Origin of the sequence: Massilia sp. CF038 (assembly GCF_900129765.1) — a bacterium.
Taxonomy (GTDB): domain Bacteria; phylum Pseudomonadota; class Gammaproteobacteria; order Burkholderiales; family Burkholderiaceae_D; genus Telluria_A.
Genome location: NZ_FQWU01000001.1, coordinates 57,672 through 113,305 on the forward strand (window position 1 = coordinate 57,672; position 55,634 = coordinate 113,305).

The 55,634-nt window shown below is 62.1% G+C and carries 61 protein-coding genes (2 of these 61 cut by a window edge); 41 read left to right on the forward strand and 20 right to left on the reverse strand.

Features of this window, described 5'->3' with window-relative positions:
* The 4 genes from BUC24_RS00240 to BUC24_RS00255 form a co-directional block, all read right to left on the reverse strand.
* A protein-coding gene (locus BUC24_RS00240; RefSeq protein ID WP_073212099.1) for a cation:proton antiporter crosses the window boundary here: on the reverse strand, positions 1-416 show its start. 763 nt of this gene lie to the left of the window's left edge; only the first 416 of its 1,179 coding nucleotides appear in the window; its start codon is at positions 414-416; the stop codon falls past the left edge of the window.
* 229 nt (positions 417-645) lie between these two features.
* A complete protein-coding gene (locus BUC24_RS00245) occupies positions 646-1,815 on the reverse strand; it encodes a vWA domain-containing protein (RefSeq protein ID WP_073212100.1) in 1,170 nt (389 codons plus the stop codon).
* A gap of 1 nt (position 1,816) precedes the next feature.
* Positions 1,817-2,398, reverse strand: a complete 582-nt coding sequence (locus BUC24_RS00250; RefSeq protein WP_073212101.1) for a GNAT family N-acetyltransferase — start codon at positions 2,396-2,398, stop codon at positions 1,817-1,819.
* On the reverse strand, positions 2,398-3,258 hold the full coding sequence (locus BUC24_RS00255; RefSeq protein ID WP_073212102.1) for an AAA family ATPase: 861 nt from the start codon (positions 3,256-3,258) through the stop codon (positions 2,398-2,400). The genes BUC24_RS00250 and BUC24_RS00255 overlap by 1 nt, the downstream gene beginning before the upstream one ends.
* 129 nt (positions 3,259-3,387) lie before the next feature.
* Between BUC24_RS00255 and BUC24_RS00260 the strand changes: the two genes are divergently transcribed.
* The 6 genes from BUC24_RS00260 (at position 3,388) to BUC24_RS00285 (ending at position 7,067) form a co-directional block, all read left to right on the forward strand.
* Positions 3,388-3,900: a hypothetical protein gene (locus tag BUC24_RS00260; protein ID WP_143167346.1), complete on the forward strand. Its 513-nt coding sequence runs from the start codon at positions 3,388-3,390 to the stop codon at positions 3,898-3,900.
* Positions 3,901-3,914: 14 nt separating this feature from the next.
* Positions 3,915-4,571: a hypothetical protein gene (locus BUC24_RS00265; RefSeq protein WP_143167347.1), complete on the forward strand. Its 657-nt coding sequence runs from the start codon at positions 3,915-3,917 to the stop codon at positions 4,569-4,571.
* A gap of 178 nt (positions 4,572-4,749) precedes the next feature.
* Entirely contained in the window at positions 4,750-5,013 is a 264-nt protein-coding gene (locus tag BUC24_RS26480) for a hypothetical protein (protein WP_143167348.1), read from the forward strand.
* Positions 5,014-5,204: 191 nt separating this feature from the next.
* Positions 5,205-5,522, forward strand: a complete 318-nt coding sequence (locus BUC24_RS00275) for a c-type cytochrome (RefSeq protein ID WP_073212106.1) — start codon at positions 5,205-5,207, stop codon at positions 5,520-5,522.
* A 10-nt stretch (positions 5,523-5,532) separates the two neighbouring features.
* On the forward strand, positions 5,533-5,868 hold the full coding sequence (locus BUC24_RS00280) for a c-type cytochrome (protein ID WP_073212107.1): 336 nt from the start codon (positions 5,533-5,535) through the stop codon (positions 5,866-5,868).
* 113 nt (positions 5,869-5,981) lie between these two features.
* Positions 5,982-7,067, forward strand: a complete 1,086-nt coding sequence (locus BUC24_RS00285) for a helix-turn-helix transcriptional regulator (protein ID WP_229447932.1) — start codon at positions 5,982-5,984, stop codon at positions 7,065-7,067.
* Positions 7,068-7,071: 4 nt separating this feature from the next.
* On the opposite strand, the gene BUC24_RS00290 is transcribed toward BUC24_RS00285, so the two are convergent.
* Both BUC24_RS00290 and BUC24_RS00295 read right to left on the reverse strand, forming a co-directional pair.
* Positions 7,072-7,500 carry a DUF1841 family protein gene (locus tag BUC24_RS00290; RefSeq protein ID WP_073212108.1) on the reverse strand — a complete coding sequence of 143 codons (429 nt, stop codon included), beginning with the start codon at positions 7,498-7,500 and terminating at the stop codon, positions 7,072-7,074.
* A gap of 149 nt (positions 7,501-7,649) precedes the next feature.
* Complete coding sequence (locus BUC24_RS00295; protein WP_073212109.1) at positions 7,650-8,267, reverse strand: RNA pyrophosphohydrolase; 618 nt, start codon at positions 8,265-8,267, stop codon at positions 7,650-7,652.
* 204 nt (positions 8,268-8,471) lie between these two features.
* On the opposite strand from BUC24_RS00295, the gene BUC24_RS00300 reads away from it, so the two are divergent.
* Positions 8,472-10,205, forward strand: coding sequence for a proline--tRNA ligase (locus BUC24_RS00300; protein ID WP_073212110.1), 1,734 nt, complete (start codon positions 8,472-8,474; stop codon positions 10,203-10,205).
* Positions 10,202-10,819 (forward strand): lytic transglycosylase domain-containing protein, encoded by a 618-nt coding sequence (locus BUC24_RS00305; protein WP_073212111.1) that lies wholly within the window; start codon positions 10,202-10,204, stop codon positions 10,817-10,819. Before BUC24_RS00300 ends, BUC24_RS00305 begins: the two co-directional genes overlap by 4 nt.
* A gap of 326 nt (positions 10,820-11,145) precedes the next feature.
* Here BUC24_RS00305 and BUC24_RS00310 read toward each other — a convergent pair whose 3' ends face one another.
* Both BUC24_RS00310 and ffh read right to left on the reverse strand, forming a co-directional pair.
* Positions 11,146-11,538, reverse strand: a complete 393-nt coding sequence (locus BUC24_RS00310; RefSeq protein ID WP_073212112.1) for an SWIB/MDM2 domain-containing protein — start codon at positions 11,536-11,538, stop codon at positions 11,146-11,148.
* Positions 11,539-11,728: 190 nt separating this feature from the next.
* Positions 11,729-13,099 (reverse strand): signal recognition particle protein, encoded by a 1,371-nt coding sequence (gene ffh / locus BUC24_RS00315; protein ID WP_073212113.1) that lies wholly within the window; start codon positions 13,097-13,099, stop codon positions 11,729-11,731.
* Between the two features lie 174 nt (positions 13,100-13,273).
* Here ffh and BUC24_RS00320 point away from each other — a divergent pair, with 174 nt between their 5' ends.
* The 13 genes from BUC24_RS00320 (at position 13,274) to BUC24_RS26810 (ending at position 28,819) form a co-directional block, all read left to right on the forward strand.
* The gene (locus BUC24_RS00320) at positions 13,274-13,660 is read left to right on the forward strand and encodes a hypothetical protein (RefSeq protein WP_073212114.1); all 387 of its coding nucleotides are present in this window, start codon (positions 13,274-13,276) and stop codon (positions 13,658-13,660) included.
* Between the two features lie 74 nt (positions 13,661-13,734).
* On the forward strand, positions 13,735-15,774 hold the full coding sequence (locus BUC24_RS00325; RefSeq protein ID WP_073212115.1) for a phosphocholine-specific phospholipase C: 2,040 nt from the start codon (positions 13,735-13,737) through the stop codon (positions 15,772-15,774).
* A 152-nt stretch (positions 15,775-15,926) separates the two neighbouring features.
* A complete protein-coding gene (locus BUC24_RS00330; protein WP_073212116.1) occupies positions 15,927-16,901 on the forward strand; it encodes an ABC transporter substrate-binding protein in 975 nt (324 codons plus the stop codon).
* A gap of 15 nt (positions 16,902-16,916) precedes the next feature.
* Complete coding sequence (locus tag BUC24_RS00335) at positions 16,917-17,732, forward strand: ABC transporter permease (protein ID WP_073212117.1); 816 nt, start codon at positions 16,917-16,919, stop codon at positions 17,730-17,732.
* Positions 17,733-18,530, forward strand: coding sequence for an ABC transporter ATP-binding protein (locus tag BUC24_RS00340; RefSeq protein ID WP_073212118.1), 798 nt, complete (start codon positions 17,733-17,735; stop codon positions 18,528-18,530).
* A 195-nt stretch (positions 18,531-18,725) separates the two neighbouring features.
* Entirely contained in the window at positions 18,726-19,529 is an 804-nt protein-coding gene (locus BUC24_RS00345) for a cytochrome C assembly family protein (protein WP_073212119.1), read from the forward strand.
* Complete coding sequence (locus BUC24_RS00350) at positions 19,526-19,789, forward strand: PP0621 family protein (protein ID WP_083598612.1); 264 nt, start codon at positions 19,526-19,528, stop codon at positions 19,787-19,789. Before BUC24_RS00345 ends, BUC24_RS00350 begins: the two co-directional genes overlap by 4 nt.
* Before the next feature lie 3 nt (positions 19,790-19,792).
* Positions 19,793-21,514 carry a sensor histidine kinase gene (locus BUC24_RS00355; protein ID WP_073212120.1) on the forward strand — a complete coding sequence of 574 codons (1,722 nt, stop codon included), beginning with the start codon at positions 19,793-19,795 and terminating at the stop codon, positions 21,512-21,514.
* Positions 21,511-22,965, forward strand: coding sequence for a sigma-54-dependent transcriptional regulator (locus BUC24_RS00360; RefSeq protein ID WP_073212121.1), 1,455 nt, complete (start codon positions 21,511-21,513; stop codon positions 22,963-22,965). Before BUC24_RS00355 ends, BUC24_RS00360 begins: the two co-directional genes overlap by 4 nt.
* 436 nt (positions 22,966-23,401) lie before the next feature.
* Complete coding sequence (locus tag BUC24_RS00365; RefSeq protein WP_073212122.1) at positions 23,402-26,326, forward strand: ribonucleoside-diphosphate reductase subunit alpha; 2,925 nt, start codon at positions 23,402-23,404, stop codon at positions 26,324-26,326.
* A gap of 76 nt (positions 26,327-26,402) precedes the next feature.
* The gene (locus BUC24_RS00370) at positions 26,403-27,515 is read left to right on the forward strand and encodes a ribonucleotide-diphosphate reductase subunit beta (RefSeq protein ID WP_178372452.1); all 1,113 of its coding nucleotides are present in this window, start codon (positions 26,403-26,405) and stop codon (positions 27,513-27,515) included.
* A gap of 601 nt (positions 27,516-28,116) precedes the next feature.
* The gene (locus BUC24_RS26485) at positions 28,117-28,461 is read left to right on the forward strand and encodes a hypothetical protein (RefSeq protein ID WP_143167349.1); all 345 of its coding nucleotides are present in this window, start codon (positions 28,117-28,119) and stop codon (positions 28,459-28,461) included.
* A 181-nt stretch (positions 28,462-28,642) separates the two neighbouring features.
* Complete coding sequence (locus BUC24_RS26810) at positions 28,643-28,819, forward strand: hypothetical protein (RefSeq protein WP_178372453.1); 177 nt, start codon at positions 28,643-28,645, stop codon at positions 28,817-28,819.
* A gap of 605 nt (positions 28,820-29,424) precedes the next feature.
* On the opposite strand, the gene BUC24_RS26815 is transcribed toward BUC24_RS26810, so the two are convergent.
* Both BUC24_RS26815 and BUC24_RS27430 read right to left on the reverse strand, forming a co-directional pair.
* Positions 29,425-30,231: a hypothetical protein gene (locus tag BUC24_RS26815; RefSeq protein ID WP_178372454.1), complete on the reverse strand. Its 807-nt coding sequence runs from the start codon at positions 30,229-30,231 to the stop codon at positions 29,425-29,427.
* Positions 30,189-30,323: a hypothetical protein gene (locus BUC24_RS27430; RefSeq protein WP_267873456.1), complete on the reverse strand. Its 135-nt coding sequence runs from the start codon at positions 30,321-30,323 to the stop codon at positions 30,189-30,191. Before BUC24_RS27430 ends, BUC24_RS26815 begins: the two co-directional genes overlap by 43 nt.
* 149 nt (positions 30,324-30,472) lie before the next feature.
* Here BUC24_RS27430 and BUC24_RS00385 point away from each other — a divergent pair, with 149 nt between their 5' ends.
* Both BUC24_RS00385 and BUC24_RS00390 read left to right on the forward strand, forming a co-directional pair.
* The gene (locus BUC24_RS00385; RefSeq protein ID WP_373887962.1) at positions 30,473-31,006 is read left to right on the forward strand and encodes a YggT family protein; all 534 of its coding nucleotides are present in this window, start codon (positions 30,473-30,475) and stop codon (positions 31,004-31,006) included.
* Complete coding sequence (locus BUC24_RS00390) at positions 31,003-31,302, forward strand: DUF167 domain-containing protein (protein ID WP_073212125.1); 300 nt, start codon at positions 31,003-31,005, stop codon at positions 31,300-31,302. Before BUC24_RS00385 ends, BUC24_RS00390 begins: the two co-directional genes overlap by 4 nt.
* A gap of 90 nt (positions 31,303-31,392) precedes the next feature.
* Here the strand turns inward: BUC24_RS00390 and BUC24_RS00395 are convergent, their stop codons facing one another.
* From BUC24_RS00395 to BUC24_RS00430, 8 genes are all read right to left on the reverse strand, one after another.
* Positions 31,393-32,331 carry a carbohydrate kinase family protein gene (locus BUC24_RS00395; protein ID WP_073212126.1) on the reverse strand — a complete coding sequence of 313 codons (939 nt, stop codon included), beginning with the start codon at positions 32,329-32,331 and terminating at the stop codon, positions 31,393-31,395.
* A gap of 9 nt (positions 32,332-32,340) precedes the next feature.
* Positions 32,341-34,617, reverse strand: coding sequence for a DUF3426 domain-containing protein (locus tag BUC24_RS00400; protein WP_073212127.1), 2,277 nt, complete (start codon positions 34,615-34,617; stop codon positions 32,341-32,343).
* A gap of 4 nt (positions 34,618-34,621) precedes the next feature.
* Positions 34,622-35,569 (reverse strand): 50S ribosomal protein L11 methyltransferase, encoded by a 948-nt coding sequence (prmA, locus tag BUC24_RS00405; protein ID WP_073212128.1) that lies wholly within the window; start codon positions 35,567-35,569, stop codon positions 34,622-34,624.
* A complete protein-coding gene (accC, locus tag BUC24_RS00410) occupies positions 35,566-36,966 on the reverse strand; it encodes an acetyl-CoA carboxylase biotin carboxylase subunit (protein WP_073212129.1) in 1,401 nt (466 codons plus the stop codon). The genes prmA and accC overlap by 4 nt, the downstream gene beginning before the upstream one ends.
* Positions 36,967-36,973: 7 nt before the next feature.
* Positions 36,974-37,438: an acetyl-CoA carboxylase biotin carboxyl carrier protein gene (accB, locus tag BUC24_RS00415; RefSeq protein ID WP_073212130.1), complete on the reverse strand. Its 465-nt coding sequence runs from the start codon at positions 37,436-37,438 to the stop codon at positions 36,974-36,976.
* A 91-nt stretch (positions 37,439-37,529) separates the two neighbouring features.
* On the reverse strand, positions 37,530-37,967 hold the full coding sequence (gene aroQ / locus BUC24_RS00420) for a type II 3-dehydroquinate dehydratase (protein ID WP_073214548.1): 438 nt from the start codon (positions 37,965-37,967) through the stop codon (positions 37,530-37,532).
* Between the two features lie 122 nt (positions 37,968-38,089).
* Positions 38,090-38,644, reverse strand: coding sequence for a TlpA family protein disulfide reductase (locus BUC24_RS00425; protein ID WP_073212131.1), 555 nt, complete (start codon positions 38,642-38,644; stop codon positions 38,090-38,092).
* Positions 38,641-39,291, reverse strand: a complete 651-nt coding sequence (locus BUC24_RS00430; RefSeq protein WP_073212132.1) for a hypothetical protein — start codon at positions 39,289-39,291, stop codon at positions 38,641-38,643. Before BUC24_RS00430 ends, BUC24_RS00425 begins: the two co-directional genes overlap by 4 nt.
* A gap of 80 nt (positions 39,292-39,371) precedes the next feature.
* Between BUC24_RS00430 and mpl the strand changes: the two genes are divergently transcribed.
* The 13 genes from mpl (at position 39,372) to BUC24_RS00495 (ending at position 49,852) form a co-directional block, all read left to right on the forward strand.
* On the forward strand, positions 39,372-40,742 hold the full coding sequence (gene mpl / locus BUC24_RS00435) for a UDP-N-acetylmuramate:L-alanyl-gamma-D-glutamyl-meso-diaminopimelate ligase (RefSeq protein WP_073212133.1): 1,371 nt from the start codon (positions 39,372-39,374) through the stop codon (positions 40,740-40,742).
* A complete protein-coding gene (locus BUC24_RS00440) occupies positions 40,739-41,320 on the forward strand; it encodes a YqiA/YcfP family alpha/beta fold hydrolase (RefSeq protein WP_073212134.1) in 582 nt (193 codons plus the stop codon). The genes mpl and BUC24_RS00440 overlap by 4 nt, the downstream gene beginning before the upstream one ends.
* On the forward strand, positions 41,317-41,907 hold the full coding sequence (locus BUC24_RS00445) for a chorismate--pyruvate lyase family protein (RefSeq protein WP_073212135.1): 591 nt from the start codon (positions 41,317-41,319) through the stop codon (positions 41,905-41,907). The genes BUC24_RS00440 and BUC24_RS00445 overlap by 4 nt, the downstream gene beginning before the upstream one ends.
* A gap of 4 nt (positions 41,908-41,911) precedes the next feature.
* Positions 41,912-43,948 (forward strand): ribonuclease catalytic domain-containing protein, encoded by a 2,037-nt coding sequence (locus BUC24_RS00450; RefSeq protein WP_073212136.1) that lies wholly within the window; start codon positions 41,912-41,914, stop codon positions 43,946-43,948.
* 90 nt (positions 43,949-44,038) lie between these two features.
* Positions 44,039-44,920 (forward strand): TonB C-terminal domain-containing protein, encoded by an 882-nt coding sequence (locus tag BUC24_RS00455; protein ID WP_073212137.1) that lies wholly within the window; start codon positions 44,039-44,041, stop codon positions 44,918-44,920.
* Positions 44,917-45,732, forward strand: a complete 816-nt coding sequence (gene aroE, locus BUC24_RS00460) for a shikimate dehydrogenase (RefSeq protein WP_073212138.1) — start codon at positions 44,917-44,919, stop codon at positions 45,730-45,732. Before BUC24_RS00455 ends, aroE begins: the two co-directional genes overlap by 4 nt.
* Positions 45,729-46,430: a monofunctional biosynthetic peptidoglycan transglycosylase gene (mtgA, locus tag BUC24_RS00465; protein ID WP_073212139.1), complete on the forward strand. Its 702-nt coding sequence runs from the start codon at positions 45,729-45,731 to the stop codon at positions 46,428-46,430. Before aroE ends, mtgA begins: the two co-directional genes overlap by 4 nt.
* 29 nt (positions 46,431-46,459) lie before the next feature.
* Positions 46,460-46,870 carry a hypothetical protein gene (locus BUC24_RS00470; RefSeq protein ID WP_083598614.1) on the forward strand — a complete coding sequence of 137 codons (411 nt, stop codon included), beginning with the start codon at positions 46,460-46,462 and terminating at the stop codon, positions 46,868-46,870.
* An 83-nt stretch (positions 46,871-46,953) separates the two neighbouring features.
* The gene (gene corA, locus BUC24_RS00475; protein ID WP_073212140.1) at positions 46,954-47,919 is read left to right on the forward strand and encodes a magnesium/cobalt transporter CorA; all 966 of its coding nucleotides are present in this window, start codon (positions 46,954-46,956) and stop codon (positions 47,917-47,919) included.
* 91 nt (positions 47,920-48,010) lie between these two features.
* A complete protein-coding gene (locus BUC24_RS00480) occupies positions 48,011-48,487 on the forward strand; it encodes a hypothetical protein (RefSeq protein ID WP_073212141.1) in 477 nt (158 codons plus the stop codon).
* Positions 48,484-48,852, forward strand: coding sequence for a hypothetical protein (locus BUC24_RS00485; RefSeq protein ID WP_073212142.1), 369 nt, complete (start codon positions 48,484-48,486; stop codon positions 48,850-48,852). The genes BUC24_RS00480 and BUC24_RS00485 overlap by 4 nt, the downstream gene beginning before the upstream one ends.
* Complete coding sequence (locus BUC24_RS00490) at positions 48,849-49,316, forward strand: hypothetical protein (RefSeq protein WP_073212143.1); 468 nt, start codon at positions 48,849-48,851, stop codon at positions 49,314-49,316. Before BUC24_RS00485 ends, BUC24_RS00490 begins: the two co-directional genes overlap by 4 nt.
* Positions 49,317-49,369: 53 nt before the next feature.
* Positions 49,370-49,852, forward strand: coding sequence for a hypothetical protein (locus BUC24_RS00495; RefSeq protein WP_073212144.1), 483 nt, complete (start codon positions 49,370-49,372; stop codon positions 49,850-49,852).
* Between the two features lie 78 nt (positions 49,853-49,930).
* Here the strand turns inward: BUC24_RS00495 and hemL are convergent, their stop codons facing one another.
* Entirely contained in the window at positions 49,931-51,226 is a 1,296-nt protein-coding gene (gene hemL, locus BUC24_RS00500) for a glutamate-1-semialdehyde 2,1-aminomutase (RefSeq protein WP_073212145.1), read from the reverse strand.
* A complete protein-coding gene (locus BUC24_RS00505) occupies positions 51,223-52,068 on the reverse strand; it encodes a bifunctional hydroxymethylpyrimidine kinase/phosphomethylpyrimidine kinase (protein ID WP_073212146.1) in 846 nt (281 codons plus the stop codon). The genes hemL and BUC24_RS00505 overlap by 4 nt, the downstream gene beginning before the upstream one ends.
* Before the next feature lie 56 nt (positions 52,069-52,124).
* Here BUC24_RS00505 and BUC24_RS00510 point away from each other — a divergent pair, with 56 nt between their 5' ends.
* From BUC24_RS00510 to BUC24_RS00530, 5 genes are all read left to right on the forward strand, one after another.
* Positions 52,125-52,328, forward strand: coding sequence for a rubredoxin (locus BUC24_RS00510; RefSeq protein ID WP_373887963.1), 204 nt, complete (start codon positions 52,125-52,127; stop codon positions 52,326-52,328).
* A gap of 104 nt (positions 52,329-52,432) precedes the next feature.
* Entirely contained in the window at positions 52,433-52,834 is a 402-nt protein-coding gene (locus BUC24_RS00515; protein WP_073214556.1) for a response regulator, read from the forward strand.
* A gap of 14 nt (positions 52,835-52,848) precedes the next feature.
* A complete protein-coding gene (locus BUC24_RS00520; protein ID WP_018059706.1) occupies positions 52,849-53,217 on the forward strand; it encodes a response regulator transcription factor in 369 nt (122 codons plus the stop codon).
* A gap of 4 nt (positions 53,218-53,221) precedes the next feature.
* Positions 53,222-53,758 carry a chemotaxis protein CheW gene (locus BUC24_RS00525; RefSeq protein WP_073212147.1) on the forward strand — a complete coding sequence of 179 codons (537 nt, stop codon included), beginning with the start codon at positions 53,222-53,224 and terminating at the stop codon, positions 53,756-53,758.
* A gap of 46 nt (positions 53,759-53,804) precedes the next feature.
* Positions 53,805-55,634, forward strand: partial view of a methyl-accepting chemotaxis protein gene (locus tag BUC24_RS00530; protein WP_073212148.1) — the 5' portion only. It continues 540 nt past the right edge of the window; 1,830 of the gene's 2,370 nt are visible here — the first part of the coding sequence; its start codon is at positions 53,805-53,807; the stop codon falls past the right edge of the window.

Genomic DNA, 55,634 nt, shown 5'->3' on the forward strand with positions numbered 1-55,634 from the left:
ACGCGCACCACCGTGGCCGGGGAGGTCGACATGCCGAGGGCAGCGAGCATCAGCGCCGTCATGGTCGACGTGTTGAATGCCAGTGCGACGAAGTAGATGGCGAAGAACGTACCGACTGCTTCGACCAGTGCTGCCATGCCGAACCAGGGATTGGTGCGGATCCAGCGCAAGTTGATACGGTAACCCAGTTCAAACAGGATCAGGCCGAATCCGACGTCGGCCATGACCAGCACGATGCCCGGATCCGTTTGTGGCAATACGCCGATTTGCGACGAGGCGAGCAGGAAGCCGGCAATGCCATAGAAGCTGATCTTTGGCAGTCCGGTCCAGCGCTGACCGTATTCTCCCGCGAGCCAGGCGATGCAAATCGCTACGGGCCAGGAGAGGTCGGTCAGGATCTGCAGGAGATCTGGCATGGCGTCCTTTCAGTAAAACCCGCGAAGAGGTGACGCGAGATTTTACAAGATGACATCGTGCGCACGATTGAATTAGAGCAAATACTCGATGTGCATGGAGAGACCACTACATCGCCCTCGCGCAGGCGGGGGGCTATACCATGCTGCCGGATTCGGTCAGATGGCATGGGCCCCCGCCTTCGCGAGGGCGATGTATCTTTCTATGCATGTGCGCGAGGGCGATGTGGTGTTACTTGCTCAGCAGGCGCATTGCTCGTTCCAAACCCTCAATGGTCAATGGAAACATGCGGTTATTCATGATCTGCTTGATCACGGCAATCGACTGCCGGTACTGCCACACGCCTTCCGGTTCCGGATTGAGCCAGATGAATTTGGGGAAGGCATTGGTAAAGCGTGCCAGCCACTCCGCGCCCGCTTCCTCGTTGTTGTATTCAACCGAGCCACCTGGCGCCAGCACCTCGTATGGACTCATGGTCGCATCGCCGACAAAAATGAGTTTGGTATCGGGCGGGTACTTGCGCAGGATATCCCAGGTGGGAAAACGCTCGGCGTTGCGGCGCCGGTTGTTCTTCCACAGGTAGTCATACACGCAGTTATGAAAGTAGAAGAACTCCATGTTCTTGAATTCGGTCTTCGAGGCCGAGAACAATTCTTCGGTGCGTTCGATATGGTCGTCCATGGTGCCGCCCACATCGAGCAGCATCAGCACCTTGATTTTGTTTTTGCGCTCCGGCTGCATCTTGATGTCGAGGAAGCCGGCATTGCTGGCCGTGGCGCGGATGGTGGCGTCCAGCGCCAATTCGTCTTCCGCGCCTTCGCGTGCGAATTTACGCAGCCGGCGCAGCGCCACCTTGATGTTGCGGGTGCCCAGTTCGCGTTCGGCATCGTAGTCCTTGTAGGCGCGCTGCTCCCATACCTTGACGGCCGTGCGGTTGCCGCCAGCGCCGCCGATGCGGATGCCTTCCGGGTTGGTGCCGCCATTGCCAAACGGCGAAGTGCCGCCAGTGCCAATCCACTTGCTGCCGCCTTCGTGGCGCTCTTTCTGTTCCTTGAGCAGCTCGTTGAGGCGGTCCATCAGTTTGTCGTAACCGAATTTTTCGAGCTGGGCCTTCTGTTCGGCCGACAGTTCGCGTTCCATGCGCTTGATCAGCCAGTCCAGCGGAATGCCGGCATTGGTTTCGAAGGCCGCGTTGATGCCTTTGAAGTACTGCGCAAATGCGCGGTCGAACTTGTCGAAGTGGGCTTCATCCTTGACCAGCGTGAGGCGCGACACATAGTAGAAGTCGTCCATCGACGGGCCGATCACGTTCTTTTCCATCGCCTCGAGCAGGGTCAGAAATTCCTTGATGGTGACCGGGATCTTGGCATCCTTGAGCGTGAAGAAAAAATCAATCAGCATCTCAACTCCTTTGCAGCCGGTAATGCAGCTGCGCCTTGATCTCGGGCCATTCGCCACGCAGGATGCTGTACAGGACCGTGTCGCGCACGGTACCGTCGCGGCGCGGGCTGGAATGGCGCATCACGCCATCTTTTTTTGCACCCAGGCGTTCGATGGCTGCCTGCGAGGCATGATTGAAGTTGTCGGTGCGCAGACCCACCACCGCGCAGCCCAGCGTGTCGAAGGCATGCGAGAGCAGGGCCAGCTTGCAGCTGGTGTTGACGTGACTGCGCTGGCGGCTTTTGGCGTACCAGGTCCAGCCGATTTCAACGCGGTCGATCTCGGGCACGATGTCGTGGTAGCTGCTGGTGCCAATCACGGCGCCGCTGGCGGCATCGATCACGGCAAAGGCGAGCCGGTTGCGCATGTCCAGCGCTGTACGAATGTAGTTCTCGACCTGGTGCGGTTCCGGCACCGAGGTGACGCGAATGTTCCACAGTTCACCGTCGCTGGCGGCAGCGCGCAAGCCATCTGCGTGCGACAGCGCCAGCGGTTCGAGCAGCACACCGTTGAACTGCAGGGTAAGCGGGTCGACCTGGATCATCAGCGATTCATCCGCGACATGGCGACCAGGCGTTCAAACAGATGCACGTCCTGCTCGTTTTTCAGCAGCGCGCCATGCAGTGGCGGCACGATGGTCTTGGCATCCTTGCTGCGCAGCGCTTCCGGAGGAATGTCTTCGGCCAGCAGCAGCTTGAGCCAGTCCAAAAACTCGGAGGTCGACGGCTTTTTCTTCAGGCCTGGCACGTCGCGCACTTCGTAGAAGCTTTGCAGGGCCTGGGCCAGCAGTTCCTGCTTCAAGGTCGGGTAGTGCACCTTGACGATCTGCTCCATCGTGTCTTTGTCGGGGAATTTGATGTAATGGAAGAAGCAGCGGCGCAGGAAAGCGTCCGGCAGTTCCTTCTCGTTGTTGGAGGTGATGATCACCAGCGGGCGGTGCTTGGCCACCACCATCTCGCGCGTTTCGTAGACGTAGAACTCCATGCGGTCCAGTTCGCGCAGCAGATCGTTGGGGAACTCGATGTCGGCCTTATCGATCTCGTCGATCAGCAGCACCACCGGTTCCGGCGCCGTGAACGCTTGCCACAGCACGCCCTTGACGATGTAGTTGTTGATGTCACGTACCCGTTCGTCGCCCAGCTGCGAGTCGCGCAGGCGCGAGACGGCGTCGTATTCGTACAAGCCTTGCTGGGCCTTGGTGGTCGACTTGATGTGCCACTGCATGAGCGGCATGTCGAGCGCCTGCGCCACTTCTTCGGCCAGCATGGTCTTGCCAGTACCCGGCTCGCCCTTGATCAGGAGCGGACGCTGGAGCGTGAGGGCGGCATTGACGGCCAGTTTCAGGTCGGCGGTAGCAACATAGGCATCGGAGCCGTCGAAGCGGGGAGTTTGCGGTGCGTGCATGGCGAGAAAGCTCAAAAAGTGAAGTTGGTTTGAGTATAAGCCAGATCACAAATGCCGGCCCGGATGGACAGCCTGGTCCGCCATGCGTACACTGCGCAGATTGTTATTCAAGCACCATTTTTCGGTCCCATGAAATTATTCCGCCTCTTGCCTCTGCTGGCCCTGGCCGCATTGCCCGCCCTGGCCGACGCGCCGCTGCGTATTGTGAAATCCGACACCGGTTACCGTTTTTCAGCCAAGACCAAGTCGTCCGAGTATGCGTTCGAGGTGCCGGGAAAAACCATCCGCACTTCGGAAAAGGATCACCGTATTTTTGCCATGATCGACGGCGCCATGTTGCAGGTCTTGCGCGTGCCCGCAAGCGCAGGGACCGAAGAAGAAGCGCTGGCGGCGCACCGCCAGACCGAGTCGGCTTTCCTGGAAAAGAGCGGCGCCACCGTGTCCGAATCGTCCCACTGCGCCAGCCTGGCGGTGCCGCACGCCGCCTGGCAGGCCGAACTGGCAGACGTGAGCGTATCGCGCTATCTGACGGTGAAAATCGACGAGACGATTCTGGTGCTGGTGGTGGCCTCCAACGTCACCACGCCTTCCGGTGTGGCCGACAAACAGATGGACAGCATTTGCAGTACCTTCCAGCGTTAGGCAAGGCGCACTTCATGCACATACTGGGACGAGCCCTCATGCTGGCGCTGGCCATCGGCGCGATGGCGCAGGCGGCCGCGCAGGACCAGAGTGCCACGCTGCAGTTACTGGTGGCGGTGCTGGAGCCGGGCGGCCAGTTGGCGCCCGATCCCAAGTGTTCGCGCAAGGACGTGATCTGCCTTGATCCACCGCCGTTCTGGCTCAAGGCGAACGTGATTGCGACCCTGTATGGCCAGAGCGGCCCCGCATATCGCGAAATCCATGGATCGTCCCACTACGGTATGCAGCAATTCGCCGGCCCGCCCAGGCCCAGCTTGTTGTTGGCGCGCACCGAGGGGGCGCGCACCGTGATGTTGCGCAACCGGGTTGCCGGGCTGACCGCAGACAAGGCTGGTACGCTGTTCCTGATCGGGCGACGCAGCGGCTATCCGGGCTGGTTGCCTTGCACGATCGAAAAGATGCAGGAAGAACTGGCCGAAGCCGACTTCGACGACGAGGACATGACGATCCTGCCGGACGACTTTGAAAGTGCCGGCGTGGACGCTAACCCGGAACATTTTCGCCGGACCGCGCGCGGCGCAATGCCCCGTTACGGAATCCGCATGGCGCGCCTTGCCGAGTACATTGCCCAGCGCAGCAACGCGGGTCTACCTCCCACCTGTTCTTCCTAATTCGATGTCGAAAAATCCCTACGCCGCGCCCGCAGCGCCTGTCCCGCCGCCCATCAGGAAGCCGAGCAAGGTCGGGCTGCGGCATTACTTTTTGCTTTTGTTCACCTGGCTGGTGGGGCTGTACGTAGTACAGGCGTGGCCTGTACTGTGGCTTGTCGCCAGCTCGGATGCGCATGGCATGCTGATTGGTCTACTGGCCTTGATCGGGGCCAGTGGATTGCTGCTCGGCCTGGCGCGTTCCATGTATCGCCCCTGGCTGGGCCGGACCGCGTTTTGCATTGCGCTGGCGGCACTCGCGCTGGGCTTTGCCGTGTTGATCTGGGGTGGCAGCGGGCAGGATGTTGGCCCGCTGGAACTGGGCTTCGCGGTTGTCATGGTACTGGCGATGGGGCTGTCGGTCTGGGGCGCGCTGATGAGTTTTCTGGCCGTGAAAGGCGGCTGACCCAGGCCCCGGGCGCTGGCAGCGGCCGGCTTGCAGGGCGCGACCGTCGTGTTGAGCGGCAGTTGGCAGGTGCACAGGGCCAACACGGTGAAGTGGACGCCAATCCGCGTATCAGTTAAAATCGCAGGTTGATAGTGCAAATGGTAACTTTTTTGCACGTACGGTACCGACTACCACTTACCATCGCCACCATGAAAAAATTCTTCGCACTTCTCGTGCTCGCCGGCGTCGCCAACCTGTCCGCCGCTGCGGATATCGTTGCCAATGCCAAGGCCGCTAAAGTTGAACAATGTATCGGCTGCCACGGCATCTCCGGTTACAAAGCAACTTTCCCTGAAGTCTATCCGGTTCCGATGCTGGGCGGCCAGTCAGCCAAGTACATCGAAAATGCGTTGAACGCCTACAAAAAGGGCGACCGCAAGCATCCAACAATGCGCGGCGTGGCTTCCACCATGACCGACCAGGAAATCGCCGACGTAGCGGCCTATTACTCCCAGCAGAAGAAATAAGGACAGCGCCATGAAAAAACTGATTATCGCCCTGTTCTGCATGGTTTCTGCCAGTGCCTTCGCCGGCAACGTCGCCAAGGGCGAAAAGCTGGTCAAGGATAACAATTGCGCTGCCTGCCATGGCGCCGATTACAACAAGCCTATCGATCCAAGCTATCCAAAGCTGGCTGGCCAGCACGCCGAGTACCTCGAGCACGCGCTCAAGGCTTACAAGCGCGGCAACGGCGCCAATGGCCGTAACAACGCCATCATGGGCGGCCAGGTCAGCAAACTGTCGAACCAGGACATGTCCGACATCGCCGCTTACCTGCACAGCCTGCCTTCGGAGCTGGTACTGAAGCGCTAAGCAGCCGGCTGCACTGCCATCATCGACCCGATGATCGCGAACGATCCCTTCCGCCGGCAGCAAGCCGCTGAAGGGATTTTTTCATTCCGGGGCCGGGTTTGAGCAGTACGGTCGTGTCCTGGTTGCTGTTGCTGGCCATAGGACAAGCCGGCTTTCTGATGGTCGCGCTGCTAAGTGCGCCTCAAAGGGAATTGCGCCCGGCCAACCGTCTGCTGGCGGCCCTGCTGCTGGTGTGCGCCGCGGTGATTCTGCATGCCTGGCTGGGCGTCAATCGTCTTTACACAGTCTATCCACATAGCGCCAACGCCATCGCCACGCTGGGACTGGCAACCGGGCCGCTGCTGTACTTCTATCTGCGCAGCGTGTTGTACGACACGCCCTTGCGTGTACGGGCCTGGCTGCATTTCCTGCCGTTTGCGCTGGCCACCCTGGCCATGCTGCCCTTTTACCTGCAGTCGGGCGAGGCCAAGCTGGCCTGGATGCTGCAGCGCGCGGCGCCACCCTGGTACCTGGCCCCGGCGGCCCTGGTCAAGCTGGCCTTGTTCCTGACCTACGCGGCAGCTGGCGCGCGCCTGGTGCGGCAGGCCAGCGACAGTGCGCTGGCGGCAGGGCTGGGGCGCTTGATGAAGGTGTGGCTGGTGGGCGGGATCATCAGCGTGGCCGCGCTCGCGATCGAACTTGCCGAGCTGCCCTTGCCGGTGTCGGCCGATGTGGTCGGCGCGCTGGCGCTGCTGATGTTTGTGTATGCCACGGCGCTGCTGGCGATTCGCCTGCCGCTCAGCTACCGGCCCATGCCGGAGCCGCCGCCTCCATCGAAGGTCAAATACGCCAACCGCAGCTGGAGCGAGGCCGATCGGGCCGCCTTCATGGCCAGGCTGCAGGCGGCAATGGAGGGCGAGCAGCTGTACCGCAACGGTGAGCTCAAGCTCGACGAGCTGGCCGGGGCGATTGCCATGACGCCGCATGAACTGTCGCAGCTGATCAATGAGGTGGGCGGGGTCAACTTCCAGGAGTTCGTCAACCGCTATCGGGTCGAGGCGCTCAAGACGGCGCTGCATGCGCCGTCCGAGGCGGCGCACAGCATTCTCGATCTGGGTATTGCCTGCGGCTTTAACAGCAAAAGTGCGCTCAACCGGATTTTCAAGAGCGCCACCGGAATGACCCCGTCCGAGTACCGCAAGCAGGCGCCGGCCGCCTAGCGCATCAGGCGCCCGCGCGCCGGCGTGCGCAATCGACGTAGGCGGCCGTATCGGGCTGGGCGCCATCGCGCTGCGACTTCCAGATCATCTCGCCCAGACATTCCATGATTTGATGGTGGGCGTCGTGCGGGCCCAGGCGGGCCGTCAGGGCATTGCAGGCAGCGCGGATGCCGGGTGGCTGGTCAATCGATACCTGTTCGGCGATCGACAGATGCATCGACAGGTGCAGGAAAGGGTTGGCCTGGCCGCCTTCGACGGAATAGTCGCGCGCGACGGCAGCGTCGGCGTCGGCCAGTACGTCATCGTATTCGGGATGGTGGGCGATCCAGTCGGCGGCGATGGCGTCCATCGGGCTGAGAATTTCGCCGGCGCGCTGCTTGCGGAAGGCTTCGCAGAAGAAGCGGCGCACGTCGTTGGAGGAGGGTGTGAACATAGTTATCTCAATCGCTGCATCGTCCTCGCGAAGGCGGGGACCCATACCATGTTGACCGAATTCGGCGAGGTGGTATGGGCCCCCGCCTGCGCGAGGGCGATGTACGGGGTAACAAAAAAGCGCGCAAGTTGCGCGCTTTTCCGTACTGCTTACTCTTTGTCTGGCGTCAGAATCAACTGCGATTCGGGCGCCGCTTCAGGCTTGTCGGCCGGGGCCTGGGTGCTGCGCGGTGCGTGCGGCTGGCGCAAATAACGCGCCGTGTGCCGCCTTTCATGCGTGTGCCCGCCATTGGCAGGCCAGGTCAGAAAACGCGACAACTCCTGCAAGGCACGCTGATACACGTCGCGCTTGAACTCGATCACCACATCAAGCGGCACCCAGTACTCATGCCAGCGCCAGGCGTCGAACTCCGGATGGTCCGTCAGGCGCAGATTCACATCGTTATCGCGCGCACACATTCTAAGCAGAAACCAGATCTGCTTTTGCCCGCGATAGTGGCCGCGAATCTCGCGCTTGATGAAATGGTCCGGTACTTCGTAGCGCAGCCAGTCGCGCGTTCTGCCAACAATCTTGACATGCTCCTGGCGCAAGCCGATTTCTTCCTCCAGTTCGCGATACATTGCCTGTTCGGGTGTTTCGCCGTATTTGATACCCCCTTGCGGGAATTGCCACGAGTGCTCGCGCACCCGCTTGCCCCACCACACCTCGTTATGGGCGTTCAGCAGGATGATGCCGACGTTGGGCCGAAACCCTTCACGATCGAGCATAGTGCACCTCGAAACTTTCTGCCGGTAGTGCGCCGTCTTACATATTTACCCACAAATCATCATTCCCACCAGGTTTTCGGGGTACGAAAACGGCGGGAAACGCATCAAACGGGCCCATTTGTATAAAGATTGGACGCATCAGCCAGCTAATCCTTTAAAATTAGGTTGATTATAACCCTCTCTTTTTAAAAAGAATTCACCGATATGCGCGCCTCACGTTTTTTTATTTCAACTTTAAAAGAAGCGCCTTCCGACGCTGAAATCGTCAGCCATCAGTTGATGATGCGCGCAGGAATGATCAAGCGCCTGGGTTCGGGCATTTATACCTACATGCCGACCGGTCTGCGCATCATCCGCAAAGTCGAAGCCATCATCCGTGACGAAATGAACAAGGCTGGCGGTATCGAGATGCTGATGCCGCTGGTTCAGCCTGCCGAGCTGTGGCAGGAAACTGGCCGCTGGGACAAAATGGGCCCGGAACTGATGCGCGTGAAAGACCGCCACGGCCGCGAATACGCCATCCAGCCCACGTCCGAAGAAGTGATCACCGACGTGGTCCGCTCCGAAATCAAGTCGTACCGCCAGCTGCCGCTGAACTTCTATCACATCCAGACCAAGTTCCGCGACGAGCGCCGTCCCCGCTTTGGCCTGATGCGCGGGCGCGAATTCACCATGAAAGATGCGTACTCGTTCGACCGCGACGAAGCGGGCCTGAAAGCGTCGTACAAGATCATGTTTGACGCCTATGTCGCCATCTTCAACCGCTTCGGCCTGAAGTTCCGCGCGGTGGCGGCCGACAACGGCGCCATTGGCGGCTCCGGTTCGCACGAATTCCACGTCATTGCCAGCACCGGCGAAGACGCCATTGTCTACTGCCCGACCTCGGACTACGCTGCCAACATGGAAGCGGCCGAAGCGCTGCCGCTGGCGGCCAGCCGCGCCGCTGCCGGCGCTGCGCTGACCAAGGTCGCCACGCCTGGCACCACCAAGTGCGAAACCGTGGCTGAATTCCTCAAGCTGCCGCTGGCGCAGACCGTCAAGACGGTCGCGCTGACGGTGGAAAAAGAAGTCGATGGCAAGCAGCTCAAGCAGTACTTCATGCTGCTGATCCGCGGCGACCATGAACTGAACGAAGTCAAGGTCGGCAAAGTCCCTGGCCTGGCCGCGCACCGTTTCTCGACCGAAGCCGAAATCCTCGAAGTCTACGGTTCGATTCCTGGCTACCTGGGCCCGATCGGAACCAAGCTCCCCGTCACCGTAGTAGCTGATCGCACCGTGGCCAACATGGCCGACTTTGTGTGCGGCGCCAACGAAGAAGGCTTCCACTATACCGGCGCCAACTGGGGCCGCGACCTGGCCGAGCCGCTGGTGGCCGATCTGCGCAATGTGGTCGAAGGCGACGCTTCGCCAGACGGCAAGGGCGTGCTGGCGATTGAACGCGGGATCGAAGTCGGTCACGTGTTCCAGCTGGGTACTTCGTACTCCGAAAGCATGAAGGCCACCTTCCTCGACGAGAACGGCAAGCCGGCCACGCTGCAGATGGGTTGCTACGGCATTGGCGTGACCCGCATCCTGGGCGCGGCCATCGAACAGAATTACGACGACAAGGGCATCATCTGGCCAGCGGCGATTGCGCCGTTCGAAGTGGTGCTGTGCCCGATGGGCATGGACCGCAGCGAGATGGTCAAGACCGAAGTCGAGAGCCTGTATGCGGCCTTGCAGGCTGCCGGCGTGGACGTGATCGTTGACGATCGCGGCCTGCGTCCCGGCGCCATGTTCGCGGACTGGGAACTGATCGGCGTGCCGCACCGCGTGGTGATTGGCGAGCGTGGTCTGAAAGAGGGTAACCTGGAATACCAGGGCCGCCGCGATACCGAAGCGACTGCCGTGCCGCTGGCCGGCATGGTCGACTTCATCAAGGGCAAACTGGCGCAGTGAAAGCCGGTCTGTCTCGCTTGAAGGCGCTGCTGGCGCTGGTGCTGGCCGCGCTCGCGTGCGCCGGTCCGGCTGTGGCCGGCAATCAGAAAGAAGAAGCGATTGCCGATTCGGTGCGCCTGGCCCTGTCGAATGCCATCAAGGATGCGCGTCCGCCCAAGCCTTTTTTCAAGGAAGAGGGCGCGCGCATCCGCTACCAGCTTTGGCTGGCCACCATGTCGGAGCGCTTGAAGCGCAAGGTGCCCGACGAGCAGGTGCGGCTCGAATTCCTGGAGGTGGCGTGGTATGAAGCGAGCCGCGCCGGGCTTGACCCGGGCATGGTGCTGGGGTTGATTCAGGTGGAGTCGGCGTATCGCAAGTACGCCGTGTCGATTGCCGGCGCGCGTGGCTACATGCAGGTGATGCCGTTCTGGACCGGCGTGGTGGGCGACAGTGATCGCAGCAAGCTGTTCCACATGCAGACCAACCTGCGCTATGGCTGCGCGATCCTGCGCATGTATATCGATATGGAAGGCGGCAATCTGTATCTGGCGCTGGGCCGGTATAACGGCAGCCGCGGCCAGCCGCAGTATCCGAATGCCGTGCTGGCGGCTTGGAAGAAGTGGGAGTTTAACTAAGCGCCACCCCCACATCGCACCGCGTCACCTATATCGCGCTCGCGTCACCCCACATCGCACCTGCGTCACCCACATCGCGCTCGCGTCACCCCACATCGCCCTCGCGAAGGCGGGGGCCTATACCAACTTATCGAATTCGGTGACGTGGTATGGGCCCCCGCCTTCGCGAGGGCGATGTAACTATGCGCTCCCTCTACTTCTACTTCTGCTTCTGCTTCTGCTTTTATCTTCTCCCGTTTTACCTGCGCTTCTCACGCCCCAAACACAAAGGCCCTGTTCTTGCGAACAGGGCCTTTTGCGAATTCGGCTTGGACAGCTAAATTTTATTATTTCAGGTGATCCGAAATCAGTTTGGTCATTTCGAACATCGACACCTGCGCTTTGCCGCCGAAGACAGCTTTGAGCTTGTCGTCTGCATTGATCATGCGGCGGTTCGCTGCGTCTTGCAGGTCGAGCTTCTTGATGTAGTCCCAGACTTTTTTGGTCACTTCGGTGCGTGGCAGCGGGGTTGCGCCAACGACTGCGGCCAGGGTCGCGGAAGGAGTCATCGCTTTCATGAAAGCGGCGTTCGGCTTGCGTGGGGCTGCTGCTGGTTTTTTTGCTGCTGCTTTTGGTGCGGCTTTAGCAGGAGCTGCTTTTTTTGCTGCTGGCTTTGCCGCTGGCTTGGCTGCTGCTTTTTTTGCTGGCGCTGCTGCTGGGGTTTTTTTGGCTGTTGCCATCTTCGAGCCTCCTTAACGAACACATGGGAAATTGCGCAATTGATCGCACGGCTTATATTGGTGGGGTTTTACACTCTGCGCAAGTGTTTTTCGAGAATTTAACCCCTTTTTCATAGGGGGAAGCCCTGCGCGTGCCCGGGAAAACGACGTTTCCCGGTTTTTTCACCATCGCCGTGCATACACCAGCGGCTTAGCGCATCCCGCCCGGGAGCATGCCCTTCATCCCGCGCATCATCTTCATCATGCCGCCGCCCTTGAGCTTTTTCATCATGGTTTGCATCTGGTCGTACTGCGCCAGCATGCGGTTCACTTCCTGTACCTGGACCCCGGCACCGGCTGCAATGCGGCGTTTGCGGGTCGCTTTGATCAGCTCCGGCTTGGCCCGTTCCTGCGGCGTCATCGAATCAATGATGCCGACCATGCGCCGCACCTGCTTGTCGGCCTGGTCCATGTTGGCGCCACCGGCAGCTTGCTGGAACTGGGCTGGCAGCTTGTCGATCAGGCTGGCCATGCCGCCCATTTTCTTCATCTGACCCAGCTGCGACTTGAAGTCGTTCATGTCGAAGCGGCCGCCGACCTTGATCTTGTTGGCCAGGTCGGCCGCGGCTTTGCTGTCGACCCCTTTGCGCGCTTCTTCGACCAGGGCCAGAATGTCGCCCATGCCCAGGATGCGGTTGGCCATGCGCTGCGCGTCGAACGCTTCCAGGCCGTCGAGTTTTTCAGATACGCCGGCAAACTTGATCGGCTTGCCGGTGATGTGGCGCACCGACAGCGCGGCACCGCCGCGTGAATCGCCATCGAGCTTGGTCAGCACGATGCCGGTCAGGGGCAGGGCATCGCTGAAGGCCTTGGCAGTGTTGATCGCATCCTGACCCAGCATGGCGTCAACCACGAACAGGGTTTCGATGGGATTGACCGCTTTATGCACGGCCGAGATTTCCTGCATCATCGCTTCGTCGATACCCAGACGGCCGGCGGTGTCGATGATCAGCACATCGTGGTAATGCTTCTTGGCCCAGTCCAGCGCGGCCAGGGCGATGTCGACTGGCTTGTCGGTGGACGTGGACGGGAAGAAGTCGGCGCCCACTTGTTTGGTGACCGATTCAAGCTGGGCGATCGCGGCGGGACGGTAGACGTCGGCCGACACGGTCAGCACTTTTTTCTTTTTCTCTTCTTTCAGGTACTTGGCCAGCTTGCCGACGGTGGTGGTTTTACCCACACCTTGCAGACCGGCCATCAGGATGATGGCAGGCGGCTGCTGGGCAAAGCTGAGCTGCGACGCGTCCGGACCCAGATCGGCGCCCATCAGGGTGGCCAGCTCGCGCTGCACCACGCCGACCAGGGCCTGCCCCGGGCTGAGCGAGGCGATGACTTCTTCGCCCAGGGCTTTTTCCTTGACGCGGCTGATGAATTCGCGCACGGCCGGCAAGGCCACGTCGGCCTCGAGCAGGGCCAGACGCACTTCGCGCAGCATGTCGGCGGTATTGGTTTCGGTCAGACGCGCCTCACCGCGCATGGTCTTGACGACCTTGGCAAGGCGTTGGGTTAAGTTATCGAGCATGACGGACCTGACATATATATAGAGGCAAGCCGGCGCGGGGCCGGCGGTGCGCCATTTTACCCTATGTCCGCAGGCAGGAATGCCGGGCTCGGGCGCGAGGCAGGGCGCTGATCTGCCGTTGTTGGCAACTTGCCTGCGCGCCGGCGCTCTAAGCACTTTTGCGGGGAGAGTGCGATGAATCAGGATAGCAACATGACGGACGGCAAGTCCGTCCCGGCGGCCGCGCCCGGGACCGGCGCCCAGGTGGTCGGTGACGGCGGCGGCACCGATGCCGCGGCAGCGGCGCATCAGTCCGGCAGCAAGGGTGGTCCCGGCGGGCCATCGCTGCGCGAGCAGGCCGATGGCGCTGGTGCACCGGGCGCGGCCGGGGGCAGCCTGGCAGGCGGCGGCAGTCCGGCCGCAGGCGCCGCTGCGGCGGGCGGTACCGGGCTGGGCGATGCCGCAGATGCCAGCGCGACTGGCGGCGCGTCTGCCCCCGGCGCCGCGGGCACCGATCCAGGCCCGGGCGCCAGTGGCACAGCCGATGCCAAAGGCGTTCCCGCTGCTGCCACCCCCGATTAAAACGGGCTGAACCTTGCCGACAGCTAGCCTCTATAATGAGCTCGACAACGTGTTGAGCGGGAAGCGGGCTGGTTATGGCAAGTGTGCGGGAAGCGGGCGAACAGGACGGCGCGGCCAGCGATGGCGCCACGGGCACCATCATGGATGTGGCGCACATTGTCATCCTGATGCAGGAAAATCGCTCGTTCGACCACTATTTCGGCACCCTGAAGGGGGTGCGCGGCTTTGGCGACCGCTTCCCGATCCCGCATCCGCAGTCCGACAGCGTCTGGTTTCAGCGTGACGGCGAAACGGTTGTCACCCCGTTTCACCTCGATACGCAGCAAGCGTTCGAGCGCCTGCGCGTGGCGAGCACCCCGCACACCTGGCCCGACGCCCAGCTGGCCTGGAATCACGGCATTCTCGACCAGTGGCCCACCTACAAGCGGGCGCACTCGATGGGCTACTTTACCGAAGCCGATATCCCGTTTCAGTTCGCGCTGGCTAACATGTTTACGGTCTGCGACGCCTACCATGCAGCGTTTTTGGGCGGCACCAATCCCAACCGCGTTTTCACCTGGAGCGGCGGCAACGATCCGCATGCGGCCGCGCACGGCCCGGTGATTGGCAACAGCTACGACAATCTCGCCTTCGATCCCCAGGGCGGGTACGCCTGGACTACCTACCCTGAGCGGCTGCAAGAGGCCGGCATCAGCTGGCAGGTGTACCAGGACATGGCCGACAATTACGCCGATAATCCGCTGGCCGGTTTTCGCCAGTTCCGCGCCGCCATGGCCGATCCGGCGTCGCCCTTGCGCTTGCGTGGCATGAGCACGCGCACGCTGGCCCAGTTGCAGCACGATGTCGAGCAGAACGCGCTGCCTCAGGTGTCCTACATCATTGCAACTGCGGAAGGCTCGGAGCATCCGGTGCCATCCAGTCCGGCGCAGGGCGCGCACTACACGGCCCAGGTGCTGGCGGCCCTGAACGCGAATCCGGACGTATGGCGCAAGACGGTGCTGTTTCTCGTCTACGACGAGAACGATGGTTTTTTCGATCATGTGCCGCCACCGGCGCCGCCGTCGGTGCTGGGCTGGCAGGGCGAGCCGCCGCAGCCTGTGTTTGCTGGCGCCTCCAGCGTTGACACCGCGGCCGACTATCATCGCCATGCCACGCTGGAAGCGACCGAGTCGCCAGCGTTGATGCAACGGCCCTACGGCCTGGGCCCGCGCGTGCCGATGGTGGTGGTGTCGCCCTGGAGCCGGGGTGGCTGGGTCAGTTCCGAAGTGTTCGACCATACCTCGCTGATCCGTTTCATGGAGCGCCGCTTTGGCGTGATGGAGCCGAACATCACGCCGTGGCGGCGCGCGGTGTGCGGCGACCTGACCAGCGCGTTTGACTTCAGCCGCAGCGACGCGGCCCCCTTCCTGGACCAGTTGCCCGCCACGGGCGCGCGCGCGGCGCAGGCGCGCACCCTGGGTGCGACGGCGCCCATGCCGCCGGCGCTCGCGCTGCCGCGCCAGGCTGCCGGGGTGCGCCGCTCGCGCGCCTTGCCTTACCAGCTGCACGTGAGCGATCACGTGGATGTGGGCGCCATGACGCTGACGCTGCAACTGGCCAGCAGCGGCAGCGGTGCGGCCGTGTTCCACATCTACGACCGGCTGGCGCCAGAAGCGCTGCCGCGCCGCTATACGGTCGGGCCCGGCACACAGTTGAGCGGCAGCTGGGCCCTGGCCGGGCAGGGCGGCGCCTATGATTTGTGGGTGCTGGGCCCGGGCGGCTTTCACCGTCAGTTTGCCGGCCGTGCTGGCGCCAGCTTGCCAGCGAGCATAGACGAGCCGGAAGTGCGGGTGCTGTATGACGGCGCCGAAGGCAGTCTGGACGCCGAGCTGTTCAATCCCGGCCTGATGCCGCTGACCTTTGTGATCACGACCAACGCTTACGGCGACAGCGCGCCGGTGGAGTTGGTCGTGGCGCCGTACGCCACCAATGTCCACATGTGGAATTTGCACCAGTCGGGCCACTGGTATGACGTCAGCGTGCGGGTGCGCGAGCTGCCGGCGTTTGTGCGCCGTTTTGCGGGGCGGGTGGAAACGGGGCGCGACGGGATCAGCGACCCGGCCATCGGACGCTGACGCAAAGCTTGCGGCGGTCGTTTGACAGCGCCCATTTCGGATAGTATCTTTCCCTTCGGCAATATCGCTGCGATTGCGTCATCGCGGCAGGGATTTTGAATGCATAATTGCATCGGCAGGTTTATCGACTCGAACTTTTCTCGGAGAAGCGCATGACGTCACGCACCACCCTCACCGCAATCGCCCTTGCCACCTTGTGTTTCGCCGGAGGCGCGCAAGCCCAGGAAGTGGTCCGGCTGGGCAATTTGAAGTTTGCCCACTACGGCGCCGTCTCGTACATCAAGGAAATCGCCCCCAAGTGCGGCATCAAGGTGGAAGAAAAAGTCTTCGCCAAGGGCCTCGATGTGATGCAGGCCATCATCGCCGGTGAACTCGATGTGGGCACCACCGCATCCGAAGCGGCCATTTCGGGCCGCGCCAGCGGGGCGCCGATTGTGGTGGTGGCCGGATTCGCCAAAGGCGGCGCCCGCCTGGTGGCCCGGTCCGACCAGGCCATCAAGACCGTCAAGGATCTGAAGGGCAAAAAAGTGGGCGTGACCCGCGGCGGCATTCAGGAAGTGCTGCTGATGGCCGAACTGCTCAAGGCCGGCTTGACGGCCGATGCCGCGCCTGGCAAGGATGTGCAGATTTTCTACCTGGCGTTTTCTGACCTGAACCAGGCGCTGCTGGGCAAGAACATCGATGCCATGATGCAGTCCGAGCCGCAATCGTCGCAAGCGATCAACAAGGGCTTCGGGGTCGAGGTGATCAAACCCTACGACACCCCGATTGGCGAACCCGTGCGCACCATGGTGATGACAGAAAAGTTCTACAAAGAGAAGCGGCCCCTGGCCGAGAAGTTCATGCGCTGCTTTGTGGAAGCAACCAAGACCTTCATCGACAACAAGGCCGTGGCCGAAAAATATGTGCGCGAAACCGTGTTCAAGGGCCAGATCACCAAAGATGACTTCGATGACGCGATCAGCAATTCGCCTTATTCCTACGATGTCACGCCCGAGCACATTCAGATCACCACTGACCTGATGGTCAAGACCGGGGTGGGGCGCATGGCCAAGCCGCCGCTGGCCACCGACTGGGTCAAGACGGATATGCTGGAGGCTGCCAAGAAAAGCCTCGGCGTCAAGTAAGCCCGCGGAGCGCGCATGAATAGTCAACAGTTGCGCCAGGGCGCCATCGGCCTGGTGGTGCCCGCCGTCGCCATCGTGATCTGGCAAGCGGCCTGCGTCTGGGGCAAGATCGACCCGCAAATGCTGCCTTCGCCGCTGGCGGTGGCGCAAAAGTGGGTCGCCTATCTGCTGCCGCTGCAGCCGCACACGGAAGGCAGCTGGCTGGCCTGGGCCGTGTCGGGCGAAATGATTCTGGACTCGCTCACCAGCATGTACCGGGTGGTGCTGGGCTTTCTGATTGGCGCCGGCCTGGCGCTGCCGCTTGGCCTTGCCATGGGGGCGAGCGAACGGGTGTACCGCTGGTTCAATCTGTCCATGCAGCTGCTGCGCCCGATTCCGCCGATTGCCTACATTCCGCTGGCCATGCTGTGGTTCGGTCTGGGCAACCCGCCAGCGCTGTTCCTCATTTCGCTGGGGGCGTTTTTCCCGGTCCTGATCAATACCATTGCTGGCGTGCGCCAGGTGGATGGCATTTATCTGCGCGCCGCGCGCAATCTGGGCGCGGGCGGCATGACGCTGTTCCGGCGCGTGATCTTGCCTGCTGCCGTGCCCTATATTCTGTCGGGTGTGCGGATCGGCATCGGCACCGCCTTCATCGTGGTCATCGTGGCGGAAATGCTGGCGGTGAACAATGGTCTGGGCTTTCGCATGCTCGAAGCCAAAGAGTATTTTTGGACTGACAAGATCATGGCGGGCATGATCACCATTGGCATGCTGGGCCTGGCCATCGATACCGGCGTCAGCCGGCTCAACAATTATCTGCTGCGCTGGCACCGCGGCCTGGAGCACTAAATGAGCGCAGCGCATATCGTCATCAAGGGCGTGAACAAGGTGTTTCATACCGAGGGGCGCGAACTGGTCGCCTTGCGCGACATTGATCTGACCATTCCGCGCGGCCAGTTCACCTGCCTGCTGGGGCCGTCCGGCTGTGGCAAGTCGACCTTGCTCAATGCGGTGGCCGGTTTTGCCCTGCCCAGCAGCGGCACCGTCCATGCGGACGGCGCCCTGGTCAGCGGTCCCGGTCCGGAGCGCGGCATGGTGTTTCAGGAATATGCCTTGTTCCCCTGGATGACGGTCGAACAGAACGTGGCCTTTGGCCTGGAAATCAAGGGCTTGTCCAAGGACGCCATCGGCGCGCGCGTGAGTGCGCTGCTGGCCATGCTGTCGCTGTCGGAGTTTCGCCAGCGTTTTCCCAAGGACCTGTCTGGCGGCATGCGCCAACGGGTGGCCATTGCGCGCGTGCTGGCGCTGGACTCGCCCATTTTGCTGATGGACGAGCCGTTTGGCGCGCTCGATGCGCTGACCCGGCGCAACTTGCAAGATGAATTGCTGCGCATCTGGGCCGAAGTCAAAAAGACCATCCTGTTTGTCACCCACAGCATCGAGGAAGCCATTTACCTGGCCGACCGCATCGTTGTGATGACTTACCGTCCCGGCACCATCAAACGTGACTTGCTGGTCGAACTGCCGCGCGAGCGCGATCCGGCGTCGCCCGAATTTAATGCTCTCAAGCGCGAACTGGGGCAGCTGGTCATGGAGGAGCAGGCGCGCCACCACCAGGCCGAGACGCGGGCCGCAGCCGTCGATTGAAGCAAAGCGCGGCTGTCTTAGCTCACTTCATCGTCCTCGCGAAGGCGGGGACCCATACCATGCGAGCGTGCCATGGGTCCCCGCCTTCGCGAGGACGATGTGGTTGATCCGATTGCGCAGCGCTGACCTGAGCGCCACCGTCCCCCCTTCGCGAGGACGATGCAACGGGGCGCGCCAATAGTGTAAACTCCCAGCATGCAGACCAACCTCTATCTCGCCGCGGCGTTCCTGTACGCCGTCTGTGCTGTCTTGCCGACCCGTCAGGGCGGCCTCATTTCCGGGATCACGGCCGGGGCCTGGCTGTTGCATGCTGCCGCGCTCTGGACCGATGTGTTTGCGCTGGGTGCGGTGCGCTTCGGCTTTGCCCAGATGCTGTCGGCCGCGCTGTGGCTGTCGGTGGCTGCTTACTGGATTGAAAACCGCAATTTCGCACTGGACGGGCTGCGCCGTCTGGTGATGCCGTGCGCGGCGGCCGTGGCCATCCTGCCGCTGGTGTTTCGCGGCAACGTCACCAGCATGCACAGCATGGCGCCTGCGCTGGGCTGGCATGTGGCCATTTCGATTCTTGCCTATAGCACTCTGACGATTGCCGCCTTCCATGCCGTGCTGATGGCGCTGCAGGAATCAAGTCTGCACGCGCGTCCCGCGCGCGCGCCGTGGCTGGCGGGCGCGCTGGAGCAGCTGCCCGCGCTGCTGACCATGGAAAAACTGCTGTTCCGCCTGATCTGGATCGGCTTCATTCTGCTCACCCTCACGGTGCTGTCCGGCATCGTCTTTACAGAACAATTATTTGGCATGGTGCTCAAGTGGGACCACAAGACCATTTTCACCCTGCTGTCGTGGCTGCTGTTTGCCGCCCTGCTGGCGGGCCGGCGCTGGCGCGGCTGGCGCGGCAAGACGGCGCTGCGCTTTACGCTGGCCGGCTTTGCCACCCTGGTGCTGGCGTATGTGGGTAGCCGTTTCGTGCTGGAAGTGGTGCTGCACCGGGGGCTCGCATGATGATGCGCTTGTTGTTCTGGATTGCCCTGGGCATCCTGGTGGTGTTTGCCATTCGCAGCAAACTGCGCGGCAGTCTGCCCCGTCAGAGTGGTCCGGGCGCGCCGCGCGACGTCCAGGGCGAGGGCGAGGGCGAGGGCGGCCAGGGCGAGCGCATGGTGAGCTGCGCCCATTGTCACCTGTACTTCCCCGCTTCGGAAGCAGTGCGCGCTGACGGCCTGGATTATTGCAGTCCCGCCCACGTGCGCCTGCCTGCGCGCTAGCCCATGAGCCGCTGGAACGCGCTTTCGCGCGAATCGCGCCAGACCTTCTGGCGCTCCTTGCAGGCGATGAACGGCACCCGCGTGGTCATTGCGCTGGTGCTGCTGGTCTACCTGATCTTCGACCGCAAGGATTACGACAGCGGCTACCTGCTGTATGCCGAAACCTGTATCGCCTACCTGATGCTGGCCATTGGCTTCGGAATGCTGACCCATTATCTGCGGCGCCGCTTTCTGCTGCAGGTGGCACTCCAGGTAGCGCTCGACATTGCCGTCATTTCGACCTTGTACCTGACGGCCGGCGGCGCCCGCAGCGGCCTGGTGATTCTGTATCTGTTCCCCCTGGCTGGCGCGGCGGTGCTGGCACCGCTCACGGTGGCCCTGTTTTCCGCCTCGGTGGTGGCGCTGTTCCTGCTGGCCGAAACCGTCTACCAGGTGCTGCTGGGCGACCGCTCGGCGCCGCTGACCCAGGCCGGCCTGTACGGCGTGGTGTTTTTCGCCATCGTGGTGGTGGTCAGCCGCCTGGCGTCCAAGCTGATCGGCCAGGAAGAACTGGCGGCCCGGCGCGGCATCGACCTCAAGATCCAGCAAGCCATCAACCAGATGGTGATGGCCGATGTGGAAGACGGCATTCTGGTGGTGGGGCGCGATGGCAGCGTGTTTGCCGCCAATCCGGCCGCGCTGGCCATGCTGGGCCTGATCAGCGAAGAACGCCTGTTCCGCCTGGCCGACATGGAGGCGCTCGAGCCGGTGGCCCAGGCCTTTACCGCCTGGCTGCTGACGCGCGGCGACGCGCTTGCCGTGGCCCAGCGCGCCGCTTTTGTCACCGTCAAGCCTTACCACGAAGACGGCAACGATGGCCTGGGCAGCGCCTGGTCGGGACGGCGCGACGTGTCGGCCCACCTGAAACTGCGCTTTGCCCGGGTCGATACGCCGGACGAGTCGGCCGAACGCTGTGTGATCTTTTTACAGGACGTGACGGCCATTGAAAATCAGGCCCAGCAACTGAAGCTGGCCTCGATGGGGCGCCTGACCGCCAGCATCGCGCATGAAGTGCGCAATCCGCTGTCGGCCATTGGCCATGCCACCGCGCTGCTGGCCGAAGACCTGGGCTCGCCCACCCATACCCGGCTGCTCAAGATCGTTGCCGACAACGTCACCCGGGTCAACCGCATGGTGGAAGATATTCTGCAGCTCTCGCGCAAGGTGCAGCCGAATGCCGATCCCTTGGAGCTGGGTGAATTCCTGCGCGACCTGAAAGGCGAGTTCGATGAAACCCATGGCTTGTCGACGGAGCTGATCTGGCTTGGCAATACGGGCGCGAGCCCGGTACGCTTCGATGGCTTGCACTTGCGCGAAGTGCTGGTCAATCTGCTCACCAACGCCATCCGCTATGCCAGCGGCGGCGTGGCCTGCATCCGCCTGTATGTACTGACCGACGTGGGCGGGCGCATGGAACTGCATGTCCAGGACGACGGGCCCGGCATCACGCCAGAGGTGCGCTCGCACCTGTTTGAACCGTTTTATACCACTTCGAACAAGGGTACCGGGCTGGGTCTGTACCTGGCGCGCGAGCTGTGCCTGAACAACGCGGCCACCCTCGATTATGAATACCGCTTCGATGCCTCGGTGGCCGGCGCCTACAAGGCCAGTGGCCGCTTTGTGATCACGTTTGCCCAGCCGATGGTGGTCGAATTTACGCAACTGGAACAGAAAGGCGCACAATGAGTTCACCCCGAGTACTGGTCGTCGACGATGAAGCCGACCTGCGCGAGCTGCTGGAAATCACCCTGGTGCGCATGGGACTCGATGTCGACAGTGCCGAAACGCTGCGCGAGGCACGCGCCTTTCTGTCCCAGACCGACTACGCGCTGGTGCTCACCGACATGCGGCTGCCGGACGGCCTGGGTCTGGAACTGGTGCGCGAGGTCACGGCCTCGAATAAAAGCACGCCGATTGCCGTAGTCACCGCCTATGGCAGCGCCGACAATGCCGTGATCGCCCTCAAGGCCGGCGCTTTCGACTACGTCTCCAAACCGGTGGTGCTGGATGAATTGCGCGTGATGGTGCAATCGGCCCTGCGCCTGTCGGCGCCCAACCACGATAGCGCCGGCGCCAGCGCCAGCGGCGCCGAGCGGCGCCTGATCGGCGACTCGGCCGTGGTGCAGGCCTTGCGCAGCCAGATTGCGCGGCTGGCCCGCTCGATGGCGCCGGTGGCGATCACGGGCGAGTCGGGCAGCGGCAAAGAGCTGGCCGCGCGCGAAATTCACGCCCAGAGCGCGCGCGCCAGCAAGCCTTTCATCGCTGTCAATTGCGGGGCGATTCCCGAAAACCTGATGGAGGCCGAATTTTTTGGCTATCGCAAAGGCGCCTTCACGGGGGCCGCCGACGATCGCGAGGGTTTTTTCCAGGCAGCCAACGGCGGCACTCTCATGCTTGACGAAGTTGCCGATCTGCCCCTGGCGATGCAGGTCAAGCTGCTGCGTGCCATCCAGGAGCGGCGCGTGCGCAAGATTGGCGCCACGGCCGAAGAGCCGGTCGACGTGCGTCTGATCAGTGCCACCCACCAGGACCTGGCCCAGTGCGTGGAGGCGGGCAAGTTTCGCCAGGATTTGTTTTACCGCCTGAACGTGATCGAGCTGTCAGTGCCGCCCTTGCGCGAACGCAGCGATGATCTGGCCGTGCTGACCGGCGCCATTCTGGCGCGCCTGGCCGGACCGGGCCAGCGCGCGCGCCTGGGGGACGGGGTGCTTGACACCTTGCGTGCATATTCCTTCCCCGGCAATGTGCGCGAACTGGAAAACATCCTCGAACGCGCGCTGGCGTTTGCCAATGACGGCGTGATCGAGGTGGGCGATTTATCGCTCAAGGGCGCGCGCGTGGGCGAGGCCGAGCGGGGCGGCGGCGCTGGCGCAGCCACCGCGAGCGTGGTGGAACCGGCGCCGGCCACGCCCAGCCCGGCGCCCACGCCGCCACCCGGCGCCACGCTGCCTGGCGCTGGCGAGTCGCTGCCCCAGTCGCTGCCCGACTATTTAAACCGGATCGAGCATGACATCATCGTGCGGGCCCTGGTCCAGACCCAGTACAACCGGGCCCAGGCCGCGCAACTGCTGGGCGTGAGCTTGCGCCAGCTGCGTTACCAGATGCAGAAACTGGCCATTGACGACCCCAAGGCGTGAGCCGGGCGCGCCAAAAAACGCACATTGTTGCAGGGGCGTGAGCGGGCGCTAACCCCGCGATCCCCCTGTTGAGGGCGCTTCCAAATGTCAAGGCCGCACACGCGAATAAATGTCAAAAAAATTAGGATGTTGATTCCAGTTAGGTATTGCGTCCCCCTCGGCTAGCCACTACAATTAGTTCTCAAATTTGATCAACGCACTAGATGTAGTAGGTGCTTAGAGAACTTCAGCCAACATGCATAACTCCGCTGCCTTTGAAGAAATTGCACAGAAGATAGCGGCTTTTACCCCGAAATAACGAGATTTCCTGCCAGGCATGCTTGGCGGGATGCGTTGTTTTTGCTTTTAAATAGTGTGTAGACGGACCTGTCCTAGCGACAGTCCACTTGTTATAACAATCGGCGCAGCACGACTGCCAGCCGTTCCAGGAGGTCCCATGCAAACAACCCAAGATACTTCGATCAATCCATTGCACGTCACACCTGGAAGCGCCAGTCCCGCAGTTGACAGTCACCCGGCCGCCATCGCGGCCAGCGGCGACTACCGCATCATCCGCCGCAACGGCGCAGTCGTCGCATTTGAACCGTCCAAAATTGCCGTCGCCGTGACCAAGGCCTTTTTGGCCGTCAACGGTGGCCAGGGTGCCGCCTCGGCGCGTGTGCGCGAACTGGTCGAGCAGCTGACCAATGCCGTGGTGGCCGCGCTGGTGCGCCGCCAGCCATCGGGCGGTACCTTCCACATCGAAGACGTGCAAGACCAGGTCGAACTGTCGCTGATGCGTTCGGGCGAACATGACGTGGCCCGTGCCTACGTGCTGTACCGCGCCAAGCACATGGAAGAGCGCCGCCTGCAGAAAGAAGCAGCAGGCGTGTCGGCCACCGTGTCGGCCCCGCAAATTCACGTGATGGATGGCGGCGTGCGCCGTCCGCTCGACATGCAGCAGGTGCGCGACCTGATCAACGCCGCCTGCGTCGGCCTGGAAAAGCACGTCGATGCCGACGCCATCCTGGCTGAAACCATCAAGAACCTGTACGACGGCGTGCCAGTCGAAGAACTGCACAAGTCGGCCATTCTGGCCGCGCGCGCGCTGATGGAAAAAGACCCGGCCTACTCGCAAGTGACGGCCCGCATCCTGCTGCACACCATCCGCAAGGAAGTGTTCGGCCAGGAAGTGCCACAGGCAAAAGCGGCAGCACACTATATAGAGTACTTCCCGCAGTACATCGCCAAGGGCATTGCCAACGAACTGCTTGACCCGGCCCTGGCCACGTTTGACCTGGCCAAGCTGGCCAAGGCCCTGGTGGCCGACCGCGACCTGCAGTTCGGCTACATTGGCCTGCAAACCCTGTACGACCGCTACTTCCTGCACGTGCGCGACATCCGCATCGAAATGCCGCAGGCCTTCTACATGCGCGTCGCCATGGGCCTGTCGCTGCGCGAAGAAAACCGCGAAGCGCGCGCCATCGAGTTCTACAACCTGCTGTCGAGCTTTGACTTCATGAGCTCGACCCCAACCCTGTTCAACTCGGGCACCCTGCGCTCGCAGCTGTCGTCGTGCTACCTGACCACCGTCTCGGACGACCTGGAAGGTATTTACGACGCGATCAAGGAAAACGCGCTGCTGGCCAAGTTTGCCGGCGGTCTGGGCAACGACTGGACCCCGGTGCGTGCGCTGGGCGCCCACATCAAGGGCACCAACGGCAAGTCGCAAGGCGTGGTGCCGTTCCTGAAAGTGGTGAACGATACTGCCGTGGCAGTCAACCAGGGCGGCAAGCGCAAGGGCGCCGTGTGCGCCTACCTGGAAACCTGGCACATGGACATCGAGGAATTCCTCGACCTGCGCAAGAACACGGGCGACGACCGCCGCCGCACCCACGACATGAACACCGCCAACTGGATTCCGGACATGTTCATGAAGCGCGTGATGGAAAAAGGCGACTGGACCCTGTTCTCGCCATCGGATTGCCCGGACCTGCACGACAAGGTCGGCCGCGCCTTCGAGACCGCCTACCTGGCGTACGAAGCCAAAGCCGCCGCCGGCGAAATCCGCGTCTTCAAGAAGGTCGCGGCCCTGGACCTGTGGCGCAAGATGCTGTCGATGCTGTTTGAAACCGGCCACCCATGGATCACCTTCAAGGATCCGTGCAACATCCGTTCGCCGCAGCAGCACACCGGCGTGGTCCACAGCTCCAACCTGTGCACCGAGATCACCCTGAACACCGGTCCGGACGAAATCGCCGTCTGCAACCTGGGTTCGGTGAACATGCCTGCGCACATGAAAGAAGGCAAGCTGGACGCCATCAAGCTGCAAAAGACCGTCCGCACCGCCATGCGCATGCTCGACAACGTGATCGACATTAACTACTACGCCGTGGAAAAGGCCCGCAATTCGAACCTGCGCCACCGTCCGGTCGGCCTGGGTATCATGGGCTTCCAGGATTGCCTGCACATGATGCGGGTGCCGTACTCGTCGCAGCAGGCGGTGGAATTTGCCGACCGTTCCATGGAAGCGGTGTGCTACTACGCTTACCTGGCCTCGACCGAGCTGGCCGAAGAACGCGGCCGCTACGAGTCGTATGAAGGCTCGCTGTGGAGCCGCGGCATCCTGCCGCAAGACTCGATCAAGCTGCTGGCCGAAGAACGCGGCGGCTACCTGGAGCAGGATACGTCCGAAGCGATGGACTGGTCGGTGGTGCGCGAGCGCATCAAGCAGTTCGGCATGCGCAATTCGAACTGCGTGGCCATTGCTCCAACCGCAACGATTTCGAACATCATTGGCGTGTCGGCTTGCATCGAACCGACCTTCCAGAATCTGTATGTGAAGTCGAACCTGTCGGGCGAATTTACAGAAATCAACTCCTACCTGGTGCGTGACCTGAAGGCGCGCGACCTGTGGGACGAAGTAATGATCGCCGACCTGAAGTACTTCGACGGTTCGCTGGCCAAGATCGACCGCATCCCGCAAGACCTGCGCGACATCTACGCCACCGCCTTTGAAGTCTCGCCAAGCTGGCTGGTGGAAGCCGCATCGCGCCGTCAGAAATGGATCGACCAGGCCCAGTCGCTCAATATTTACATGGCTGGCGCTTCCGGCAAGAAGCTGGACGAAACCTACAAACTGGCCTGGCTGCGCGGCCTGAAGACGACGTACTACCTGCGCACCATTGCCGCGACCCACATGGAGAAGTCAACCTCCAAGACCGGCGCCCTGAACGCGGTGGCAGTCGATGGCGGCATGTCGGCCAGCGCCATGGCGGCAGCGGCGCCGGCGGCAGCGGCCGCAGCGACAGTCGAAGACGGCGCAGCGTGCTACCTGCGTCCGGGCGACGATGGCTTCGAGGAATGCGAAGCCTGCCAATAAGCGTAGACTGGGAGGGGCTGCGGCCCCTTCACTGCTGCAACAAATTAATAAACGTATACACAAGAGGAAGACCATTATGTTGTCCTGGGACGATGAAGCAGCAAGCGCGCCAGCCGCGCGCCCACCAATGCCTGTGAACGCCAGCGAAGCGGCGCCGGAAGCGGCCGTGGCCAAGCGCGTGCACGCTGACGACAAGCGCATCATCAACGGCAAGACTGACGTCAATCAGCTGGTGCCGTTCAAGTACAAATGGGCCTGGGACAAGTACCTGGCCGGCTGCGCCAACCACTGGATGCCGCAGGAAGTGAACATGCAGCGCGACATTGAGCTGTGGAAAAACCCGAACGGCCTGACCGACGACGAACGCCGTCTGGTCAAGCGCAACCTGGGCTTTTTCGTCACCGCTGACTCGCTAGCTGCCAACAACATCGTGCTGGGCACCTACCGCCACATCACGGCGCCGGAATGCCGCCAGTACCTGCTGCGCCAGGCCTTCGAAGAAGCGATCCACACCCACGCCTACCAGTACATCGTCGAGTCACTGGGTCTGGATGAAGCCGAGATCTTCAATGCGTACAACGAGGTCAAGTCGATCCGTGACAAGGACGAGTTCCTGATCCCGTTCATCAATACCCTGACCGACCCGGCATTTACCACCGGCACCATCGAAAACGACCAGAAGCTGCTCAAGTCGCTGATCGTGTTCGCCTGCCTGATGGAAGGCCTGTTCTTCTATGTGGGCTTCACCCAGATCCTGGCGCTGGGCCGTCAGAACAAGATGATGGGCGCGGCCGAGCAGTATCAATACATCCTGCGCGACGAATCGATGCACTGCAACTTCGGCATCGACCTGATCAACACCATCAAGATGGAAAATCCGCTGCTGTGGACCGCCGCCTTCAAGGACGAGATCAAGCAGCTGTTCCTGAAAGCGGTCGATCTGGAGTACGCCTACGCCGAAGACACCATGCCACGCGGCGTACTGGGTCTGAATGCAACCATGTTCAAAGGTTACCTGCGCTTCATCGCCAACCGCCGCGCGCAGCAGATCGGCCTGGACGCGCTGTTTGCCCAGGAAGAGAATCCCTTCCCATGGATGAGCGAGATGATCGACCTGAAGAAAGAGCGTAACTTCTTCGAGACCCGTGTGACCGAATACCAGACCGGTGGCGCCCTGAACTGGGAATAACGCACAGACGTGTCGGTACAACCCCGCCCTGGAGGCGGGGTTTTTATTGGGCGAAGCAAACGCGAAACGAACATCGGCCCCCGGCAGCAGCGTCGCCGCCCCAGCCGCGCGCCAGCCACATCGTCCTCGCGAAGGCGGGGACCCACACCACCTCCGCTCCGCCCGAACGGACGCGCGTGCCGCTACATCGTCCTCGCGAAGGCGGGGACCCACACCACCTCCGCTCCGCCTCGACAAATGCCAGTGCGTATTGGCACCACCTCGCCGCTGTCGGCGGACGGTCGCCAGCAGCCTCGATCCGCACCGCCAGCGCGCCGCTACATCGTCCTCGCGAAGGCGGGGACCCACACCACCTCCGCTCCGCCTCGACAAATGCCAGTGCGTAGTGGCGCCACCTTGCCGCTGTCCGCGGACGGTCGCCAGCAGCCTCGATCCGCACTGCCAGCGCGCCGCTACATCGTCCTCGCGAAGGCGGGGACCCACACCACCTCCGCTCCGCCTGGACAAATGCCAGTGCGTATTGGCACCACCTCGCCGCCGCGGCCGACCGCGCGGCATCGCGCTCCATGTCCAATAAAGCGCTCGCCACTTCGATACATGCGTGCAGCCGATTCACGCGCGCGCGACGCGCGATCGCAATCTTGTGGAAAAATCCCAACGCTTTACGCGTGTTTGCGACATGCGGCGCAAAATTATTTTTCGCGTCGCTTCACGCGCGCAGCGCGCGTCATCGGCGCGCAATCGATGCGCCATTTTTTACACGCGCGGACCATCGCAGCGCCACATGCACGCACCCACCAAGACGGTTTTCGGCGCGCGTGAGAAGCGCTTTTGCGGCCGGATCAGCGGCCCCCGCCAGCGCGCTGGCCTCGCCATTTTCGCGCGCGCAAGGCGGCTTTTTTGGCCGCCGCACAGCCGTGTTGGACACGCCAGCACGACACTTTGAGCGCGCATGCAGCGCACTTTGCTCGCTTGCGGCGACGCCAGTCACGCACGCCGAAGTGGCGCAGCAACGCAGCTGCGCGCGTGTGCCGGGCGCATAAATCGGACTGGCAAAAAATGACGCGATTAAAAAATAGTCAGACGAATCAATGCATTGCACATGCCGGTGCATGATTTGAACTCACATGACGCAGCCGATTCAGCTTGACGAGAAGACGCTGCCGGCGCTGCGATGGTGGCCGCGCCAGCGTTCCGACACGCACGCCGAACCAACCCGCGCGCGACTTGCGGCACACCCGCCGGCCGGCAAGCGGCGCGTGCGCATCCATGGTTTTTTTTGGTACCCGCGCGGCGGTTTTTAGCGCAGCGGCGGATCGCCATGCGGGCACTTCAACGACGCCGCGGCGACGCGCGCGCACGCCGAAAAAAATCGGCGCGCATGCGCCGCGATGCGCACAACGCGGCGCGAAAATCGCGGCGGCACGCGCGTCGAAAACACCAAAATCAAAACGCCTTATGTGCGTTGGGCGCGTTCGCGCCAAAAAAAAGTAAACGAATCAGCGCGCGCCAGTTGCGCACTGACAAGGTTTTCGTGTACTTTACGTGATTGAATTTGTCAAAACGTGAACGCGACTTTTTTTACCGCGCGCGCCGACAAATCAAACGATCAAAATGGGAAGCTGATTCAAACAGATATGCACTTAAATTCGACGAAAAAAAATAGCCGCACTGCCTGATCCTGTTCAGGCATGGCGGCTTTTTCTTTTCAGCGATGTGCAGGTCGACGAGATGAACAGCTAACTTGAAACACCCGATTTGTCCTCCGAAGTTGGGAGGGCTAAAGCTGAAGTGCTGCAAAAGTGAGGAGTTGCAGCAGTTCAGCTGGTGCCGAATTCATTAGCATAAACAGGGAACACGTTTGTGCCGATGAATAATTCGCCTGACCTAGTTACGGGTCGGACGGGTTTTAATCTTGTAGCGTGATTTTTTCCCATCGCAGATGAAGGAGAACCCAAATGGCAACAGCCGCTAAGAAACCAGCAGCAAAAAAGCCAGCCGCGAAAGCCGCTGCCGACAAACCAGCTAAGAAAGTCGCCGCTAAGCCAGCAGCGAAAGCCGCCGCCAAGCCAGCAGCGAAGCCAGCCGCCAAAAAAGCAGCTGCCAAGCCAGCAGCGAAAAAGGCAGCAGCCAAGCCAGCAGCGAAAAAGGCAGCAGCCAAGCCAGCAGCTAAAAAAGCAGCAGCCAAGCCTGTAGCGAAAAAAGCAGCAGCAAAGCCAGCAGCGAAAAAAGCAGCAGCCAAGCCAGCAGCGAAAAAAGCCGCAGCCAAGCCTGTAGCGAAAAAAGCAGCAGCGAAGCCAGCAGCGAAAAAAGCAGCAGCCAAGCCAGCAGCCAAAAAAGCAGCAGCAAAGCCAGCAGCCAAAAAAGCAGCAGCCAAGCCAGCAGCCAAAAAAGCAGCAGCAAAGCCAGCAGCTAAAAAAGCCGCAGCCAAGCCAGCAGCCAAAAAAGCAGCAGCAAAGCCAGCAGCCAAAAAAGCCGCAGCCAAGCCAGCAGCAAAAAAAGCCGTAGCCAAGAAACCAGCAGCATCTAAAGCAGCAGCGAAGCCAGCGGCCAAGCCAGCAGCAAAAAAGGTGGCGGCTAAGCCAGCAGCAAAAAAGCCGGTTAAGGCTGCGGCTAAGCCAGCAGCCAAGGCAGCAGCGCCAGCAGCCAAGCCAGCAGTGAAAAAGGCCGCGCCTAAAAAGCCAGCCGCACCAAAGGCAGCAGCACCGGCAGCCAAGCCAGCACCAGCGCCTGCACCAGCAGCGGCTGCGCCAGCAGCACCAGCACCAGCGGCCAAAACCGTACTGGCGCCAGCAGCAGCATGGCCATTCCCGACCAGCAGCCGTCCGTAATTGGCAGGCTGTGCCTGAATAAGGCAAAATACCGCTGTGTGGCTTCGTCACACAGCGGTTTTTTTTTGCGCTGCCGGCGCCAGCAGCTTGCGCTGACGACAGCGCGCCCCCATTCAAGGAGTCCCAGTGCTCAGTATTCTCCAGTTGATCGTCGATGCCATAGCCACCATTCTGGGTGGCGTCCTGTTGCTCCGCTTCTGGATGCAGGCGATCCGGGTGCGCCCACCAGCGTCGGTGGCGCAATTTACCTTTACCCTGTCGGACTGGCTGGTGCGGCCGATGCGGCGTATTGTGCCCGGCGTGGGGGGGTATGACTGGGCCAGCCTGATTGGCGCCTTTCTGGTGGTGGCGCTGGCCACCTCGATCTATCTGCTCAATCCCGCTGCCGATCTGGAAACGGTGGGCAAGCTGGCCGTGTACCGCTTCCTGACCTGGATCCTGTATGGCTTCATGGCGCTGCTGATCGTCGAGGCGGTATTTAGCTGGATCAATCCGCACGCGCCGCTGGCGCCGTTTGTACGCGCCCTGAACGACCCATTGCTGCGCCATTTGCGGCGCATCGTGCCGCCGCTGGGCGGGATCGACTTTTCGATGCTGGTGGCGCTGATCCTGCTGCAGATTTTGCAGATCGTGCTGGCAATGCTGTTCGGCTATCGGTGAATCCCGCCTGGTGCAGTGCGGTCGAGGCTGGTTTGCGGCTGACGGTACAAATCACGCCGAATGCCAAAAAAACCGAAGTGATCGGGGTGCTCGATGGGGCCCTCAAGCTGCGCCTGCAGGCGCAGCCCATCGAGGGCAAGGCCAATGAAGCGCTGATCAAATTCCTGGCCAAGGCGCTGGGACAGCCACGCAGTGCCGTGCGCATCAGCCACGGCCTGACCAGCAAGACCAAGCGCATCGAGATCGCTGGCACCAGCCTCACCCCCGCCGACGCTGCCCGCCTGCTGCTCCCATAAGCAAACCGGGGTCAGACCACTTTTGCCGAAAGCAAAAAGTGGTCTGACCCCGGTGTGGTGATCCTAAGCCGTGCCGTTGATCAGGCCATATTAGTAGCGGTAGCCGAAGGCAGCTTCGAATTTATCGGCGATCTGGGCTGCAGTGGCGCTGTGGTTCTGGCCACCCGTGTGGGCAATCTTGATGGCGCCCATGACGCTGGCCAGGCGGCCCGTGGTCGGCCAGTCGTAGCCGTTGACAATGCCATACAGCAGGCCGGCGCGGAAGGCGTCGCCGCAGCCAGTGGGATCGACCACCGCATCCGCTTTAACGCAGGCAATTTCGTGACGCTCGCCCTTGGCGTAAATTTCGGAACCCTTTTCGCCGCGGGTGATGATTAGCGCGTCCAGACGGCTGGCAATGTCAGCCAGGCTCAGGCCGGTACGGTCCATCAACATCTCGAATTCGTAGTCATTGGCAGCGACATAGCTCGCTTCGTTGATGAATTCAATCAGCTCGGCGCCGCTGAACATGGGCAACTGCTGACCCGGATCGAACATGAAGGGAATGTTCTGCGCAGCGCAATCCTTGGCGTGCTTGAGCATGCCGTCGCGGCCGTCCGGCGCGATGATCGCCACCCGCAGCGCGCCCACGTCCGCCACATTGCTCTCGTGCGAGAACTGCATGGCGCCGGGGTGGAAGGCGTTGATCTGGTTGTTGTCGAGGTCGGCGGTGACGAAGCACTGGGCCGTATAGGCGTGGCCGATCTTGCGGATCGCGCGCGTGGAAATGCCCAGCGTTTCGAAACGCTCAAGGTATTCGCCGCCATCCTGGCCAATGGTGGCCATGATCAAAGGATCGCCACCCAGCATCTTGAGGTTGTAGGCAATGTTGGCCGCGCAGCCACCGTATTCGGTGCGCAAGGTCGGGACCAGGAAGGAAACGTTGACCTTGTGCAGCTGGTCTGCCAGCAGGGTTTCGCCAAAGCGTCCGTTGTACTGCATGATTTTATCGAACGCGAGCGAGCCGCAGATCAGGGTGGTCTTGGTCATGGTCATGCCTTATGGATAGAAAACGGCAACGTGGAAGCCGGACGCTTTCAGTTGCTTCAGTTCGAAATGGATCTTGACGGGCTGCTCGGAGCTGGCAGCAAAGCCTTTTGCCGGCGCCACCGTGGCGGGCAGGTATTGCGCAGGCGTGAACACGCGCCGCACCAGCGGCTTGTCGTTGGCGTCGGTCAGCTCCAGGTGGATGTAGGGCCACGCCTGAGTCAGTCCACTCTCGTTGCGCAACAAGGTGGTCAGCACAAAGGTGTTCTGTCCCAGCGACTGCAGCTCGGGCGCTTCAATCTTGAGCGCGTCCAGCTGCGCCGGCAGTTCGATCTTGCAGCGCAGCACAGCGCAGCCGGCGCTGATTGCAGGCTTCAGGGCCGGGTACTTGGCCGCCAGAACGTTGCGGAAGGTGGTGATGCCTTGTGCCAGCAGTGCCAGTGCCAGCACGACGCAGCCCACGGCAAGCATGATGGTGCGGCGGCGCGAGGCCAGTTCCTTTTCGCGCGCCAGGCGGACGAATTCGGGTTCGTCGAGTTCCGGCTCTGGTTCGGGCAGACGCGCGGGCGGCACTGCGGCAACGGCGTTTTGTTCCGGCTCTGGCTCTGGCGCGGGTGCGGCCGAGGCGCGCAGCAAGGGCAGGGGGCCCGATTCGAGGTCAGGCAGCACCGAGACCGGCGCGGCGTCATCGATCGCGGGGACGGCGGCTGCTTCCGGCACCGCCTGGGCAACCGGTGCAGGCGCGGGCTCGGGTTCTGGCGCTGGCTCAGCCAAGGGTGCCAGCGCCGGGGCCGACTCTGGTTCGGGCGCTGGCGGCGGCAGCTGGCTGATGGCGTCGGCGGAAGAGAATTCCACTTCGTCGCTCACCGACAATTCGAATGACTCGGCCGGCACGGGCTCCAGATCAAGCTCGTAATGGGCTTCGTCGTCAGGCAGAGCGCCCAGTTCGGTATCGGGGTCGGACGCAGGTGTCGCTGCAGCGACGGGTACAGATGCAAGCGGCGGCGCAGGCGCTGGCGGCTCGGCTTCGACGTAGCCTTCCGGATCGCTCAGGTCGTAGTCAAGCGCGTAGCCTGGCGGCAGGCGCAGCGGGCCGGTCAACAATGCAGGGTCGAACTCCTCGTCCTCGCTGGCTGCCGCTGACTGCGTTGCATCCAGGGTGAGGGCGGCCGGCTGCGCGGGCTCGTCGGGTGCGGGCGGTGAATCAAGCGGCGGGACGGTGCCCACTGGTGCCAGGTCGCCCAGTGGTGCGGGCGCGTCCTGCGGCACAGGCGGCACAGGCTCCACCGGCACATCCGCTTCCATCTGCGGCGCAGCCGGGACCGGCACTTCCGCTTCCATCTCTGGCGCAGCCTGGATGACCGGGGCCACTTCCAGCGACGGCGCGTCGGTGATGGATGCCACGTCAGCGACCGGCTCAGCGTCGACCGGCGGCGCTATTGCAAGGGCCGGCGTTTCTTCCACGGCGGCTGATTCTTCCACGGGCGGGGCCGCTGCCTCCAGCGGCACGCTGTCGTGCACACTGGCTTGCGGTGCTGTGCCGGGCAGGGCCAGCGCTTCGTCCATCGTCTGGGCATCGGCATCAGCACCAGCATCGGCATCGGCGCCAAAAGGCCAGCCGCCGGTTTTTGGCGGTGCCGCGACAGCAGGCGCGGGCAGGTCGTGCGGGCGGTCCGACTGCGCCAGAAGGTCGGGCTTAATGATCAGTTCGAACGGTTTTGGTGGTGCAGGCGCAGGTTCGGATGGGTGCGCGGGTGCCTCGGAGACGGGCGCCGCAGGCGCAGCCGCGTCGGCATTGCTTACCGGCTTGAAAACAATCGGTTCAAAGGCGATGTCCAGCGCTGGTTCGACCTTGACCTCGGCATCCATTGCGCGTGCAAGCCAGGCGGGAATCGGTGCGTCGCCGATCTCGGACGTAAATGGGTCCGGCGCGGGTGGGGACGCTGGTCCGGGCGGCGGCGGTGCGGGTGCAGGATCAGGTGCAGGATCAGGTGCAGGAACAATTGCAGGTGCAGGTGCAGGTGCAGGTGCAGGTGCAGGTGCAGGTGCAGCTGCCGGTTCGGGCGGCTGCGGCGCAGGATTGCGCGCCAGCCAGGCGGGGATTTCGGGCGCGGCAGGGGGATCGACCCGCATCACCGTCACCGGTGCGTCCAGGTCGACCAGGGTGGCATTGCCATCGAAGACTTGATGGCAGGTGCCACAACGCACGATGCCCCCGCGTAGCTTTAGCTGGTCGGAAGCGACCCGGAAAGTCGTCTTGCAGTGGGGGCAGCGTGTGGCGAGGGCCATGCCTTTATTGACCGCGCGCGGAAGGAACGGCGTCGCTGCCGAGTTGGCCGTGCAGGGCCACCCAGCCGTCTTGCTCCGCCCACACGCCCAGCTTGATGAACGGCGCGTACGCCGCCGCCACTTCTTCGGCCTGGCGTGCCAGCACGCCCGACAGAATCAGCGCACCACCCGGGGCGACCCGGCCAGCAAGCATCGGCGCCATCAGTTTGAGCGGGCTCGAGAGAATATTGGCGACCACGATGTCGAAGCGGCCGCTGGCATGCTGGGCCTTGCTGGAGCTGGCAAAGCTGTCCGGCAGGTAGTAGTCGATCACGCAATCGTTGCGTTCGGCATTGGCGCGTGCCGATTCAATGGCCTGGGGATCGATATCGACCCCGGCGACGTCGCCGGCGCCCATTTTTTTGGCCACCATGGCCAGGATGCCGGAGCCGCAACCGTAGTCAAGCACGGTCTTGCCGGGCGCCGGATGCGCTTCCAGCCATTCCATGCACAGACGGGTGGTCGGGTGGCTGCCGGTGCCAAAAGCGAGGCCGGGATCGAGTTCAAGGATCAGGGCGTCCGGGTCCGGCGCTTCGTGCCAGCTTGGAACCACCCAGATGTTCTTGCCAATGTGGATGGGCGCGAACTGGGATTGCGTCAGGCGCACCCAGTCTTCGTCGGCCACATTGCGCACGGCAAAGGCAGGTGCCTGGGCCAGACCAATGGCCGCCGCCGCTTCCGCGACGATGGCGTTCTGGTCAGCGTCGACATCGGTCAGCGCTACCACGCGGCTGTGTTCCCACGCCGCTTCGGTCGGTTCCATGCCAGGTTCGCCAAACAGCGGCTTTTCCTGCTCGGTGCCTTCGTCGGCATCCTCGACGGAGACGGACAGGGCGCCCGCTTCCATCAAGGCGTCCGACAGGGCCTCGGCATGTTCCCGTGCGATTTCGATGACGACTTCAGTCCAACTCATGCTTCTGCCTTGCTTTCCGATTTGTTGCCGATGGCGCCAGCCTTGGGCAAGTCCGGCTTGTCCGCCAGCTTTTGCTCGAGGTAATGGATGTTGGTACCGCCTTCAATGAAGCGGGCGTCGACCATCAGTTCGCGATGCAGCGGGATATTCGTCAGGATACCCTCAACCACCATTTCCGACAGCGCGATCTGCATGCGGCGAATGGCCTGCTCGCGCGTGGCGCCGTAGGCAATGACCTTGCCGATCATCGAATCGTAGTGCGGTGGCACGTAGTAGCCGGCATAGGCATGCGAGTCAACGCGGATGCCAGGGCCGCCCGGTGCGTGCCAGGACACGATGCGTCCTGGCGACGGGGTGAACTTGAACGGGTCTTCGGCATTGATCCGGCATTCCACGGCGTGACCGGAGAGCATGATGTCGCGCTGACGGAAACGCAGTTTTTCGCCGTAGGCGATGCGGATCTGTTCTTGCACGATATCGATGCCGGTAATCATTTCGGTGACCGGGTGTTCGACCTGCACGCGCGTGTTCATTTCAATGAAATAGAACTCGCCGTTTTCGTACAGGAATTCGAAGGTGCCGGCGCCGCGGTAGCCGATCTTGCGGCAGGCTTCGGCGCAGCGGTCGCCAATCTTTTCAATCAGCTTGCGCGGGATGCCGGGCGCTGGCGCTTCTTCGATCACTTTCTGGTGGCGGCGCTGCATCGAGCAATCGCGCTCGCCCAGCCAGACCGCGTTCTTGTGTTCGTCGGCGAGGATCTGGATTTCCACGTGGCGTGGATTTTCCAGGTACTTCTCCATATACACTTCCGGATTGCCAAAGGCAGTGCCGGCTTCGGTCTTGGTCATCGCCACGGCATTGAGCAGGGCCGCTTCGGTGTGCACCACGCGCATGCCGCGTCCACCGCCGCCACCGGCGGCCTTGATGATGACGGGATAGCCGACCTTGCGGGCCGTGGTGATGATTTCTTTCGGGTCTTCCGGCAGCGCGCCTTCGGAGCCTGGCACGCAGGGCACGCCGGCGCGGATCATGGCTTGCTTGGCCGAGACCTTGTCGCCCATCAGGCGGATCGATTCCGAGCGCGGGCCAATGAAGACGAAGCCGGATTTTTCCACGCGTTCGGCGAAGTCGGCGTTTTCCGACAGGAAGCCGTAACCGGGGTGGATTGCTTCGGCATCCGTCACTTCCGCCGCACTAATAATAGCGGGCATGTTCAGGTAGCTGAGCGTGGACTGGGCCGGACCGATGCAGACCGACTCGTCGGCCAGCTTGACGTATTTGGCGTCCTTGTCCGCTTCCGAGTGGACCACCACCGTCTTGATGCCCATTTCGCGGCAGGCGCGCTGAATACGCAGCGCGATCTCGCCCCGATTGGCAATAAGGATTTTTTCAAACATGGCGCGATCAGCCAATCACAAACAGCGGTTGACCGAATTCGACCGGCTGGCCGTTTTCAACCAGGACCTTGGTCACGACACCGGCAACGTCGGAATCGATTTCGTTGAGCAGCTTCATCGCTTCGATGATGCAAAGGGTGTCGCCTTCCTTGATCGTGGCGCCAACTTCCACGAACGCCGGCGATCCTGGGGCGGACGAGCGGTAGAAGGTACCGACCATCGGCGACTTCACGATGTGGCCGGTTGGCTCGGCGGCGACGGCGGCAACCGGCGCAGCGGCGGCAGGGGCGGGCGCGTGCGACGGTGCATAGTGCTGCTGCATGCCTTGCGGCTGCATCATCACCATTTGATTCTGCGGGATTGCGGACGACTTGACGATGCGTACTTTGCTCTCGCCTTCAGTCACTTCAAGTTCAGCGATGTCCGATTCGGCGACGAGGTCGATCAGCGTCTTGAGTTTTCGTAAATCCATGTGAAACCCCTTGGAATTATTTTGATTTTAAGAGTATGCGGCCGGCTCGGATAAAAGCGTAACCGCGCAATTGCTTGAAGATGCCAGGAGATTAGCGCTTTTTGAGCGCGAAGTCGATGGCAAAACGATATCCATCAGTGCCGAGCCCGCAAATGGTGCCCTTGGCAATGGCGGAGAGGTAGGAATGGTGGCGAAACGCTTCCCGTTGGTAAATATTGGAGATATGTACCTCAACGAAAGGGATCGCCACGCCTGCCAGGGCGTCGCGCAAGGCGACGCTGGTATGGGTCAAGCCCCCCGGGTTGATGACGATGGCGTCCACGCCTTCCTCACGGGCAGCGTGGATGCGGTCAATCAGGGCGCCTTCGTGGTTACTCTGGAAACATGCAATGCTCGCTCCCGCTGCCGCAGCCTGGGCTGCAGCGGCGTTTTCGATGTCGGCCAGGGTCTCCTTGCCGTACACCTCAGGCTCGCGGGTGCCCAGCAGATTCAGGTTGGGACCGTTGAGCAGCAAGAGCTTTTTTGCCATGTTGGAGAAACCCATTGTCGCGAAAGTCACGCATTTTGCCGCCAACAACCGGCATTGGCAAGGGAAAAAAATTGCACGAGCGGTCAGAAAGCCGTCACAAAGTACTAGCTATTAACAGTCTGTCAGGGCTGGAGCTTGTTCAGATCAGCCTGCAATTCGTCGAATTTGAGTTTGCCCAGATAGGTTTTGACGACTTTGCCGTCCGCGCCGATCAGCACGGTGTAAGGCAGGCCGCCAGCGCTGTTGCCAAACTTGCGCGCCAGCTCCGTGCCCGACAGGCCGGCCACATAAAGCGGGTAATTGATCTTCAGGCGGGTCGCAAATTCGGCGATGTTGGACGGCGAATCGATGCCGATGCCAATCACGTTGATGTTGCGGGCGGCGCTGGCGGTGGCCAGCTGGTCCAGTTCCGGCATCTCGGCCACGCAGGGCGCGCACCAGGGTGCCCAAAAATTAACCACCAGCGGCTTGCCCTTCCAGCGACCCAGGGCATGGCTGGCGCCGCTGGCATCGTTCATGGACTGGCCGAACAGTTCTTCGACCGGTCCGGCCGCCACCGCCGGCGGCGGGGTCGTCACGACAGGCGCCGGAACATTGCGGCGCGCGGCCACATAGGCGCCGATGGCAGCAAACAGCAGCGCGAAGCCGACATAAGTAAGTACTTCTTTTCTGGTCATGCTGGGTCCTGGTGGGGAGAAGGTGGGTTGTTCTGTTGTTCGTCTTGCATCAGGGCGCGCAGCCCGGCCGCGTCGACCCGCTGCGGCCGGCCATCCGGGCGGGCCTTGAGCGCGCCGCGCAAGTCGTGCAGTTCATACAGCTCGGCATGCACGCCTTCCTTGTGCCACAGGAAGCTGACGGTTTCGACCGGGTCGTGGCGGGGGCCCTTGAAGTGCGGCGTTTCCGAGATGTCGATGTCGACGTTTTTGCCAAGCAGGAAAATTTGCACTTCCTTGGCGCTGTCGGCAAACAGTTGCAGATGGATGTCGTCATGCTCGCCGGCCGTGCCATTGAGGACCGGCCCAGTTAAATACGGCTGGAACGCGGCCAGCGCATCCATCACTTGCAGGGCAATGGTGCGCAGGCGCTGCAGCCGGGCTGGCTGGCTGTCGCCCTGGAACAAGGCCTGATAGCGGCGCACTTCTTCTTCCACTTCGGCGTTGTCGGGCAGCAGATTGGCGGCCGGCAGGGCATTGCCCAGCACCTGGCTGGCAGCCTTGCGCTTGGCTGCGCCGTACTCGGCGCCGTCCTGTGCCACCAGGCGCGCGGCCACGGCAGCGATCTGGGCGCGCAACTGCTGCAGCTCGTCGGATTGGTTCGGCATCATGACCGAGATATTACTCTGGAATCGAAAATGGCATGGCGTCGGGTAAAATCGCGTATTCATTCCTTTGCACCGGTTCAGTCATGCATATTCACATCCTTGGTATTTGCGGCACCTTCATGGGCGGTCTGGCGGTTCTGGCCAAGGAAGCCGGCCATAAAGTGACCGGCTGCGACGCCAATGTCTACCCGCCCATGAGCACCCAGCTGGAAGCCCAGGGCATCGAACTGATCCAGGGTTTCAGTGCCGACCAGACCCAGCTCGCGCCCGATCTGTACGTGATTGGCAACGTGGTCTCACGCGGCAACCCCTTGATTGAAGAAATTCTCAACCGCAGTCTGCCGTACGTGTCCGGTCCCCAGTGGATTGGCGAACACATTCTGCGTGACAAGTGGGTGCTCGCTGTGGCCGGCACCCATGGCAAGACCACCACCTCGGCCATGCTGGCCTGGATCCTGGAAGACGCCGGCTATGCGCCCGGCTTCCTGATTGGCGGCGTGCCCATGAATTTCGGCATATCGGCGCGCCTGTCAGGCGCCACCGAGTCCGACTTCTTCGTGATCGAAGCCGACGAATACGATACCGCCTTCTTCGACAAGCGCAGCAAGTTCGTCCATTACCACGCCAAAACCGCGGTGATGAACAACCTCGAATACGATCATGCTGACATCTTCCCCGATATCGGTGCCATCGAAACCCAGTTCCACCACCTGGTGCGCACCGTGCCCGGCATTGGCCGGCTGGTGGTCAATGGCGACGAGGCCTCGCTGGCGCGCGTGCTCAAGCGCGGTACCTGGAGCGAGCTGGAAACCTTCGGCAGCAGCGAGGGCGTGAGCTGGACCATGGTCGAGCACCCGGGCGGCAGCTTTGACGTCGTGTTCCAGGGCGAGACCGTGGGCACGGTGAATTGGAACCTGACGGGCCGCCATAACCGCAGCAATGCGCTGGCCGCGATTGCCGCCGCGCGCCACGTGGGCGTGCCGGCGGCCCAGGCCGCCGAGTCGCTGGCGCGCTTTGAAAACGTCAAGCGCCGCATGGAAGTGCGCGGCGTGGTGAACGGCATCACCGTGTACGACGACTTTGCGCACCACCCGACCGCGATTGCCACCACCGTCGGGGGCTTGCGCCAGAAGCTGGGCAGTGGCGCCGGGCGCATTCTGGCGGTGCTGGAACCGCGCTCGAACACCATGAAACTGGGCGCCATGAAAGATGCCTTGCCTGGCAGTCTGCGCGACGCCGACCTGGTGTTCGGCTTTGGCAGCCAGCAGGCGCTGGGCTGGAGCCTGGCGGACGCGCTCAAGCCGCTGGGCGACATTGCACACAGCTTTGATCAGATCGATTTCCTGGTCAAAGCCATCCTCGACGCCGCCCGTCCCGGCGACCATATCCTGGTGATGAGCAACGGCGGCTTTGGCGGCGTGCACCAGAAACTGCTGGAAGGATTGGCACCATGATCGTTTATCTGCACGGATTTCGTTCTTCGCCACGCTCGTTCAAGGCGCGCGTGGTGGCTGCCAGCATGAAGCAGCGTGGCATGGCTGCCGAGCTGCTGTGCCCGCAGTTGCCGGCCTCGCCCAAAGAGGCGATGGCGCTGGTGCAGACCCTGCTGGCCCCGTACAAGGCGCACCAGGTGGCCATCATCGGGTCCTCGCTGGGCGGTTACTACGCCACCTGGCTGGCCGAACAGATGGGCTGCCGCGCGGTCCTGCTCAACCCCGCCATCGTGCCCCTGCAAGACCTGGACCAGCACGTGGGCGTGACGACCGAATACCATTCCGACAAGCCGTTTGAATTCAAGCGCGAATACATTGACGAGCTGCGCGCGCTGGCAGTCGACCAGATCACGCGCCCCGAACGCTACTACCTGATTGCCGCCACTGGCGACGAAGTGCTCGATTACCGCGCCATGGTGCGCCACTATGCGGGCGCCGAGCAGCGCGTCATCGATGGCAGCGACCATGCCATTTCCGAGTTTCCGCAATATGTGGATGAAGTGCTGGCGTTCTGCCTGGCGGCGGACGCGCAGCAGTGAGGCTGGCAACGCTGCGCCAGGCCCTGTGGCACCGGCATGTCAACGCGATCGGCGCGCCGGCCGCGCTGCGCCCGTGGCTGACGGCGGGCGGCTCGCTGACGGCGCGTTTGTCCGCGCACAGCAGTGCATTCCGGGTGCAGCGCCTGCACCAGCGCACCGCCTTGTGCTTGGCCGACGAGGCCGCTGCTATCGGCATGGCGCGCCCGGGGCGGGTGTGGGAACGCGAAGTGCTGCTGCGCTGCGATGATGCGCCGGTGGTGTTTGCGCACACGGTGGTGCCGCTGTCGGCCACGGCCAGCGACTGGCCGCTGTTTAATGCGCTGGGCGAACGCTCGCTGGGCACGACCCTGTTTTACGACCCGCTGGTGTCGCGCGGGTCACTGGAATTTGCGCGCATTCGCGCCGGCCATCCCCTGATGCAGCGCGCCCGCGCGGCGCTCGGGGCCGATGGCGACACTGTCTTGTATGCGCGCCGCTGCCTGTACCGCCGGCGCCGCGGCGTGCTGCTGGTGACCGAGGTGTTTTTGCCTGCGGTACTGGCGTTGCGCCTGTCTCTACCGAATACCACGATCAATAATACAAAGTAAAACAATGAATCTATTTTTTGAAGAGTCCGGCGATTTCAAGGTCGGCAGCGTGCTGTCGCAGGCAGGCGAGGCCTATCAGGTCGAAATGCCCAGCGGCAAACGGACCAAGGTCAAGGTCAAGGATGTGCTGGTCCAGTACGAAAAGCCGGCGCCCCAGGACTTGCTGGACGCGGCCAAGGCGATTGCCGCCGATGTCGATTTCGAGTTTCTGTGGGAAGTGGCGGGCCAGGAAGAGTTCGGTTTCATGGATCTGGGCGCCGAGTATTTCGGCCACGCCCCGCTGGCCACTGAAGCGGCCGGCCTGATCCTGGCCCTGCATGGTGCGCCCATCTATTTCTATAAAAAAGGACGCGGCCGCTACAAGGCCGCGCCGGAAGCATCGCTGCGCGCGGCCCAGGCCGGGATTGAAAAGAAAAAGCAGCAGGGCTTGATTCAGGATGGCTACGTGGCCGAGCTGAAAGAAGGCAAGCTGCCAGCCGCGCTGGCGCCCCTGGTGCAGCAGTTGCTGTTCAAACCGGACAAGAACACCATTGAGTACAAGGCGCTGGACGCCGCGTGCAATGAATTGCACACCACGCCCCAGCGTTTGCTGCTGAGCGTGGGCGGGTTGGGCTCGCCCAAGGAACTGCACATGGCGCGCTTCCTGTTCGAGAACTTCCCGCGCGGCGCCGGTTTCCCCAGCGTGCCCGTGCCCGCCACGCCGTCCGGCTTGCCGCTGGCGGCCGTGGCCGCGTTCTCGATTGATGATGTGACCACCACGGAAATTGATGACGCGTTTTCGGTGGTCACCCTGGACGATGGCACGGTGCGGGTCGGCATTCACATTGCCGCGCCTGGCCTGGGCATCCGTCCCGACGACGCGGTCGACAAGATGGCGCGCGCGCGCATGTCCACTGTCTATATGCCGGGCGACAAGATCACCATGCTGCCCGATGAAATCGTCAACGCCTTCACTCTGGCCGAAGGCAAGACCTGCCCGGCCCTGTCGCTGTACGCCAACCTGGACCCGGCCGACTGGAGCGTCAAGTCGACCGAAACGCGCGCTGAAATGGTGCCCATCCAGAGCAATTTGCGCCACAACGACCTGGACGAACTGGTCAACGAAGAAACGCTGGCCAGCGGTGCCGGCGAATACCCGCACAAGGCCGAGCTGGCGCTGCTGTGGCAGTGGGCCCTGCAGCTGGAAGCAGGGCGCATGGTCAAGCGCGAAGCCTTTGGCCTGAAGCCGGAGCAGAACAACCGGGTCGACTTCAATTTCTACGTCGAAGACGATGTGGTGTCGGTGCTGCGGCGCAAGCGTGGCGCGCCACTCGACAAGATCGTGGCCGAGCTGATGATTTTTGCCAACAGCACCTGGGGCAAGCTGATGCACGATACCGGCGTGCCCGGGATCTACCGCTCGCAAGGCGCGGGCAGTGGCGCGGGCTGGGCTGCCAAGATGCAGGTGCGCATGGTCACCCATGCCGCGCCGCACCAGGGCCTGGGCGTGGATCAATATGCGTGGAGCACCTCGCCGCTGCGCCGGTATACCGACCTGGTCAACCAGTGGCAGATTCTGGCCTGCGCCGAGCACGGCGTAACGGCGCCCCTGGTGGCCCATTTCAAGCCGCGCGATGCCGGCTTGTTTGCCATTGTGTCGGCATTTGACGCCGCTTACGCGGCCTACAACGACCATCAGCAAAACATGGAACGCTACTGGTGCCTGCGCTGGCTTGGCCAGCAGGACCAGCGCCAGGTGGACGCGGTGTTACTCAAGGATGAAGTGCTGCGCCTGGTCGACATTCCCCTGATCGTGCGCCTGCCGGGCATGCCGGCAGTGGCGCGCGGCGCCCAGGTGCGGCTTGACATCCTGCGCTGGGACGAGCTCGATCTGACGATCGAAGCGCGTCTGCTGGAAGTGGCCAGTTCGCCGGAGATCAGCGCTGATGCTGACCTGGAGTACGAAGAAGAGGAGGCTGACAGCGGCCAGGCGGCGGTCGAGGAAGTGGTTGAGGCCGAGGGCCTGGTGGCCGTGGTGACCCCGGCGCCCGAGACCCCCTGAGTCCCCCGGGTGTTGCAAACTGCTACGCGGGACGGCCATTAGTATGTAGAATGGCCGTTCTTTGATTCAATAGATCCTTTCCGTTATCGCGTGAAGTACCTTAGCCAACTTACCCCGCTCAAGATTGCCGTCACCGGTTCCGTGTTGCTCCATGTAGTACTGTTGAGCTTCAAGTTTGCCGCGCCTGACAGTTTCAAGCTGAAACCGGTCGACCCTGGTCTCGAGGTCATCCTCGTTAACGCCAAGCACAAGAAGCCGCCGATCAAGGCCGATGCCCTGGCCCAGGCCAATCTGGATGGCGGCGGCATGGCCGAGGCCGGCCGCTCGCGTTCGCCGCTGCCGGACATGAAGCGCATGGAAACCGGTGAAACCGAAGTCGCCACCCAGCGCCGCATTGCCGAACTGGAAGAGGCCCAGCACAATCTGCTGACGCGCAGCCGCAAATCGAATTTCCAGGCGTCGGCCGTGACGGAAAAGGAAAAACCGGTACCCGAGGCAAGCGGACGCGACCTGCTGGAAAGCAGCAAGGCCATTGCCCGCGCCGCTGCCGAGATCGACCAGCGCATCGAGGACGAGAACAAGCGCCCGCGCAAGACCTTCATTTCGCCAAGCACGCGCGAAGTCGGTTACGCCATGTACTATAAAGAGATGTCCAAGCGGATCGAGGAAATCGGCACCCTGAATTTCCCGCAAAAAGATGGCCGCAAGATGTATGGCGAACTCATTCTTTACATCCCGATCTTCCAGGATGGCACGGTGTACCAGCGCGATGGCGGGATCCGCATCGAAAAAAGCTCGGGCAACGCCGACCTGGACAAGGCCGCCATCGCGATTGTGCGGCGCGCCGCCCCGTTCGGACGCTTCCCGGCCAAAATGCTCTCGACCGACAAGGACGACTTGTGGGTGATGGTGGCGGGCTTTAAATTCACGCGCCAGGAAACCCTGGAGACCGAGTTCCGGGGTAATCCATGAGCGATCGCTACTGCGTGATCGGCAATCCGGTTGCGCATAGCAAGTCGCCCCTGATTCACGCCGCGTTCGCGCTGCAAACCGGCCAGCAGCTGGTCTACGAACGCTGCCTGGCCCCGCTTGACGGCTTTGGCGCCACCGTGACTGCCCTGGTGGCGGCTGGCTGCAAGGGCGCCAATGTCACTGTCCCGTTCAAGCTCGAAGCGGCCACCCTGGCCAGCGCCCTGACGGCGCGCGCGCGCGCTGCAGGCGCCGTCAATACACTGCACTTTCTCGATGGCGAAATCGTCGGCGACAATACCGACGGCGCTGGCCTGGTGGCCGACATCGTGCGCAATGCGCTGTGCCCGCTGGCCGGCAAGCGCGTGCTGCTGCTGGGCGCAGGCGGCGCGGCGCGTGGCGCACTGCTGCCGCTGCTGGCCGAGCAGCCAGCCAGCCTGGTGATTGCCAATCGCACCGTGGCCAGTGCCCAGGCGCTGGCCACGGCTGCCGCCAGCGATGGCGCGCCGGTCTCGGCCAGCACGTTTGAGGCGCTGCACGGCCGGTTTGACGTGATCGTCAATGCCACCGCCGCCAGCCTGGCCGGCACAGTCCCGCCTGTGCCCGAGACCGTATTCGGTCCTGGCACGCTGGCGCTGGATATGATGTACGGCAATGAACCTACCCCCTTCATGGCCTTCGCTGGCGCCCATGGCGCTGTGACCCGCGACGGCCTGGGCATGCTGGTGGAGCAGGCGGCCGAAGCATTTTTTGTGTGGCGCGGCGTGCGCCCGCAGACGGGCGCCGTCTTGCAGCAGATGCGGAGCGCTGCATGAGCAAGGGCGGCAAGCGGCCGTGGATCAAGTGGCTGTTCCTGGGCCCCTTGCTCATTGTGACGCTGGTGCAGTTGTACTTCCTGTTGATGGTGTGCTGGTACAACTTCGTCAATCCGCGCATGACCAATATGATGAGCGACCAGCTGGCCGTGCTGCGCGAAAAGAATCCCAAGGCCACCTTGCAGCAGAAATGGGTGCCCTACGCTGCCATTTCGAACAACTTGAAGCGCGCCGTGATTGCCTCGGAAGACGCCAATTTTGCCGACCATGACGGGGTCGACTGGGAAGCGCTGCAAAAGGCCTACGAGCGCAACAACCGCAAGCACAAGGTGGTGGGCGGCGGTTCCACCATTACCCAGCAGCTGGCCAAGAATCTGTTCCTGTCCGGCTCGCGCAATTACATCCGCAAGGGCCAGGAATTGATCATTGCCTTCATGCTGGAAACGGTGATGAGCAAGGAACGCATCCTTGAAATTTATTTGAACGTGGTGGAATACGGACGCGGCACTTTTGGCGCCGAAGCGGCCGCCCGCCACTATTTCAATATCAGCGCGGCCAGCCTGAACGCCAGCCAGGCCGCGCGCCTGGCGGTGATGCTGCCCAACCCGCGCTATTACGACCGCCACCGCGATACCAATTATCTGGCGCGGCGCACGAATCTGATTGTCAGCCGCATGAATTCGGCCGAATTACCATGAACTTAACAATGAATTGTCGAAAGCCTGCCATGCGAAAGCGCCAACACGGTTTTACCAGCCTGAAAATGGTTTTTTTTGTATCTATCCTGGTGGCAGGCGTGGCCGTGGTCGGCCTGATGTCGATGCGCCATGAACGCAACCTGTTTGCCGAAGGGGCTGCCAAGGCCGGCAAGATGGTGGGCAGCAGCCGGGTGGCACCCGTGCTTGATGCGGCCCAGACTGCAGCCACGGGCGGCGATACCAAGATGCGCAAATGTGTCATCAATGGCAAGACCGTGATCTCCAACACCGATTGTGTTGACGCCAATCCGACCAGCAAGGACATCAAGATCCAGGTCACGCGCGGGGTGGAAGCGCCCAAGCTGCCCCCGCCGCCGCCCGAGGAAAACGACCCGCACAAGCGCATGCTTGACAAAATGATCGAAAAACAGTCGCTCTAGGACAAAATTGTTGTTTCGGGGTGGCCGCGCAAATTGCGAACGGGTACACTTGCGCTGTTTCGAATCCCGGCCGAGAAAAGCGCATGATCAACGTATTTGTCTTACAAAATGGCCGCCTCAACCAGGTTCCCATCGACAGCCGGGAAGACTTGGAAAATGTCGCGCCGGTCTGGGTTGACCTGACCGACCCGAACGACGACGAGCGGGCCTGGGTCAAGACCATCTACGGCGTGATTTTGCCCGGCGAAGACGAGGTCAAGGATATCGAAGCGTCGGCCCGCTACTACGAAGCGGAAAACGGCGACCTGCACCTGCGCACCGATTTTTTGCTGGAAGAAGACGACGGCCCCTCGCGCGTGGTGACGGTGGCCTTCATTCTGGCCAAGAAAATGCTGTTCTCGGTCCATACCGACGACTTGCCCGTATTCCGCCTGGTGCGCATGCGCGCCCGCTCGCGCCCCGGCTCGATTGCCGACTACATGGACGTGCTGCTGGACCTGTACGCCACCGACGCCGAGTACTCGGCCGATGCGCTGGAAGGCATTTACCAGGACCTGGAAGAAGTCAGTGGCCGGGTTCTGCAGAAAGAATTTACCGACCAGGACGCGGCAGCCGCGCTGAACGCGATCGCGCGCGAGGAAGATTTGAACGGCCGCATCCGGCGCAACATGATGGACACCCGGCGCGCCGTCAGCTTCCTGATGCGCGGCCGCCTGCTCAATGCCGAGCAGTTCGAAGAAGCGCGCCAGATCTTGCGCGACATCGAATCGCTGGACGGCCACACTTCCTTCCTGTTCGATAAAATCAACTTCCTGATGGACGCCACGGTCGGTTTCATCAACATTAACCAGAACAAGATCATCAAGATGTTCTCGGTGGCTTCGGTCGCCTTCCTGCCGCCGACCCTGATCGCCAGCTGGTACGGCATGAACTTCAAGATGATCCCCGAGCTCGACTGGGCACTGGGCTACCCGATGGCGCTGGGGCTGATGCTGGTATCGGCCGTAGCGCCGCTGGTGTACTTCCGCCGGCGCGGCTGGCTCAATTAAATCTGCGGCGCCGCTGTCACCGCTTGGCCATGGCGGCGGCACGCGCTGCCTTGCCTGCTTTTTGCAATGCGCCTGCGTGCGGGGATTTTCAATGAAAGCACTGCTCCTGCTTGTTTTGTCTCTGTCGCACGGCGCGGTGTTGGCCGATGCCTTCCGCGGTCAACGCAATGCGCCTGTGTACAGCGCCGACAAGACGGTCAAGGTGGTGGCGGCAAGCAGCGGCGGCAGCAGGGCGATCAAGCGTGGCAAGGTGCTATGGTCGATCAAGGAACAGGTCCGTTACGGCTATGTGAGCGACGATGGGCATTATTTCGCGGCCCTTTACGACGGCGCCAACCTGATTCCGCAGAACCCGCCCAACGATCTTGTCCTGGCGCGCTTCTTCCGTGACGGCAGGCAAATCAAGGCGGTTCAGCTGCCCGAGGTCATCCAGTCGAAGTCGCAACTCGAGCTGACCGCATCGCACGCGTACTGGGGCGATGCGCTGGGTTTCACGGCACCGGCTACCTTCACGCTGCGGCGGGTTGACCGCAAGCTGTTCCACTTCGATTTGCGCAGATACGAATGACATTCCAGGCGACCGACACTGGTGCGCATGGCGATACGCGCAACACCGACGCCCCGTACTGGCATGACGGCAGGCTGGTGAGCATGACCGTGGGCGCCAGCGGCGCCATCGATGTGCAATGCGAACTGTATCCGACCGACCAGGCCCAGGCGCGCGTGCCGGTGACGCTGTCCTGCCTTGGTGTGACATCGATGACATGTTCGCTGGATTTCCTGGCCCTGCTGGACCATGCAAGGGCGGGCAATATCATCAATGGGCGTTTGGAAACGCGCCCGCGACGCGCGGTCCTGAAGCTGTTTTTTGCTGACGGTTACCTGGATGTCCGCGCCCGAACGATCATCGTGGGGACCTCGGAAAAACAATGAGCTTAACGCTGCAACAATATGGCGTCGTGCCTGTTATTCAGATGCAGGGCGATGAAGAGGAAGATACGCGCTTGCTGCGCGCCTTGCTGGAAGACGCGACCGGTTTCATGTCCGGTTTTCGCTGGTGCAAAGCGATTCGGTCGCGCCATTTTGGCATGGGTGTCGGTGGCCTGTTCGCCGTATTCCTGTTTGAAATTGAAAACGCTGCCGATCCCGGCGATGCCCTGCTATGGGTGATCAGCGGCGATCTTCCGCCCGCCTACCTGGTGCTGGAAGGCGGCAGCACGGACCCGGCACAGGCGCTGGCAACTTATGTGGACTTGATGCAGGCCTGGGCCGACGCAGCCGGGCAAGGTGCGTCGGTGGCCGACCTGATCCCCGTGAACGTGGCGCCCACGCAGGACAATGCGCGGGCCTTGGGCAGCCGCCTGGCCTATCTGCGCGAACACTTTCTCGCCGCGTAAGCGGGGCGGGCGCGATGCGACAACGACGTCAGATTCTCGCTGGAATACTAGGCTTGCTGACACACCGGCTGGCGCTGGCCGGCGGTGCGCACCGTTCATTCCATCACGCCAACTTGCGCAGTCTGCCAGACAAATTGCGCCGGCAGCAGATCGGTCGTCTGGAGATCCTGTGGATGGATCCGCAGGCTGGCTCGCGCAATGCAATTACACCGGCTGTCCTGGAGCGGCTTTTTTTCCGCAAACTGGTGTTGCAACAATTTGAGCGCGATCCACGGGCACTGACCCTGGCCGACGCCCTTGCTGCGACCGAACTGAGCGCATTTGATCTTGCGGCGGAGGACGATGTGCGCTGGGCGCTGAAATTCTACCCGCGCGGCGCGGCGCGCCCGATTTTGTCCATTTACCTGGCCGGCGACGGCCGCACTGGCAGCATTGGCCATGTCCGCTACTCGTTCAATCGGCCCTTGCTGGACTGGCTCGAGCAATCTGCGCAGGGCGGGCAGCGCCGGCGTGCCAGTCAAAAGAATGCTAAATGAGCAATCGGGCGGCCCTGCTTTGCTTGAACAAACTGCACGCATAACGGCCTTGCAACTGTCTTGCAAGGCCGCTATTGGCTATTTCAAACGAGCAAACACACGGCGCGCGGCAGCGATCGTTTCTTCGATCACGGCGTCGTCGTGCTGGGCCGACACGAACCCTGCCTCGAAGGCGGCCGGGGCAAAGTACACCCCTTCGTCCAGCATGCCGTGGAAGAAGGCATTGAAGCGGGTTTTGTCGCCGGCCATCATTTCGGCGTAACTGGTCGGTACTTGTTCACTGAAGTAGATACCGAACATGCCGCCGACCGCGTCGGCGCAGAAGGTCACGCCCGCTTCCTTGGCGGCGGCGGCCAGGCCAGTGGCCAGCTTGGCCGTCTGCGCGCTTAGCTGTTCATAGAAACCAGGCTGCTGGATCAGGCCCAGCGTGGTCATGCCGGCAGCCACCGCCACCGGGTTGCCGGACAGGGTGCCAGCCTGGTAGACCGCGCCCACCGGCGCCATGTGCTGCATCAGCTCGGCCCGGCCACCAAAGGCCGCCACCGGCATGCCGCCGCCAATGACTTTGCCCAGCGCGGTCAGGTCGGGCACGATGTCGTACAGCGCCTGGGCGCCACTGAGGCCGACGCGGAAGCCGCACATGACTTCGTCGAAAATGAGCACCGCGCCGTGCTGGGTGCACAGGGCGCGCATGGCGCGCAGGAATTCCGGCGTGGCTTTGATGAGATTCATATTGCCAGCCACCGGTTCCACGATCACGCAGGCAATGGTGTCGCCCATGGAGGCAAAGGCGTCTTCCAGCTGGGCCACATTGTTATAGTCCAGCACCAGGGTGTGCTTGACGAAGTCTTCCGGCACGCCGGCCGAGGTGGGGTTGCCGAAGGTGAGCAAGCCGCTGCCAGCCTTGACCAGCAGGGAGTCGGCGTGGCCGTGGTAGCAGCCTTCGAACTTGATGATCTTGTCGCGTCCGGTGGCGCCACGCGCCAGGCGCAGCGCGCTCATGGTCGCTTCGGTGCCCGACGAGACCAGGCGCACTTGCTCGATCGACGGCACCAGACGGCAAATTTCTTCGGCCATCAGCACTTCGCCTTCGGTCGGGGCGCCAAACGACAGGCCGCGCGCGGCCGCGTCCTGCACCGCCTTGACCACGGCCGGGTGGGCGTGGCCGACAATGGCCGGGCCCCAGGAACCGATGTAATCAATGTAGCGCTTGCCGTCCGCATCCCAGAAGTAGGGGCCTTCGGCGCGCGTGATGAAGCGCGGCGTGCCGCCCACCGATTTGAAGGCGCGCACGGGCGAATTGACACCGCCCGGGGTGGTGATCTGGGCGCGCGTAAACAGGCTGTCGTTGCGGGAGATTTCAGAATTGCTCATGATGCGGTTCCGTGGAAAGTGTGGCCGAAAAATTTGTTGGGGACCAGCTTGCCCATGCCAAAACGCTGGGCGTGGGCCAGGGCGCCGGCCGTGAACGCCTGGGCGCTGGCTACCGCGTCTTCGGGGGCGGCGCCTTGTGCCAGGTAAGCGGCGAGGGCGCCGGACATGGTGCTGCCGGCACCAACGAAGGGGCCGGCCAGATGCTGCCAGTCGTAGGTGGCGACAATGCCGTCGGCGTCGTACAGGGTGTTGGAGCGGCGCGCGCTGGCGCCGCTGCCGGCCGCGCCAGTGCAGGTGAGCAGCACCAGTTCGCAGCCCATGCCGGTCAGCTCGGCCACGTCGGCGTCAACCATGTCGGCCCCGCCTTCGCGCCAGGTTTCAGCCATGCGCGCCAGTTCCACCTGGGACAGCAGCAGCACCGTGCTTTGCGGGACCAGAATCTGGCGCAGGGCCATCAGCATGTCGTCGTCGGCCAGGCCGGAATCGGGCAGCCTGGACAGGAAAGGGTCGAGGATCAGGGGCACATCCGGGTAGTCGGACACGATTTCAGCAATCGCGCTGGCTTGCTCGATACTGGTCAGGGTGCCCACCTTGAAGGCGGCCACGGTCATGTCTTCGAGCAGCAGACGGGCCTGGTCGACCAGCCAGTCGGCATCGATTTCCTGGCTGTCTTCGACGCGTGCGCTGTCGCCAATTAACAATCCGGTGGTCACCGACAAGCCATGGCAGCCCAGGGCGGCAAACGCGGCCAGGTCGGACTGGATGCCCGACGCGCCGAGCGGATCGGAGACACCAAAGGTCAGAATAAGAGGGGAAACAGGGGGAGAAGTTTGGTTTTGCACGGCCGGTCGATTAAGATACCTGATTCGGCATTTTACTAGATACAAGGACCCCCAACGTGAGCAGCAATGAAACCAGCGGTGCCCCGCAAGCCCCGTTTTTGACCTGGATGTGCCTGATTTGCGGCTGGGTCTACGAAGAAGCGGCCGGTTTGCCCGACGAAGGCATCGCCCCCGGTACCCGCTGGCAAGATGTGCCGATGAACTGGACTTGCCCCGAATGTGGCGCCCGCAAGGATGACTTCGAGATGACAGTTATCTAATTGGAACGCGGCGTTTTTAATACATTAGTTGAACGAATGCAACAGATATCGCACAAGGGGCTTGCCCTATGGTATCGTTCATCCTTACGCCAGGTAAACTGAATATGACAATGACGACCCAACCGACAGTCTTGAAAATCATGGTCATCGATGACAGCAGCACGATTCGCCGCTCTGCCGAGATTTTTCTCACGCAGGCAGGTTACCAGGTCGTGCTGGCCGACGATGGCTTCGACGCCTTAGCCAAGATCAATGACCATCATCCGTCGCTGGTCTTTTGCGACATCTTGATGCCGCGTCTGGACGGGTACCAGACCTGCGCCCTGATCAAGAAGAGTGCCAAGTTTCACACGACGCCGGTGGTGATGCTGTCGTCCAAGGACGGGCTGTTCGACCGGGCGCGCGGCGCCATGGTCGGCTCCTCGGCTTACCTGACCAAACCGTTTAGTAAAGATAGTCTGCTGGCCGCCGTGCGTGAGCACACAGCAGAAGCGATGTCCAAATAATCCAGGAGAGCCACGTGGCCATTACCAAAATTCTTATCGTCGACGACTCCCCTACCGAGCGTTACTACTTGACCGACATTCTGGTCAAAAACGGTTTTACCGTCACCACCGCCGAAAATGGCGAAGAAGCCTTCCTCAAGATCAAGGCGGAAAAACCGCACCTGATCCTGATGGACGTGGTCATGCCCGGCGCCAATGGCTTCCAGGTGACCCGCTCGATCGCCAAGGACCCGGACCTGGCGGACGTGCCCATCATCATTTGCAGCAGCAAGAACCAGGAAACCGACCGCGTCTGGGGTCTGCGCCAGGGTGCGCGCGATTACCTGGTCAAGCCAGTCGATCCGGAACTGCTGCTGGCGAAAATCGCCGCACTGAACGTTTGATGCCATGAGCGCCGCTGTCAAATCTGCGCCCGAGACGACGGTCACCTCCGATGGAGCTGGCCGTCGTACCCGTTTGCGCCAATACCAGGTGCAGCTGCTCGAACGCATGCAGGCGGCGCGTAACAACGCCGGGGCACGCGTCAACCAGCTGGGAGTGATGATCGGGGGCGAACGCTTCCTGCTCGACCTGACCCAGGTGGGTGAAATTGTCCCGGTGCCGTCCATCACGGTGGTACCGCTGACCCAGCCCTGGTATCTGGGGCTGGCCAATATTCGCGGTAACTTGATCAGCGTGATCGACCTGGGCCGCTATTCACAGAATACGGACACCCCGGCTGGTTCGGACAGCCGGATTATTACTTTTGCCAACGGCCTCGGTTTCAACTGCGGTTTGCTGGTCTCGCGCGTGTACGGCTTGCGTCATGCAGCCGGCATGGAGGTTTCTGGTGACCGGCTGCGCGACGCCGACGCCAATGAGTGGGCGCCGCTGGACCTCGCTGCGCTGGTGAGCGATGCACGGTTTTTGCACATCGGATTTTAAACCACGATAAAAGTGGTCATTGATACCTTAGGGATTGGGAGCTGTAATGGGATTTGCTTGGAAAAGTTCGTTGGGCTTTGGCCCAAAGGGCGGTGACGATAGTTTGGGCGTGCTGGCTGCCCCCGACACCGAATTTGGTCCAGAGTTGACCGAAGTGATCGGCGAGCCGCCGAAGCACGAGGAAGCGGCGCATGCGCCGCTGCTCGACATTGGCGGACCGGGTACCGAGTCGGCGCCGGAAGAGAGCGCCAGCCCGCTGGGCCTGGGTTCGCTGATGGGCGCAGGCAAGGGCGGCAACGTCGTTCCTGACGACGCCGGCGGCGAGATGGAGTTGCCGTTCATTGGCCACCTGTCGCTGCCACGCCAGCTGCGTATCCTGTTCATGGTATTCGGTGTGGGCATCCTGGTGACCGTGTTTGCCCTGTGGCGCAACGCGGCAAACAATGCCACGTCGTCCGACCAGACCCAGATTGCATCGGATGCACTGATGCACTCCCAGCGTATCGGTAAAGCGGCGCCTAACGCGATTCAGGGTAACGTGGAAGCGTTCACCCAGCTCGAAGAGAGCCGTGCCTTGCTGAACAAGGACTTGAATCTGCTGATGCGCGGCGGCGAATTCTCTGGCTCGGTCATCCCATCGCCACCGGCGAGCATGACCAAGATGCTGGTCAATGCAAAAACCAAGTGGACCAGCACCGACAACGCCGCTGGCACCATCTTGAAAATGAAGCCGGAACTGACGGGCTTTGAAAAGACCCTGAAGCAGCTCGATACCCTGTCGCCAGAACTGCTGTCGATGACGGAAGAACTGCTGAACCAGAAAGTGCAAAAAGGCGCGACCCCGCGTGAACTGGCTGCCATCGGCCGTCTGACCATGCTGACCCAGCGTCTGTCGCGCAGCGCCTCGGAATTCCTGACCTCGGGCGGTATTCGTCCGGAAACCGCGTTCCAGCTGGGCCGCGATACCACCACCTTCCGCACCACGATTGAAGGCTTCCTGAGCGGCAACGACACGATGCAGTTGAATGCCGTGAAAGACCCGGAACTGCGCGAACTGCTGACCGAAATCAAGAACAAGTTTGACACCTACCAGAAGCTGGTCACCTCGATTCTGGACAACCTGCCAAAATTCACGGCCGCCAAGGGCGCCGAACTGTCGATTTTCTATGAAAACGAAGAAGTTAAAAAGCTGCTGACCACCGTGCAAACCACCTTCCGCGAAGAGCAGGATTCGGCTGGTGTGTGGTTCTGGCTGATGGCCCTGTCGGCCCTGTTCACCGCCCTGGTCGGTGCAAGTATCGCAAAAGTCATGCTGCAAGATTCCCGTACCCGCGCCCGCGCTGCGGAAGGCCGTCGTCAGGAAGCAGATGCAATGCGTCAACTGGCGCAAACCAAGGAAGAAGAAGCGAAAGCCACCAACGACCAGAATCAGGCCGCTATTTTGCGCCTGATGAACGAACTGCAAGAAGTGGCGGACGGTGACTTGACCGTGCACGCAACGGTGTCGGAAGACATCACCGGCGCGATTGCCGACTCGGTGAACTACACGGTGGAAGAGTTGCGCGGTCTGGTAGAGCGCGTCACCACCACGGCCGAGCAGGTAACGTCGGCGTCGACCAACGCACAAAACATTTCGACCGACCTGCTGGCAGCAACCGAACAACAGTCGCGCGAGATTCAGGATGCGTCCGAGACGGTTCTGAAGATGGCAAGCGAAATTACCGATGTGTCGAAGTCAGCCAACGAGTCCGCAGAAGTTGCGCGCCAGTCGGTGGCGGCGGCGCACCAGGGTTCGACCGCGGTGGAAAACGCGATCAAGGGTATGCACGAAATTCGCGAGCAGATCCAGGAAACCTCGAAACGAATCAAGCGACTG

Coding starts and splice junctions, on each gene's coding strand:
- BUC24_RS00245 (WP_073212100.1), bottom strand. CDS start 1,815: ATGCTGATTGATTTTTTCTTCACGCTCAAGGATGCCAAGATCCCGGTC.
- BUC24_RS00250 (WP_073212101.1), bottom strand. CDS start 2,398: ATGATCCAGGTCGACCCGCTTACCCTGCAGTTCAACGGTGTGCTGCTC.
- BUC24_RS00255 (WP_073212102.1), bottom strand. CDS start 3,258: ATGCACGCACCGCAAACTCCCCGCTTCGACGGCTCCGATGCCTATGTT.
- BUC24_RS00260 (WP_143167346.1), top strand. CDS start 3,388: ATGAAATTATTCCGCCTCTTGCCTCTGCTGGCCCTGGCCGCATTGCCC.
- BUC24_RS00265 (WP_143167347.1), top strand. CDS start 3,915: ATGCACATACTGGGACGAGCCCTCATGCTGGCGCTGGCCATCGGCGCG.
- BUC24_RS26480 (WP_143167348.1), top strand. CDS start 4,750: ATGCTGATTGGTCTACTGGCCTTGATCGGGGCCAGTGGATTGCTGCTC.
- BUC24_RS00275 (WP_073212106.1), top strand. CDS start 5,205: ATGAAAAAATTCTTCGCACTTCTCGTGCTCGCCGGCGTCGCCAACCTG.
- BUC24_RS00280 (WP_073212107.1), top strand. CDS start 5,533: ATGAAAAAACTGATTATCGCCCTGTTCTGCATGGTTTCTGCCAGTGCC.
- BUC24_RS00290 (WP_073212108.1), bottom strand. CDS start 7,500: ATGTTCACACCCTCCTCCAACGACGTGCGCCGCTTCTTCTGCGAAGCC.
- BUC24_RS00295 (WP_073212109.1), bottom strand. CDS start 8,267: ATGCTCGATCGTGAAGGGTTTCGGCCCAACGTCGGCATCATCCTGCTG.
- BUC24_RS00300 (WP_073212110.1), top strand. CDS start 8,472: ATGCGCGCCTCACGTTTTTTTATTTCAACTTTAAAAGAAGCGCCTTCC.
- BUC24_RS00310 (WP_073212112.1), bottom strand. CDS start 11,538: ATGGCAACAGCCAAAAAAACCCCAGCAGCAGCGCCAGCAAAAAAAGCA.
- ffh (WP_073212113.1), bottom strand. CDS start 13,099: ATGCTCGATAACTTAACCCAACGCCTTGCCAAGGTCGTCAAGACCATG.
- BUC24_RS00320 (WP_073212114.1), top strand. CDS start 13,274: ATGAATCAGGATAGCAACATGACGGACGGCAAGTCCGTCCCGGCGGCC.
- BUC24_RS00325 (WP_073212115.1), top strand. CDS start 13,735: ATGGCAAGTGTGCGGGAAGCGGGCGAACAGGACGGCGCGGCCAGCGAT.
- BUC24_RS00330 (WP_073212116.1), top strand. CDS start 15,927: ATGACGTCACGCACCACCCTCACCGCAATCGCCCTTGCCACCTTGTGT.
- BUC24_RS00335 (WP_073212117.1), top strand. CDS start 16,917: ATGAATAGTCAACAGTTGCGCCAGGGCGCCATCGGCCTGGTGGTGCCC.
- BUC24_RS00340 (WP_073212118.1), top strand. CDS start 17,733: ATGAGCGCAGCGCATATCGTCATCAAGGGCGTGAACAAGGTGTTTCAT.
- BUC24_RS00345 (WP_073212119.1), top strand. CDS start 18,726: ATGCAGACCAACCTCTATCTCGCCGCGGCGTTCCTGTACGCCGTCTGT.
- BUC24_RS00350 (WP_083598612.1), top strand. CDS start 19,526: ATGATGATGCGCTTGTTGTTCTGGATTGCCCTGGGCATCCTGGTGGTG.
- BUC24_RS00355 (WP_073212120.1), top strand. CDS start 19,793: ATGAGCCGCTGGAACGCGCTTTCGCGCGAATCGCGCCAGACCTTCTGG.
- BUC24_RS00360 (WP_073212121.1), top strand. CDS start 21,511: ATGAGTTCACCCCGAGTACTGGTCGTCGACGATGAAGCCGACCTGCGC.
- BUC24_RS00365 (WP_073212122.1), top strand. CDS start 23,402: ATGCAAACAACCCAAGATACTTCGATCAATCCATTGCACGTCACACCT.
- BUC24_RS00370 (WP_178372452.1), top strand. CDS start 26,403: ATGTTGTCCTGGGACGATGAAGCAGCAAGCGCGCCAGCCGCGCGCCCA.
- BUC24_RS26810 (WP_178372453.1), top strand. CDS start 28,643: ATGACGCAGCCGATTCAGCTTGACGAGAAGACGCTGCCGGCGCTGCGA.
- BUC24_RS27430 (WP_267873456.1), bottom strand. CDS start 30,323: ATGGCCATGCTGCTGCTGGCGCCAGTACGGTTTTGGCCGCTGGTGCTG.
- BUC24_RS00395 (WP_073212126.1), bottom strand. CDS start 32,331: ATGACCAAGACCACCCTGATCTGCGGCTCGCTCGCGTTCGATAAAATC.
- BUC24_RS00400 (WP_073212127.1), bottom strand. CDS start 34,617: ATGGCCCTCGCCACACGCTGCCCCCACTGCAAGACGACTTTCCGGGTC.
- prmA (WP_073212128.1), bottom strand. CDS start 35,569: ATGAGTTGGACTGAAGTCGTCATCGAAATCGCACGGGAACATGCCGAG.
- accC (WP_073212129.1), bottom strand. CDS start 36,966: ATGTTTGAAAAAATCCTTATTGCCAATCGGGGCGAGATCGCGCTGCGT.
- accB (WP_073212130.1), bottom strand. CDS start 37,438: ATGGATTTACGAAAACTCAAGACGCTGATCGACCTCGTCGCCGAATCG.
- aroQ (WP_073214548.1), bottom strand. CDS start 37,967: ATGGCAAAAAAGCTCTTGCTGCTCAACGGTCCCAACCTGAATCTGCTG.
- BUC24_RS00425 (WP_073212131.1), bottom strand. CDS start 38,644: ATGACCAGAAAAGAAGTACTTACTTATGTCGGCTTCGCGCTGCTGTTT.
- BUC24_RS00430 (WP_073212132.1), bottom strand. CDS start 39,291: ATGATGCCGAACCAATCCGACGAGCTGCAGCAGTTGCGCGCCCAGATC.
- mpl (WP_073212133.1), top strand. CDS start 39,372: ATGCATATTCACATCCTTGGTATTTGCGGCACCTTCATGGGCGGTCTG.
- BUC24_RS00440 (WP_073212134.1), top strand. CDS start 40,739: ATGATCGTTTATCTGCACGGATTTCGTTCTTCGCCACGCTCGTTCAAG.
- BUC24_RS00450 (WP_073212136.1), top strand. CDS start 41,912: ATGAATCTATTTTTTGAAGAGTCCGGCGATTTCAAGGTCGGCAGCGTG.
- aroE (WP_073212138.1), top strand. CDS start 44,917: ATGAGCGATCGCTACTGCGTGATCGGCAATCCGGTTGCGCATAGCAAG.
- mtgA (WP_073212139.1), top strand. CDS start 45,729: ATGAGCAAGGGCGGCAAGCGGCCGTGGATCAAGTGGCTGTTCCTGGGC.
- BUC24_RS00470 (WP_083598614.1), top strand. CDS start 46,460: ATGCGAAAGCGCCAACACGGTTTTACCAGCCTGAAAATGGTTTTTTTT.
- corA (WP_073212140.1), top strand. CDS start 46,954: ATGATCAACGTATTTGTCTTACAAAATGGCCGCCTCAACCAGGTTCCC.
- BUC24_RS00480 (WP_073212141.1), top strand. CDS start 48,011: ATGAAAGCACTGCTCCTGCTTGTTTTGTCTCTGTCGCACGGCGCGGTG.
- BUC24_RS00485 (WP_073212142.1), top strand. CDS start 48,484: ATGACATTCCAGGCGACCGACACTGGTGCGCATGGCGATACGCGCAAC.
- BUC24_RS00490 (WP_073212143.1), top strand. CDS start 48,849: ATGAGCTTAACGCTGCAACAATATGGCGTCGTGCCTGTTATTCAGATG.
- hemL (WP_073212145.1), bottom strand. CDS start 51,226: ATGAGCAATTCTGAAATCTCCCGCAACGACAGCCTGTTTACGCGCGCC.
- BUC24_RS00515 (WP_073214556.1), top strand. CDS start 52,433: ATGACAATGACGACCCAACCGACAGTCTTGAAAATCATGGTCATCGAT.
- BUC24_RS00525 (WP_073212147.1), top strand. CDS start 53,222: ATGAGCGCCGCTGTCAAATCTGCGCCCGAGACGACGGTCACCTCCGAT.